Origin of the sequence: Streptomyces sp. NPDC002574 (assembly GCF_042889545.1) — a bacterium.
Lineage (GTDB): Bacteria > Actinomycetota > Actinomycetes > Streptomycetales > Streptomycetaceae > Actinacidiphila.
The window spans coordinates 435,674-479,090 of the sequence record NZ_JBIARB010000005.1; the positions used below are offsets into that span (position 1 = coordinate 435,674).

Consider the following 43,417-nt stretch of genomic DNA (forward strand, 5'->3'; position numbering starts at 1 on the left):
GGGGGGGCCGGGCGCCGGCGGGCCGGTCGGGCCCCCCGGCGGGGGGCGCCCCGCGGGGGGGGGCCCCCGGGGGGCCCGGGCCGCGCGCGCGGCCGGGCCCCTCGGTGTGTGCGGGGGACGGGGGCGGGTCAGCGCAGGCCGCGGCCCAGCGCGGTGATCAGCTCGCCGTTGGCGGTGTCCCCGCTCAGCTCCCAGAAGAAGGCGCCGCCGAGTCCCTGGTCCTTCGCCCAGGCCGCCTTGTCCCGCAGGGTGCGCGGCGTGTCGTAGCTCCACCACTCGTCGCCGCAGCGGGCGTACGCGGTGCCCGCGACGAGGCCGGTGGCCGGGCAGCGGGTCTTGAGCACCTTGTAGTCCTCGCTGCCCGCCTCCCACGTGCCGGGGGCGGGGCCGGTCGCGCTGCCGCCGGGCGCCGACTGCGTCACGCCGGTCCAGCCGCGGCCGTAGAAGCCGACCCCGAGCAGCAGCTTGTGGGCGGGGACGCCGAGCCTGCGCAGCTTCTGCACGGTCGCCGTGGCGTTGAAGGTGCGCTCCGGGATGCCGCGGTACGCGGTGAGCGGGGAGTGCGGGGCGGTGGGTCCGGTGGCCGACCAGGTGCCGAAGTAGTCGTAGGTCATCGGGTTGTACCAGTCGACGTACTTCGCGGCGCGCCCGTAGTCGGCCGCCTCCAGCTTGCCGCCCGGGGAGGCGTCCGCGGTGACGGCGGCGGTGATCAGGTTCTTCCGCCCGAAGCGGTCGCGGAGCGCGCGCATCAGGTCCGGGTACGCGGTGCGGGCGCTGGTGTCGCAGGTCAGGCCGCAGGCGCCCGGGTACTCCCAGTCGATGTCGATGCCGTCGAAGACGTCGGCCCAGCGCGGGTCCTCGACGAGCTTGTAGCAGGAGTCGGCGAAGGCCTTGGGGTCGGCGGCGGCCTGGCCGAATCCGCCGGACCAGCTGAAACCGCCGAAGGACCAGAGGATCTTGAGGTTCGGGTACTGCTTCTTGAGCTTGCGCAGCTGGCCGAAGTTGCCGTGCAGCGTGCCGTCCTCGGTGCTGTCGGCGACGCCGTCCACGCTGCCCGCGGCGTCGTACGGCTGCTCGTAGTCGGCCCAGGAGTCGCCGACGGCGCACTTGCCGTCCGTCACGTTGCCGAAGGCGTAGTTGATGTGCGTCAGCCGGGCCGCGGAGCCGGAGGTGGCGACGTCCTTGACGTGGTAATTGCGGGCGTAGACGCCCCAGTCGATGAAGTACCCGACGACCTTGGACCGGTCGTCGGAGTCGTGCCGGCCGTACCCCTGGCCCTGGTCGTGTCCCTGCGCGTGCGCGGATCCGTGGGAGTCCACGGCAGCGGTCACGGGCTGGGCCGCGGCGGGGCCGGTGACCAGGCCCGCCGTGAGCAGCGCGGTGCCTGCGGCGACGAGGCCGACGAGGGTTCTGCGGACGCGTGATCCCTGCTGTCTGGGCATGCGGTTACCTCGGGTCGGAAACGGGTGGAGGCGCGCGAGAGTGCGGGGCCACCCTAGGAGGACTAGACCAATGGGGTCAATGGTCTGCACCATTACGGAATCCGGCCCTCCGTGACCGCCCGTCGGGCCGTACCGGCACCGTCCGACGAGGCATCAGCCGACGTGGCGTCAGTCCCGCAGGTACCCGAGCCCCGGCGCCCGGTCGAGGTAACCCCGCAGCAGGCGCCGCGCGACGGCCACGGAGTCGACGAGCGGGTGCAGGGCGAAGGCCCGCAGCGCCGCCGCGCGATCGCCGGTGGTGGCGGCCAGGACGACGTCCCGCTCCACGGACTTGACGGCGGTCACCAGCCCGACGGCGTGATCGGGCAGCGGGTCGCCGACGATCGGGCGCGCGCCGTTGGCGTCCACGTAGCAGGGCACCTCGACGACGGCGTCGGCGTCCAGGGGCTCCAGGACCCGGCGGTTGCGGACGTTGAGGACCAGCGTCGTGCGCTCGTCCCGTGCGATGGCCCGCATCAGGGCGAGCGCCACCCGCTCGTAGCCGCCCGACTCCAGGTCGGCGGCGTCCCGTTCGCCCGCACCCGCCACCTCGCGGACGTCCGCCCCGTAGCTGGCCTCGCGCTCCAGGCGGGTCGCGTCCCAGGTCGCGAAGGGCGGCGTGCCGGGCACCCGCATCCGGTCGTAGAAGCTCCGCTGCTGGTCGAGCAGGAAGGCGCCGCGGGTCCGCTCCGCGGCCCGGGCGGCGGCGACGGCCTCGCGGTCGAAGTAGTAGTAGTGCAGGTACTCGTTGGGGACCGCGCCGAGGGTGCGCAGCCAGTCGGCGCCGAACAGCCGGCCCTCCTCGAAGGAGGCCAGCGCCCGGTCGTCGGCGAGCAGGCGGGGCAGCAGGTCGACGCCGTCTACGCGGACGGCGCGCAGCCACCCCAGGTGGTTCAGACCGGCGTACTCCAGCCGGGCCCGCGCGGGATCGACGCCGAGCGCGTGCGTGACCCGGCGGCCGAGGCCCACCGGGGAGTCGCAGATGCCGATGACGCGATCGCCCAGGTGGTGGGACATGGCCTCGGTGACCATGCCGGCGGGGTTGGTGAAGTTGATGACCCACGCGTCGGGCGCGAGACGGGCGACCCGGCGGGCGATGTCGACCGCGACGGGGATCGTGCGCAGACCGTAGGCGATGCCGCCGGCCCCCACGGTCTCCTGGCCGAGCACCCCCTCGTCCAGCGCGACCCGCTCGTCCACGACCCGGCCGGCGAGTCCGCCGACGCGGATGGCGGAGAAGACGAAGTCGGCCCCGGTGACGGCCTCGTCCAGGTCGGTGGTGACCGAGAGCACCGGCGCGTCGCCGGGGCGGCCGGCCTCCTCGGACATCTGGCGCAGCACCCGTACGACGGCGTCGAGGCGGTCGGCGTCGAGGTCGTGGAGGGTGACGTGGGTGACCCGGCCCTCGGCGCGGTCCCGCAGCAGGGCGCGGTGGACCAGCGGGACGCGGAACCCGCCGCCGCCGAGGATCGTGAGCCTCATCCGTTCGCCACCTCCACGCCCGCCGCGCGGGACGGGGCACCGGGTCGTCGCGTCCCCTCGCGCGGGAAGCGTGAGCCGACCCTACCGAGCCGCCGCCCTCCCCCGGGGACGACGGCCCCGCACGCGACGTCCCGCTCCCCCGCGGGGCGCCGGCATCAGCGCGCCGGCCCCGGGTAGACGCGAGCCAACCCGGTGTGGCGAACGGGTGGCAGCGCCCGCGCGGGCGGCGCGCGGGCGCTGCCGTGAACGGCCGGGCCGGTAGACCTGGCTGGCGGCGCGGGCGGTCGGACGGACGGGGAGGCAGCGATGGGGCGCAGGGCGGCCGGGGTGACGGTGTGGCTGCTCGTGCTCCTGGCCTGGTACGTGGTGCTGATCAGCCCGGTGACCGTGCTGGAGGTCGTGGTCGGCGCGGCCGGTGCGCTGCTGGCGGCGATCGCGGCCGACGCCGTGCGCGTGGCGTCCGGGGCGGCTCCCGGAGGGGCCCGGTACGCGGTACGGACGGTGCTGGCCTGGCCAGGCGCGCTGCTCGGGGAGACCGGGCAGTTGGCGCGGGCGGTGCTCGGCGCGCGGCGTGCACGAGGCGGGTTCGGACAGGTGCGGCTGCCCGAGGGTGTCGGGGCTGCGTGGGCATCGGCCGTGCTGTCGGCGACACCGGGGGCGTACGTCGTGGCCTTCGGCGGGGAGGACGAACGGTTGCTGACGGTGCACCGCCTCGGCGACCGCCCGTCGGGCCTGGAGCGGGCACTCGGCGTCGAGGAGGCGGGGGCGTGAACGCGTGGCTCATCGCGGCCGGGGTGCTGCTGGCGGCGGGCCTGGGACCGTGCGCCTGGCTGGCGCTGCGCGGCGCCGCGCACACCCGGCTGGCCGGGGTGAGCCTGGCGACCACGCTGGTCGCGGTCGAGTTCCTGCTGCTGGCGCAGGGTTTCGGACGCAGTTCCTACGTCGATCTGGCGCTGGTGCTCGCGGTGCTCGGCCCGGTCGGGACGCTGGTCTTCACCCGCTTCCTCGCGGGGGAACCGCACGAGGGCGGCGGGCCGGCGACATGACGGTCCGTCATGGCTTCGCGCTGGCGCTTCTGGTCGCCGGCAGCGCGGTGCTGCTGCTCTCCGCGACGGCGCTGGTCCTGCTCCCCGGCCCCTACGCCCGTCTGCACGCGCTGTCGCCCGCGGCCTCGCTGGGCGCCCCGCTGATCGCGCTCGCGGTCGCGGTGGAGACCGGACCGGGCCGGGCGGCGCTGAAACTGCTGCTGATCGGCGCCCTGCTGGCGGCCTCGGGGCCCGTGACCACGATGGCGATCGGCCGGCTGACCACCCGGCTCGAAGGGCCGGAGGACCTGGACCGGCCCATCCGGCCGGAGGACGAGCGAAGGGACCCGCGCTCATGACGGGCACGACCGCGGCCGACGTCCTCATCGCCGTCGCGCTGCTGCTGGTGGCGGTCACGGCGACCGCCGCGGTGCTGACCCGCGACCCCGTGCGGCAGTCCGTCGTCCTGGCCATGCTCGGCCTGGAGTTCGCGCTGCTGTTCACACTGCTGCAGGCGCCGGACGTGGCCCTGTCCCAGCTCGGCGTGGGGTCCGCGCTGACCCCGCTGCTGATCCTGCTGACCGTGCGCCGGGTACGCCGGGGGCCGGCCGGGAAGGAACGGGACCCGGCCGAGGAGCGGCGCCGGTGAGCCGCACCACCCGCGTCCGCCTGTTCCTGGTGGCCGCGGCCGTCGTCCTCGCCGGCTTCGCCCTCGCCTGCACGCGACTGCCCGCGTTCGGCGGCGCCTCCCACCCGTACGGGACGCGCGCCGTCACCGCGGCACTCGAACAGCACACCGCCAACGTCATCTCGTCGGTCAACTTCGACCAGCGCGCCTTCGACACGCTCGGCGAGGAGTCGGTGCTGTTCGCGGCGGTGCTGGGCGCGACCGTGCTGCTCCGCCTTGCCCGGGACGAGCGCAAGGTACCCCCCGCGGCGCAGCGGGTCCTGCCGCCGACGCGGCTGTTCGGGGCACTGCTGCTGCCGCTGACGGTGCTGACCGGCTGGTACGTCGTCGCCCACGGCCAGCTCAGTCCGGGCGGCGGCTTCCAGGGCGGGGTGATCCTCGCGGCGGGACTCCATCTCGCCTACGTGGCCGCCGACTACCGGGTGCTGGGCCGGGTCCGCCCGCTGGCCGTCCTCGATGTCACGGACGCGCTGGCGGCCGCCGCCTTCACCGCCCTCGGCCTCGTGGGCCTGGCCGTGGCGGGCGCGTACCTGGAGAACGTACTGCCCCTGGGCACCTTTCGTGACCTGGCCTCCGGGGGGCTGGTGCCGCTGATCAACGCCGCCGTGGGGATCGAGGTCGGCTCGGGCGTCGTGGTGCTGCTGGCCTCGTTCCTCGACCAGGCCGTGGAGGTGACCGAGAAATGAGCGTCCTGCCCTACCTCGTGGCCGGGTGGGTCTTCCTGGCCGGCGTGTACGGCATGGTGACCAGCCGTGACCTCATCCAGGCCGTCGGGTGCCTGAGCGTCGCGCAGTCGGGCACCTATGTGCTGCTGCTCGCCGTCGGCTACCGGCGCGGCGGAACCGCGCCGGTGTTCTCCGACGTCCCCGTCCGCACGCCCGTCGTGGACCCCGTCGTCCAGGCGCTGACGCTGACCGACATCGTGGTGGGCGCCGTCGTGACAGCCCTGCTGCTCAGCCTCGTCATCCAGCTCCGCAAACGGCACGGGACCCTGGACCCCGAGTCGCTGACCGGGCTGAAGGGCTGAGGCGCGCGTGGGAACGGACGTCGCGGGGGCGAACGTCCTGCTGCCGCTGGCCGTCGCCGTCCCGCTGCTGGGCGCGGTGCTGCTCGCTGTCGCCGGACGCCGGCTGCCGCGGCTGGGCTGCGACGTCCTGGCCACGCTCTGCGCCGCGGCCGAGGTCGCGTGCGTCGCGACGCTGTGGGCGCGCATCGGCGACGGCCGCGCGGTGACCTGGCTGGGCGGCTGGCGGCCGGAGGGTCCCGGCGGGCACGGCGTGGGCATCGTGCTGGAGGCGGACCGCGTGGGCGGCGGCATGGCGCTGCTGGTCGCCGTGCTGGTGCTGGCCGTCCTGGCGTACTCCTGGCGGTACTTCGAGGAGCCGGGCGGCGACAACGCGGGCACCTTTCCCGCGCTGCTGCTGCTCTTCGAGGCGGGCATGTGCGGCTTCGCGCTGACCGGCGACCTCTTCAACGCCTTCGTCTTCTTCGAGCTGATGGGCGTCGTCGCGTACTCCCTCACCGGCTACCGGATCGAGGACGGGCGGCCGCTGCAGGGCGCGCTGGCCTTCGGGCTGGTCAACTCGCTCGGCGCCTACGCGTCGTTGATGGGCATCGCGCTGCTCTACGCGCGCACCGGCGAACTGGGCTTCGCGGCCATCGCGCGTCAACTGGCGCGGGAGGGCGGGCCGGACGCGCTCGTGGTGTGCGGCTTCGTCCTGGTGATGACCGGGCTGCTGGTGAAGGCCGCCGTGGTCCCCTTCCACCTGTGGCTGCCGGACGCGCACGCGGTCGCCCCGACCCCGGTGTGCATGCTGCTGTCCGGAGTGATGGTGGAACTGGGCGTGTACGGCGTGGCCCGCGTCTACTGGGCGGTGTTCGCCGGCCCCGGCGGCATCCCGCACCACGCGCTGCGGGACACGCTCACCGCGGCGGGAGTGCTGACCGCGCTGGTGGGCGCCGTGATGTGCTGGCAGCAGCGGCACCTGAAGCGGCTGCTGGCGTTCTCCACGATCTCGCACGTCGGCCTCTTCCTGGTGGGACTGGCGACCCTCACACCGCTCGGCACGGCCGGGACCGCCGTGTACGTCGCCGGACACGCGGGCGCCAAGGCGGCGCTGTTCGGACTGACCGGGGTGCTCCTCGACCGCTACGGCTCCGTCGACGAGCACGGGCTGCACGGCCGGGCCCGCGGGCTCGCCCTGCCCGGGGCGCTGTACGCCGTCGGCGGGCTGGTGCTGGCGGGACTGCCGCCGTTCGGGGCCGGGCTCGGCAAGGCACTGGCCGAGGAGGCCGCGGGCCACTGGCAGGGCTGGCTGCCGGCGGTCTTCGTACTCGCGTCCGCGCTGACCGGCGGGGCCGTCCTGCGGGCCGCGCTGCGCGTCTTCCGCGGCGCGGGGCCGCGGCCGGCGGACCGGCCGTGGGAGCCGGAGACGAGCGGCGAGGGCGAGGAGCCCGAGATCCACGACCCGCGGCGGCGGCTCCCGGCCCCCATGGTCGCGGTGCCCGCACTGCTGCTGCTCTGCAGCCTCGCGGTCGGCGCGGTCCCCTCCGCCGGCGCGGCCCTCGCCTCCGCGGGCGCGGCCTTCACCGACCACGCGGGTTATCTCGCCGCCGCGTTCGGCCCCGCGTCAGCCTCCGTTCCCGCCGTGCCGACGCCGCCCGCGCACTGGAACACGGCCGGGGCACTGCTCGGGCTGCTCTCCACGGGGCTCGCCGTCGCGGCCGCCGCGGCCGCCGTGTGGGGCCCGGGCCTCACCGGCGCGCTGCCGGGGCGGGCCCGCTCCGTCGCGACAGCCGTCACCCGCCGGGCCGTCGTACCCCTGCGCCGCCTGCACTCCGGACTGCCCGGCGACTACGTCGCCTGGCTCACGGTCGGAGTCGCCGCCCTGCTCGTCGCATTCGGCGCGCAGTCCGGCCTCGGCTGACACGCGGGGGCCCGCGCCGGTGGCCGTTTGCGTCGCCGTTGTCGTGATGGACACGGCCGGCTTCGCACCGGTACGCGTCGGGACCGAACGACCGCACCCGACGGCCCCCGCGGGCGCGCTGACGCCGCCGCCGTCCGAGGCACCAGGCGACGCACTCCGGCGGATGCCGGTGGCTCCGGCACCACCACCCGGACCACTGACGCGGTCACGGCGGCCACGGCGGCCACCGGAGTCGCCTCGGCTCCGTCGATCCCCGGCGCCCCCGGCCCGAAGCCGTACCGGGGAGGCGGAACGGGCCGCCCCGCCTCCCCCACACACACTGCGGCGCCGGACGGGTCAGTGGCCCGGCCAGGACCAGCCCGTGACCTCGGGGAGGTCGGTGCCGTGCTCGCGGATCCAGGAGTGGTGCCGCAGGCGTACGTCCTCCATCAACTGCCGTACGGGCGCGGCGCGCACCGCGAGGCCGGGGACGCGGTCGATGACGTCCATGACGAGGCGGTAGCGGTCGAGGTCGTTGCGCAGCACCATGTCGAAGGCGGTCGTGGTGGTGCCGATCTCCTTGTAGCCGCGCACATGCAGGTTGGCATGGCCGGCCCTGCGGTACGCCAGGCGGTGGATCAGCCACGGATAGCCGTGGTAGGCGAGGACGACCGGCTTGTCGCGGGTGAACAGGGCGTCGTACTCGGGGTCGGCCATGCCGTGCGGGTGCTCGTCCTTGGGCAGCAGACGCGCGAGGTCGACGATGTTGACGACGCGCACGGCGAGTTCCGGCAGGTGCCTGCGCAGCAGCGACGCGGCGGCCATCACCTCCAGGGTGGGCACGTCGCCGGCGCAGGCCAGGACGACGTCCGGTTCGCGCGTGCCGTCCTCCGTGCCTGCCCATGCCCACACGCCGGCGCCGCGGGCGGTATGGGCGCGGGCGGCCTCCAGGTCCAGCCAGTCGTGGCAGGGCTGTTTGCCTGCGACGACGACGTTCACGTGGTCGCGGCTGCGCAGGATGTGATCGGCCACCGCGAGCAGGGTGTTGGCGTCCGGCGGCAGGTAGACCCGTACGACCTCGGGCGCCTTGTTCAGCACGTGGTCGATGAAGCCCGGGTCCTGGTGCGAGAAGCCGTTGTGGTCCTGCCGCCAGACGTGCGAGGTGAGCAGGTAGTTGAGGGAGGCGACGGGACGGCGCCAAGGCAGCGCGCGGGTCGTGCGCAGCCACTTGACGTGCTGGTTGACCATGGAGTCGACGATGTGGACGAACGCCTCGTAGCAGGAGAACAGCCCGTGCCGCCCGGTGAGGAGGTAGCCCTCCAGCCAGCCCTGGCAGGTGTGCTCGGACAGGATCTCCATGACCCGGCCGTGCCGGTCCAGGTGTTCGTCCACCGGCAGCGTCCGCGCCTGCCATGCCTTGCCGGAGGCCTCGTACACCGCGTCCAGGCGGTTGGAGGCGGTCTCGTCGGGTCCGACGAGACGGAAGTCGCGGCGCCCGGCGGTTGCCGCCATCACCTGCTCCAGCAGCCCACCGAGCACGCGGGTCGGCTCGTGGAAGGAGGCGCCGGGTTTGTCGACCTCGACGGCGAAGCGCTCCAGCGGCGGAACCGGCAGGTCGCGCAGGAGCAGCCCACCGTTGGCGTACGGGGTGGCGCCCAGCCTGCGGTCGCCCGCGGGCACGCGGGCCAGCACCTCCTCACGCGGCCGGCCCTCCCCGTCGAAGAGCTCCTCCGGCCGGTACGAGCGCAGCCACGCCTCCAGTTGGGCCAGGTGGGCCGGGTTGTCGCGGACACCGGGCAGCGGGACCTGGTGGGCGCGCCAGGTGTTCTCCACGGGCACGCCGTCGACCTCGGCCGGACCGGTCCAGCCCTTGGGGGTGCGCAGCACGATCATCGGCCAGCGCGGGCGTTCGGCCGTGCCGCCGTCACGGGCGGCACGCTGGATGCGGGCGATGCGGTCCAGGGCGGTGTCCATGGCGTGGGCCATCGCCGTGTGCACGGCCCGCGGGTCGTCGCCGGTGACGTGCAGCGGGTCGTGGCCGTAGCCGCGCAGCAGTTCGTCGAGCTCGGCCTCCGGCAGCCGGGCCAGGACGGCCGGGTTGGCGATCTTGTACCCGTTCAGGTGGAGGATCGGCAGCACGGCGCCGTCGTGGACGGGGTCGAGGAACTTGTTGGAGTGCCAGGACGCGGCCAGCGGGCCCGTCTCCGCCTCGCCGTCGCCGATGACGCAGGCGACCAGCAGGTCCGGGTGGTCGAAGGCCGCGCCGTACGCGTGCGACAGGGAGTAGCCGAGCTCGCCGCCCTCGTGGATCGAGCCGGGCGTCTCCGGAGCCACGTGACTGGGCACGCCGCCCGGGAAGGAGAATTGCCGGAACAGCCGGGCCATGCCGGCGGCGTCCCGGGTGACGTCCGGGTACGTCTCGGTGTAACTGCCCTCCAGCCAGGAGTTGGCCAGCACCGCCGGGCCCCCGTGACCGGGGCCCCAGACGCACAGCGCGTGCAGGCCGCGGGCGCCGATGACGCGGTTGAGGTGGGTGTGCACCAGGTTCAGGCCTGGTGAGGTGCCCCAGTGGCCGAGCAGCCGGGGCTTGATGTGCTCGGGGCGCAGCGGTTCGGTCAGGAGTGGATTGGCCATCAGGTAGATCTGGCCGACGGCCAGGTAGTTCGCGGCGCGCCAGTGGGCGTCCAGCGCCCGCAGCTCCTCGTCGCGCATGGCGGTCCTCCGAGGGATCGGGGGTGTGGGGAGTGGGGAGTGCACGGGGATGTCCTCCTCCACCCTCGGGCCGGGCCGGTCCCGCGCGCCGGTACGACACGGCCCCGGCGGAGAGTCGTCCGGAAGCCGCCCGTGCGTTCGGGCGCGGCGGGTGATCCGGTGGCGACCGGCTGCCGGAACGACATCGAAGACCGCCGATTGAGCAGTTCCGAGCGAACAGGACCGCTTTCGGCGCATCCCCGGCAGCCGCCCTCCGACAGGCCCTAACGTCCCCGCAACGGCCCTCTACGGACCGCGCGAGGGACAGGGGAGAGCACGATGCACACGACCGGGGACCAGCGGGCGGCCGTTCGCCCCGCCGAGGGCGACAGCGCCGCCGAGGAGATGTTCCGGGCCCTGCTGGAGTCGGCTCCCGACGCCATGGTCATCGTGGACGACACCGGCACCATACGGCTGGTCAACGCCCAGACGGAGTCGCTGTTCGGGCACACCCGCGAGGAACTGCTGGGCCGCCCGGTGGAGGTGCTGGTCCCCCGCCGCTTCCGCGGCCACCACCCGTCGTACCGGCACGGCTACGCGGGCAACCAGCAGGTGCGGCCGATGGGCGCCGGGCTCGATCTGTACGGGCTGCGCAAGGACGGCCGCGAGTTCCCCGTCGAGATCAGCCTGAGCCCGTTGCAGACCGCCGACGGACTGCTCATCTCGGCGGCCGTGCGGGACGTCAGCGAGCGCAAGGCGGCCGAGGAGCGGATCAACGAACTGGCCGTGCTGGTCGAGTCCTCGCAGGACGCGATCCTGGCCAAGACCCTCGACGGCCGGATCACCTACTGGAACGCGGCGGCGCAGCGGCTGTACGGCTACGCGGCGGACGAGGCGATCGGGCAGCACGTGTCGATGCTCGCCCCGGCGGAACTCAAGGAGGAGATCGCCGCCCTGCTCGGCCGCCTGGCGCGGGGCGAGCGCGTCGAGCACTTCGAGACGCTGCGGGTCACCAGCTCCGGTCGTCTGCTGGACGTCGACGTCACCCTCTGGCCGATCCGGGGACGGGACGGCGCGATCGTCGGCGCCTGCTCCATCGTCCGCGACATCGCCGACCTGCGGCGCGCCGAGGAGGAGCTGACGGAGCTGTACCGCCAGCAGCGGCACATCGCGCTCACCCTGCAGCGCAGCCTCATGGGCTCCCCTGCCGAGCCGCCCGGCATGCGCACGGCCAGCCGCTACTTCCCCGCGACCCAGGGCGCGGGCGTGGGCGGCGACTGGTTCGACCTGATCCCGCTGGGCGGCGGCCAGGTCGGCGTCCTCATCGGCGACGTGATGGGGCGCGGGCTGGAAGCCGCCGCCGTGATGGGGCAGTTGCGCTCGGCGGCGCGGGCCCTGGCCAAGACCGGCATTCCGCCGCGCCAGCTGATCCAGGCGCTGGACGCCTTCGTGCACGATCTGCCCGACCAGCTCGTCACCTGCTGCTACCTGGTCGTCGACCCGGACGCGGGCGAGGTGACGGTGTGCTCCGCGGGGCATCTGCCGGTGCTGCTGGTCGGCCCCGGGCCGGAGGCGCCGGTGCGGCCGCTGCCCGCGCCCATCAGCGTGCCGCTCGGCGTCGGCGACGTGCCGCACCAGCAGGTCTGCGTACCGGTGGCGGCCGGCTCCACGCTGGTGCTGTACACCGACGGGCTGGTGGAGACCCCGCGCTCCGACATCGACGAGCAACTCGCCTGTCTGAGCGCCGAATTGAGCAACGCGTTCGCACGCTCCGGCGGACTGGAGGAGGCCGCCGACCTGGTGCTGACCTCGCTCCGCCCGGACGCCGACGGGCACGCCGACGACGTCACGCTGCTGCTGGCCCGGCTGCCCGAGGCGCCGCTCGCGGCCACCGCTACGGAGGTCGACGCGGTGCCGTCCGCCGTCGCCGAGGGACGGCGGTTCGTCCACGACACCCTGCACGCCTGGGACTGCGGCCACGTGTCGGACGCGGCGTGCCTGCTGGCCTCGGAAGTCCTCACCAACGCCGTACGCCACGCCCAGGGACCGCTCGGCCTGCGCCTGCACCGCACCGCGCTGGACGTCACGGTCGAGGTCTCCGACCACAGCACGCACATCCCGCAGCGCCGGCCCGCCGACCTCGGCGACGAGACCGGCCGCGGCCTCCTTCTGGTCGAAGCCCTCGCCGCCGGCTGGGGCACCCGCCCCTCCAGCGACGGCAAGACCGTCTGGTTCACCCTCCGCCTCCGCCCCGCCGGCACGCCCGACGCACCCCCGGCCCCGCACTGACCGCCCCCAGGGGCGCGGGAAACCGCTCGCACGGCGACCACAACCGCCGCCCCAAAGGGGCGCGGGGAACTGCACCACCCACCACAGCCGACCCGCACCCGTCGGACGGCGGCCACCACGACACCGAAGAGGCGCGGGGAACTGCACGACCAGCCACAACGCACCCGCACCGGCAACAGCACCCGCACCCGCACCCGCACCCGCACAAGCGGATACGTCAGTGCCCCGCCAGGGCCTTCACCGTCGCGACGGCCGTGCCGATGGCCGCGTCCACGACGCCCGCGATCAGCGCGGTCGGCAGACCGCCCCCCATGCGCAGGCCGCCGAGGCAACCCCAGCCGAAGAGTGCCGCGATGTCGACGACGGCCGAGGTCAGGAGCGCGGTCGTCAGCGGCATGGCCCCGATCGCGGCGACGCCGACGAGGATGAGCGGCCCCACCGCGGCGAGCAGCAGCGGGCTGCTGACGTGCAGGAGCCGGCGCAGTTCGCGCCCCGTGGCGAGGCGTCCGGCCACGGTGTGGTGCGCCTGCTGGTCGGCGACCACGGCCGCCAGCCACACGCCGAGCGCGGCCGTGGCGACCGAGGCCGCCGCGCCCGCCGCGTCGACCTCGTCGCTCGCGGAGAGGCCCACGACAACGGAGATCATGGTGATGGTGGCGTAGATCCGCTCCTTGAGCCGCTCCGTCGCGGCCTCCACGTCCTCCGGCACCCCACCGGTCTACCCGCTCCGCGGCCCCGCCCGGCGCCGACGCCGACGATCTTCAGCCCTTCGGCCCCGCCGCCTCCACCACTGACAGCGCGTCAGGACCGAGGTCGGCGGCGCGCCGGTGCCCGGACAGCGCGAGGGTGAGGTCGAACTCGGCCAGGAGGCAGCGGATGACGTGCTCGACGCCGCTCTGGCCGCCGAGGCCGAGCCCGTACGCGTAGGGGCGGCCGAGCAGGACGGCACGGGCGCCGAGGGCGAGGGCCTTGAAGACGTCGTCGCCGGTGCGGACACCGCTGTCGAAGAGGACGTCGAGGCGGTCGCCGACCGCCCGGACGACACCGGGCAGCGCCTCGGCCGCGCCGATCGCGCCGTTGACCTGGCGGCCGCCGTGGTTGGAGACGACGACGCCGTCCATGCCGGCGTCGGCGGCCATGCGCGCGTCGTCGGGGTGCTGGATGCCCTTGAGCACGATGGGGCCCGCCCAGTGCTCGCGCAGGAACGCCAGGTCCGGCCAGCTCTTGCCGGGGTCCGCGAACATGCCGACGAAGTGCAGCACCGCCGCGTTCAGGTCCTCCTCCACCGGTTTGGCGAGCCCCGCCCGGAAGGCGGGGTCGGTGAAGTAGTTGGCGGTGCCGATGCCCTGGAGGAAGGGCAGGTACGCCTGGTCCAGGTCGCGCGGCCGCCAGGCGAGCAGCGGCGTGTCGAGGGTGACGAACAGCGCGGTGTAGCCGGCGGCCTGGGCGCGCCGCAGGAAACTGGCCGTCACCTCGCGGTCCTTGGCCCAGTACAGCTGGAACCAGCGTTCCGCGTCGCCCATGGCGGCGGCGACCTCCTCCATGGGCGTGCTCGACGCCGACGAGGCCACGAAGGGCACGCCCTGGGCCGCCGCGGCCCGTGCTGCGGCCGGTTCGGCGTCCGGGTGGACGATGGAGAGCACGCCGACGGGGGCGAGCGCGAGCGGCGCCGGGATCCGGCGCCCCAGCACCTCGGTCGTCAGATCCCGCCCGGTGACGTCGCGCAGCATGCGCGGGACGATCCGCGTCCGGTCCAGCGCCTCACGGTTGGCGCGCGCGGTGCGTCCGCTGCCGGCGCTGCCCGCGACGTAGCCGAAGGCCTCGGGACCGAGCCGCTCCTCGGCCAGTTCCTCCAGCCGCGTCAGGTCCGTGGGCAGCGACGGCCGCAGCCCCGCCATCCCGTTGAGGTAGATCTCGTACTGGTAGTCCGCCCGGTCGGCCATGCGTGGTCCCGTCTCTCGTCCGCGTGAGGGACTGTGTCAGGGCCGGGCCGCCGCGTCCACCGTCGGGTCGGGTCGGGTCAGGTGGGGTCAGGCGTCGGGCAACTCACGTGCCATCCGGGCGCGTACGACGCAATTGCGGCGGGTGATCACCGTCGCGGCGGCGACCGCGCTGCCGAGGAAGGCGACGGCCAGCGTCCACGGGCGGTCGAGGATGTGTCCGGTGGCGTGGTCGAGGGAGTAGCGCCCGGGGCCGGCGACGCCGATGCAGGCGGCGGTGAAGCCGAGGAAGCACGGGTATTCGAAACCGCCGGAGGCGGAGAAGAACCCGGCGGGCACGTGGACGGAGACCGCCCCCGCCATCGCGCCCGCCGCCGCGGCCCCGGCCGCCGGGGTGGCGAGGCCCAGGGCCAGCAGGGCGCCGCCGCCCGCCTCGCCGAGCCCCGAGGCCAGGGCGCTGGGGGCGCCCGGCTCGAAGCCCATGGACTCCATGGATCCCGCGGCGGCCTCCAGCCCCTGTCCGCCGAACCAGCCGAAGAGCTTCTGCGCGCCGTGGGCCACGAGCACCCCGCCGAGCCCCAGGCGCAGCGCGAGCAGTGCGAGGTCCTTGCGGTGGTTCAACGGCATGACCGGCTCCTGTTCGCCGCGGTGACGCGCCCCGGTGGGCCGGAGCATGGCTCCTCCCCAGTCTCGGCGGGCACCGGGCGGGCCGCCGTCCGCGCTGGGCCGTCCGGGCGTCGCACGGCGTCAGGACGTGATGGCGACCGCCCTGCGCACACAGTCCTCGGAGCCCGCCGCGCGGAGCATGAAGTCGGCGACGTCGGCGCGGCTGACCCGGGAGGCGAGTCCGAGCCGCAGGTCGGTGCCGGTCCGGTAGACGCCGGAGTAGCGGCCGCCGGTGAGGACCGCGGGTTGCACGATCGTCCAGAGGTCGGCCTCGGCGCGGACCAGGGCGTCCTGCTCGTCCTTGTCCCGCATGATGGCGGGGATCGCCAGGGACATCACCGCGCGGTAGGCGCCGCGGTGCCCCTGTCCCGTGCCGTACGCGCCGACCACGACCAGCCGCCGGACACCGTGCCCGCGCATCGCGGGAAGGATCCGCCGCATGGCCTCGGCGCAGATGGTGTCACCGCGCGGCGACCGCGTCCCGAGGGCGCTGAGCACCGCCTCGGCGCCTTCCACGACCCGGTCCACGGCCCGGGCGTCGCGCACGTCGCCGGGAAGGATCCGCAGGCCCTCGCGCCCGGACAGGCCTACGGGGTTGCGTACGAGGACGGTGACCTCGTGGCCGGCGGCGAGAGCCAGGGGGACGAGCCGGCGTCCGACGTGGCCGGTGCCTCCGAAGACGGCGAGGCGCATGTCAGCGACGCTCCCCGGTCACGCGCGCGGGCGTACGGGCGGAGGGGAAGGCGCTCGGCCCGTCGTGGGCCCGGGCTCCGGCGGCGTCGGACATGGTGGCCCCTTTCGGTGTCCGGTCACTCGTCATCCTCCGACACCGCGCGGGGCGCGGCTACTTCAGCAGGCGCGACATCCGGCGGTCGGCGAGCGGCTTGCCGCCGGTCTGGCAGGTGGGGCAGTACTGGAGGGAGGAGTCGCTGAAGGAGACCTCGCGGATGGTGTCCCCGCAGACGGGGCAGGGCTCACCGGCGCGGCCGTGCACACGCAGGCCGGTCTTCTTCTCGCCCTTCAGCTCGCCCGCGGCCAGTCCGCGGGACCGTTCGACGGCGTCCTCCAGAGTGGTCCGCAGGGCTTGGTACAAACGGCTCACGTCCTCCTCGGAGAGGTTGGCGGCGAGTGCGTACGGCGACATCTTCGCCGCGTGCAGCACCTCGTCGGAGTACGCGTTGCCCACACCGGCAATGACGCCCTGGTCGCGCAGGACGCCCTTGATGCGGCGGCGCTCGCCGGTGAGCAGGGCGGCGAAGGCCTCGCGGTCGAAGGCGGGGTCGAGGGGGTCGGGCCCGAGCCGGGCGATGCCGGGGACGTCCTGCGGGTCGCGGACGCAGTGCACCGCCAGCCGCTTCTGGGTCCCCGCCTCGGTGAGGTCGAAGCCGGCGCCCTCGGGCTCGGCGAGGAGCAGCCGCAGGGCGAGCGGGCCCTTTCCGGGGCGCGGCGGGAGCGTGGGCAGGTCGTCCTTCCAGCGCAGCCAGCCGCCACGGGCGAGGTGGACGGCGAGGTACGGCCCGTCGCCGTCGTCGGTGGTGAACACCAGGAACTTGCCGCGCCGTCCGACCGCGGTGACGGTGCGTCCCACGAGGGCGTCCAGCGGCGGGTCGTAGGTCTTGAGGACGCTGACCGCGACCGGCATGACCCGGCCGACGATGTGCCCGGTCATCCGGCCGGTGAGGAATCCGGCCAGGGCCTCCACTTCAGGCAGTTCCGGCATGCGACCAGTGTGCCGCGCCCGGTTACGACGTGCGACCGGCATCCGCCCGGTTCTGTCCGGTTTACAGCCCAATACCATGGCGTGAACACACAGTTGGATGATCGGAACAACTGGACAGCGAGGGGTCTTGTATGAATGATCGGGACCCATGGCCGAATCTCTCCCCCTGCCCCCCGAGGTGCCGCTCCCGGACACCACGGCGCTGGACCCCACCGAGGTGATCCCGCGCCCGCAGCCGGTCGAGGCGGGTGAGGCCGAAGCGGTCAGGATCATCAGCGGGGAGGTCGTCGGTGGCCGCCACCGCGGCGCCCGCCGGCCCGGCCGGGGTTCGCTGGGCACCGCCGTGCTGTCGGCGACCGGCGCCGTCGCCGGCCTGTCGCTGCTGATGCCGCACGGTTCCGCCACCACCGTCGCCGACGGGGTCCAGGAGCCGGCGGTCGCGCTGCCGGACACCGAGGTCAAGGACGCCGCCGTGCCCCCGGCCGCCGGTGCGACCGCCTCCGCCCGCGCGACGGACCCGGACACGGACGCGAACACCGGCAGCGCGGTGACGACGGCCGCGGTCACGAGCACCGGTACGAGCGGTACCGCCACTGTGCAGGACGCCGTGCAGCACACCGCCGCCGACTCGGACGACACCAAGGACATCCCCCGGCACGCGCGCCCCGACGGAAGCTGGGACAGCCAGGACTGGCAGGAGGCGGTCATCCGCACCGCCTCCGCGCACCACCACTTCGGGAACGGCGAGCACCGGGGCCGGCACCGCACCGGCGGTCACCAGCAGCAGGGCGACCGGCACTCGACGGGCTTCGGCGCGGGCCAGGGGCAGGACCAGGGGAACGGCAGGGGCTTCGGGGCCGGTGAGCGCCGGGGCGGTCAGGACGGCGACAAGCGCTGAGATCGCCGGGACCGCCGCGACCACCCGGCGCGTCCACGACCGTTCGTGTGCGCTGACGGCCGGTCAGCTGCCGTCACGACAGTGTCTGTTCGGCCCAGATCGTCTTCCCGGTACAGGTCTGACGCGTACCCCAGCGGTCGGTCAGCCGCGCCACCAGCAGCAGTCCGCGGCCGCCCTCGTCGTAGGTACGGGCCCGGCGCAGGTGCGGGGCGGTGCTGCTGGTGTCGGACACCTCGCAGATCAGCGCCGCGTCCCGGATCAGCCGGAGCTGGATCGGACCCGCCGCGTAGCGGATCGCGTTGGTGACCAGCTCGCTGACGACCAGTTCGGTGGTGAAGGCGGCCGCGTCCAGGCCCCACCGCGCCATCTGGTCGGCGACCGTCCTGCGCGCGGACGCGACACCGCTCGGGTCCGCCGACAGGTACCAGGTGGCGACCTGCGAGGCGTCCAGCGCCCGGGTCCGCGCCGTCAGCAACGCGACGTCGTCCCGGGGCCGTTCGGGCAGCAGTGCGTACAGCACGTTGTCGCAGGTCTCCTCGAGCGTACGGGCCGGACGGGTCAGCGCCCGCCGCAGCAGGACGAGCCCGGTGTCGATGTCCCCCCGCACGGAGCCGATGAGGCCGTCGGTGTACAGGGCGAGCACGCTGCCTTCCGGCAGGTCCAGTTCGGCGGTCTCGAACGGGAGCCCGCCGAGCCCCAGCGGCAGCCCCACGGGCTGTTCGGGGAACTCCGCCCGTCCGCCGGGCAGGACGACGGCGAGCGGCGGATGTCCGGCACGGGCGACGGTGCAGCGGTGCGCGACCGGGTCGTAGACCGCGTACAGACAGGTGGCGCCGACCTCGGCGGCGGAGCCGCCCACGACTCCGGTGCCGAACTCGGGGTCGCAGCGGACCACGAGGTCGTCGAGCTGGGTGAGGAGTTCGTCGGGCGCCAGGTCCACGTCGGCCAGGGTGCGCACCGCGGTGCGCAGCCGTCCCATCGCGGCCGAGGCACCGATGCCGTGCCCGACGACGTCGCCGACGACGAGCGCCACCCGTGCCCCGGACAGCGGGATGACGTCGAACCAGTCCCCGCACACGCCCGCGCGCGAATTCGCCGGCAGATAGCGGGTGGCGACGTCGAGCGCGGAGGTGCGCAGAGAGCGCCGCGGCAGCATGGTGCGCTGCAGCGTCAGGGCGGTGGCGCGTTCGCGCGAGTAGCGGCGGGCGTTGTCGACGCAGACGGCCGCGCGGGCGGCGATCTCCTCGGCCAGCAGCAGGTCGTCCGCGTCGAAGGGGTCCTCGGTGCGGTGGCGCAGGAAGAGGGCCAGGCCCAGGGTGGTGCCGCGGGCCGAGAGCGGCACGATCATGATCGAGTGAATGCCGTACTCCATCGCCGCCCTGCCGCGGACCGGGTCGTACGCCCTCCAGCGCCGCAGGTCGTCGTCCTCCATGCTGTGCAGCGTGCCCTTGCCGGTGAGCATCGCGCGGACGGCGGGCGAGTGGTCCGGGACGACGTCGGGGTCCCCGACCGCGACGGCGGACTCGGGGCAGCCGGGCAGCACCGACTGCTGTGCCACCCGGCGGAAGACGACGTCGCCGCGGCGCGGGACCGGCCCGGGCTCCTCTCCGCGGATGACGGAGTCGAGCAGGTCGACGCTGACCATGTCGGCGAAGCGGCGCACCGCGATGTCCGCGAGCTCCTGAGCGGTGCGTGTCACATCGAGGGTGGTGCCGATGCGCGTGCTGGCCTCGTTGACGATGTCGAGGCGGCGGCGCGACAGGTACTGGTCGGTGGTGTCGCAGACCACGGTCGACACGCCGCGCACGGCGCCGGCCCCGTCCCGCACCGGGTGCACGGAGATCGAGTAGGCGTGCTCGCGGGTCTCTCCGTACGGAATGCCGAGGCGCTCCAGGCACACGGTCTCGCCGGTGCGCATCACCTGCTCCTGGAGGTGGTCCAGCTCCTCGAAGGCGTCCCCGTCCATGAACTCGCCGAGCCGCAGCCCGCGCACGTCCGGCAGTGGCTTGCCGACCATGTGCTCCATGGCCGCGTTGGCGCCGCTGATCCGGACGTCCTCGTCGTAGACGGCGACCGCGATGGGCAGTTGGGCCAGCGACCACACCTCCAGGTCCGCCGGGTCGGGCGGCTCGGCGGTCAGCGTCCACTGGAGCGTGCCGTCCGCCGCGGTGAGCGGCTGCAGGGCCAGCCGGACCACGAGCGTGTGCCCGTCGCGGTGGCGCAGGACGGCGGGTCCGTTCCAGGCGGCACGGGCGGAGACCCGGCGCAGCGCGCGACCCGGCAGCGGGGCGGCGAGCAGGGCGGCCGCGGGACGGCCGAGGACCTCCGCGGCCTCGTAGCCGAGCAGCGTCCGGGCGTCCTCGCCCCAGGCGGTCAGTCGGCCCCCGTCGCCGCCCGCGAGGGCGGTGGCGACCGGCACCGTCGACGGCCCGCGGCACTCCTGACCTGCCCCGGGGCCCCGCCTGCCGGCTTCTTCGCCCATGGGCACGTCCTCGTCCTCGACTCGGCCGCCTCTCCCCTGGATGATCCCTCCCCCTGGCGCTCTCAAACGGCGTACCGGCGGATCGCGGCGGCCCGCGGACACCACGACACGGCAGGTGAACGCCGTGTCGCCCCCTGTCCAAGGCACGGCGCACGGCTGAGACTGGGGTCAGACGACCATGAGGAGCGCAGGTGACGGTGAAGGTCGACAGCCCGCCGGTCCGGACGTCCCGGCGTGCCTCGCCCTGGGGCAGGGGCGCGGCGGCCGCCGCGACGGGGGCGCTGCCCGCGCTGGCCTTCCCGGCGCCGTCGCTGTGGTGGCTGGCGTACGGCGCGCTGGTGCCGTGGATGCTGCTCGCCCGGTCGGCCCCGACGGGACGGCGGGCGGCGCTGGACGGCTGGCTCGGCGGGGCCGGGTTCATGGTGGCGGTGCACCACTGGCTCGTGCCGAGCCTGCATGTGTTCATCGTGCTGCTGGCGCTGCTGCTCGGGGCGCTGTGGGCGCCCTGGGGGTGGCTGGTGCGGCGGCTGCTCGGCGGGAACCCCGGCGGGCGCTCCGTGGTGGCGGCGACGGTGCTCGTGCCGTGCGCCTGGCTGCTGGTCGAGCTGGTGCGCTCCTGGGAGTCCCTGGGCGGGCCCTGGGGGCTGCTCGGGGCGAGCCAGTGGCAGGTGGCGCCGGCGCTGCGGCTGGCGTCGGTCGGCGGCGTGTGGCTGGTCAGCTTTGTGCTGGTGGCGGTGAACACGGCGCTGACCGCACTCGTCGCCGTGCCACGGTGGCGAGGACGGGCGGGGGCGGCGCTCGTCGTGTGCGCCGTGGCGACCGCGGCGGTGTGGCTGTGGGCGCCCGTGCCGTCGCGCACCGGGACGGCGGTGCGGGTGGCGGTCGTGCAGCCGGGGGTGGTCGTGGGCGCGCAGCAGCGCTTCGACCAGGGCGAGCGGCTGACCCGTACGCTCGCCGGCCAGGACGTGGACCTGGTGGTGTGGGGGGAGAGCAGCGTCGGCTTCGACCTGTCGGCGCGGCCCGACCTCGCCGGCCGGCTGGCCGCGCTCTCCTCGCTCGTCGGCGCGGACGTGCTGGTCAACGTGGACGCGCGCCGCGCGGACGGCCGCGGTATCTCCAAGACCTCGCTGCTGATCGGCCCGGACGGCCCGCTCGGCGAGGGCTACGACAAAATGCGGCTGGTGCCCTTCGGCGAGTACGTGCCGGCCCGCGGGCTGCTGGGCTGGGCGACCTCGGTGGGCAGGGCGGCGGGCGAGGACCGCATCCGGGGCGACCACCAGGTGGTCATGGACGCGGGCGCCGTACGGCTGGGCCCACTGGTGTGCTTCGAGTCGGCGTTCCCCGACATGAGCCGCCATCTCGCCGACGACGGCGCCCAGTTGCTGGTGGCGCAGTCCTCGACCTCGTCGTTCCAGCACAGCTGGGCCCCCGCGCAGCACGCCTCGCTCGCGGCGCTGCGGGCGGCCGAGACCGGACGGCCGGTGGTGCACGCCACACTGACCGGGATCAGCGCGGGCTACGACGCCGAGGGACGGCCGGCCGGACCGCGGCTGGGCACGTCGCGCAGCGCCACCCAGGTCTACGAGGTGCCGCTGGCGGCCGGGCGCACCGTGTACGACCGGCTGGGCGACTGGGTGCCCCGGCTGGCGGTGCTGCTGCTGGCCGGGGCGGCCGTGCACACGTTCAGGAGGTCTGCTCGGTCACCGCGGTGACGATGCGTTCGCACAGTTCGTGGGTGCGCAGCGCGTCGCGGGCGTCGAGCGGCTTGCCGTGCCGCACGGCGTCGAGGAAGGACAGGGTGATCTGCTCGATGCCGCGCTGGCGGGCGACCGGCACCCAGTCGCCGCGCCGGCGCAGCGTGGGCTGGCCCTTGTGGTCGACGATCTCGGCGAGGTTGACCACCTGGCGCTTGGCGTCCTGGCCCATGACCTCCAGCGTCTCCTCGGTCGAACCGTTCATGCGGTTCATGACACCGATCGCCGTGAAGCCGTCGCCGGACAACTGCAGCAGCACGTGGTGCAGCAGACCGTCACGGACCCGGGCGCGCACGTCGGTGTGCTCGATCGTGCCGGGGACGAGGAAGCGCAACGTGTCCACGACGTGGATGAAGTCGTCGAAGACCACGCCGCGCGGGTCCTCCGCCAGGCCGATGCGGTTCTTCTGCAGCACGATCAGGTCACGCGGGTGCTCCAGGCACTGCGCGTAACCGGGCGCGTAGCGGCGGTTGAAGCCGGCCATGAGACCGACGCCGCGCTCCTCGGCCAGCCGGACGAGGTGCTCGGCGCCGGCCAGGTCGGGGGCGAACGGCTTGTCGACGTACGCGGGCACCCCGGCCTCGATCAGCCGCTCGGTGATGGCGACGTGGCTGGCGGTGGGGGCATGCACGAAGGCGGCGTCCAGGCCCTGGTCGAGCAGCGCGTCGAGCGTGGTGTGGCGGTGCGGCAGGCGGTAGCGGTCGCCGACCTCGTCGAGCGTGGCGGGGGTGCGGGTGTGGAGGTGCAGTTCCAGCCCCGGCTGCGCGGCGAGCACCGGCAGGTACGCCTTGCGCGCTATGTCACCGAGTCCGATCACCCCGATCTTCAGGGGTTCCATGTGCCTCTCCCGCCTGCGGTGCCCGGTCGTCTCCGCTGGCAGCATACGGGGCCTGCGGGGGCCGCCAGTCGGCGATGCCGTCCAGGCTGTGCAGGGCCAGGCGCGGACCGAAGCGGTTGACGGTGGCGAACAGCGTGTCCCGCAGGGCGACGGCCGGCCGGGACGACCAGGTGGTGAGCCGTCCGACCGAGCGGGAGCGGCGCATCACGTCGGTGGTGCGGGGCAGGCGCTGCGCGCTGTACGCGGCGAGCGCCGCCGCCGTGTCGTCGCCGGGCCCGGCGAGGTGGGCGAGGACGACCGCGTCCTCGATCGCCTGGCAGCCGCCCTGGCCGAGGTTGGGCGTCATGGCGTGGGCCGCGTCGCCGAGCAGCGCGATCCGGCCGCGGTGGAAGGCGGGCAGCGGTACGGCCAGGTGGTGGACGTCGTTGCGCAGGACGGTGCCGGGCGCGGCGGCGGCGATCACCTCGGGGACGGGGTGGTGCCAGTCGCCGAACAGGCGGCGCAGTTCGGTGCGTTCGTCGCCGTCGGCGGAGCGGCCGCCGGGCGGGGTGACGGCGGTGGCGTAGCAGTAGACGCGGTCACCGGTGAGCGGCACGGTGCCCCACAGCAGGCCGCGGCCCCAGCTCTCGTGCGGGACGTACGCGGCGGGCGCCGGCACGACCAGGCGCCAGTTGGTGAACCCGGAGTAGGCGGGCCCCGGGTGGTCCGGGAAGAGGGCGGAGCGGACGACGGAACGGATGCCGTCGGCGGCTACCACCAGATCGGCGTCGAACGACTCGTGCTCGGTGGCCACCTGTCCGTCCGGGTCGGCGGAGACGACCGGGTTCCCGGTGCGCACGGCGCCGTCCGGGAGGCGGCCGGCCAGCAGGGCGACCAGTTCCGCCCGGTGCGCGATGACCACGGGCCCGCCGAAGCGCTCGGCGGCGGCCTCGCCGCTCGTACGCGAGACCCAGCGGCCGTCCGGGCGGCGCAGCCCGCCCTCGCCCTGGAACGCGGCCATGGCGCGGACCTCGTCGCCGACGCCCAGAACCTCCAGGGCGCGCAGGGCGTTGGGCGCGATGGCGATGCCCGCGCCGACGTGTTCGAGGGCCCGGGCCCGCTCCAGGACGGTGACGTGCCATCCGCGCAGGTGGAGCGCCACGGCCGCGGCGAGGCCGCCGATCCCGGCTCCGACGACAACGGCGTGCGGCTGTTGCGATGTACGGCTCATCGTGGCCCCCCTGGGATACTACAGATGTAGTGAATTCACGGTACTACATCGGTAGTGACAAGTGGGAGGGATGTCGGCGGCGGGATCCGGCCTCTGCGGCGCGGGGTCGTCGCCCGTGCGGACGACGCCACACTCGCCGCCTACCGGGGACGGCCGCGGCCCAAGGAGCCGGCCCTCAACGCCGCGAACCGCGCGGACAGAGCCCGTACGCGCGCCCATCGCGCTTACCCCGGGGCCTCGTTCGGCCGTCCTGAACGGTTTCCACATGCGGCCGGTTTCCGTGAACCAGGCCGTACCCGGCCGAGGATCGGCCGATCGCAGGCGGAGCCGGCGGCGGGATCGGGCCTCGGCGGTGCCGAGCGCCTCCGGCACGGCGGACCCACAGCCCACCGCCGCCGCTCGGCCCCTGTCCCGCCGGCGAGGACGCGGCCCCACGCCCCGCGCCGGAGGCGAACGCCGACATCCCCCACGGGACGGTGCACGATTCACCCCCACGCCGACGGCGGCCCCCCGCGCAGCCGCCCCGCGACGGGCCCGCGTCCTCAGCGGCGTCCGCCCGCTGCCCGGGCATCCCGTACCCGTGGAACACGGCGGGACCCACGCGGGGCACGGGACGACGACGGGCGGGCCGGGGAGGACCGGCACGGCCGGTAGGTTGCCGTCATGAGCAGCGCGCCGACCTCCCGCCCCGAACTGATCGCCGACACCGCACTCGCGCTGCTCGCCGAACGCGGCATGCGCGGCCTGACGCACCGCGCGGTGGACGAGGCGGCCGGACTGCCCCTGGGCTCGACGTCCAACCACGCGCGCACCCGTGCCGCCCTCCTGGAGGCGGCGGTCCTGCGGCTGGCCGTCCGCGACGCGCAGGTGGCCTCCGCGGCCGGGGCCCCGGTCCCCGGACCCGGCGCCGAGGGACTCGCGGCGCTGCTCGCGCCGGCCATGCACCACTCCGTCACCGAGGCCCGCGACCTCACCCTCGCCCGGCTCGAACTCGCCCTGGAGGCCACCCGCCGCCCCGAACTGCGCGCGGTCTACGACACCGCGGGGCGCGCCTTCCGCGACCAGTTGGAGGTGATGCTGCGCGCCGTCGGCTCCGCGGAACCCGAGCGTCACGCGCGGGCGCTCCTCGCCTGGTGCGACGGCGTGCTGTTCCACTCCGTCGCGGGCGCGGCGTCCGCGTCGCCGCCGTCCGAGGCGGAGCTGCGGGCCAATGCCCTCGACGTGCTGCGGGGGATGCTCGGGGCCGGGTCCGGCGGTTAATGCTTCGACGTCGGCGGAGGCCCCCGCCATCATGGCCGCCATGACGACGACGCCCGAGCGCACCGATCCGCCCCTCATCGCCGACGAACGCACCATGCTCGACACCTGGCTCGACTTCCACCGCGACACCCTGGCGCTCAAGTGCGCCGACCTGGACGACGAGCAGCTGCGCACCGCCAGTGTGCCGCCGTCCGGGCTCACCCTGCTCGGTCTGGTCCGTCACATGGCCGAGGTGGAGCGCGGCTGGTTCCGCAACGACCTCGCGGGCGAGGAGGCGGCGCCGCTGTACTACAGCGATGAGGATCCCGACGGGGAGTTCCACGATCTCGACAAGGCCGACACCGCCGAGGCGTTCGCCACCTGGCGCGCCGAGATCGCGCACGCCCGCGAGCTGGTCCGCGGCCGCTCCCTGGACGACATCGGCCTGGGCCGGCGCAAGAACCCCGTCTCGCTGCGGTGGATCTATGTCCACATGATCGAGGAGTACGCCCGCCACAACGGGCACGCGGACCTCGTCCGCGAGTGCGTCGACGGCGTGACCGGCGACTGATCACCCCTGCGGGGAATGGGCAAGGGCGCACCGCTGCGCGAGAGTTGTGCGGGTGCGTCGACGTGCAGTGGCAATGGTGGCCGTGGCGGCGATGGCCGCCGTCCCGGGATGTGTGACGGTGTCCGGGCGGCAGCCGGGGACGCAGCCGCCGACACCCGTCCCGCCAAGGCCCTCGGCGGCCGTCCGTGTCGTGCCCGTGGTCCAGGGACCCGTGCTGGAGGCCCTGACCACCGTGCCCCCGGAGCCCTCCCCGGCCGCTTCCCCGCCCCCGAGGACCCACCAACCCGCCGCCCCTGCCGTTCCCGCCGCACCGCCCACGCACCGCACCGCGTCCCCCGCCGCCCCGCGGGCCGGGGGCGCGAACGTGTGCGCCTGGGGCGAGCAGTACGGCGGCTGGGCGACGGGCGGCGACGCGGCACGCATCTGCCGGGACACCTACGGCCGCTGATCCGGCGGCCCGGCCGTACGGATCAGTGCGCGCCGAGGTCCGGGATGCGCCAGTCGACGGGGTCGTGGCCCTGGGCCTTGAGCGCCTCGTCGATCTGGGTGAAGGGCCGGCTGCCGAGGAAGAGCTTGGCCGACAGGGGCGAGGGGTGGGCGCCCTGCACGACGGCGTGCCGCTCCGTGTCGATCAAGGGGAGCTTCTTCTTGGCGTAGTTGCCCCACAGCACGAAGACCGCCGGGTCGGGGCGGGACGCCACCGCCTTGATGACGGCGTCGGTGAACTTCTCCCAGCCCTTGCCCTTGTGCGAGTTGGCCTCGCCCTCGCGCACGGTCAGCACCGCGTTGAGCAGGAGGACGCCCTGCTCGGCCCACGGCATGAGGTAGCCGTTGTCCGGGACGGGGTGGCCGTACTCGTCCTGCAGTTCCTTGAAGATGTTCCGCAGGGAGGGCGGAGTCCTCACCCCCGGCCGCACCGAGAAGCACAGCCCGTGCCCCTGCCCCTCGCCGTGGTACGGGTCCTGGCCCAGGACGAGGACCTTGACCTTGTCGTACGGCGTGGCCTCCAGCGCGGCGAAGACCTGCTCCTGCGGCGGGTAGATCCGGTGGCTCCCGCGCTCCTCCTCGACGAACTCGGTGAGTTGACCGAAGTAGGGCTTCGCCAACTCCTCGCCGAGGACGGCCTGCCAGGACTCGGGCAGCGTGATGGGCACGTCAGGAACCTCCGGTACGCGATCCGTTACTGGGACCGAACGTACCGTTCCCCACCGACAATCGCCGCGTGCGGGGGATCACGCGGCGTCCAGGCGGGCCCGCAGCTCCGCGTCGAGGTCGAGGCCGCCCGCGTTTTCGTCGACCGTGGTGCCGAAGGGCGGGACACCAGGCAGAGGGTGCTGACCCTCGGCCCGGTGCCGCCCGCCAAGGTGCGGTGGCGCACGATGCGCACTCCCGGGACACGTCGAAGTCCCGGAACACGTGAAGTCCCCGGCACCGGCCGCCGTTCCGGGGCCGGCACCAGGGACTGCGCACGTTGGAGCGCGGACGAACGCGAGCGCTCAGCACTGAGTACACGGCACTCAGCGCCCGGAGGCACCGTTCAGTGGCCGACGCTGGCGTTGAGGAAGATACCGCCGTCCACGACGAGGGTCTGGCCGGTGATCCAGGCCGCCGCGTCGGAGAGCAGGAAGGCCGCGGCGCCGCCGATGTCCTCGGGCACGCCGAGCCGCTTGAGCGGGTACGCGGACGCCGCCTCCTCCTCGCGGCCCTCGTACAGCGCGGCGGCGAACCTGGTCTTGACGACCGCCGGCGCGATGGCGTTGGCGCGGATGCCGGGGGCCATCTCGGAGGCGAGCTGCAGCGTGAGGTTGACCATGGCGGCCTTGCTCATGCCGTAGGCGCCGATGAAGGGGGAGGCGCTGATGCCCGCGACGGAGGCGATGTTGACGATCGCGCCGCCGTTGTCCTTCATCCACGCCTTGTAGGTCTGCTGGGCGAAGCCGAGCGCGGAGATCACGTTGGTCTCGAAGACCTTGCGGGCGACGCCGAGGTCGAGCTCGGACAACGGGCCGAAGACCGGGTTGGTGCCGGCGTTGTTGGCGAGGTAGTCGACGCGGCCGAAGGCCTCCATCGTACGCTCGACGACCTCGGCCTGGTGCGCCTCGTCGTGGGCCTTGCCGGCGACGCCGAGGGCGCGGTCGGCGCCGAGCCGCTCGACGGCCTCCTTCAGCGCTTCCTCGTTGCGGCCGGTGATGACGACGCGGTCGCCGCGCGCGACCAGGGCCTCGGCGATGCCGTAGCCGATGCCGCGGCTGGCGCCGGTGACGACCGCGACACGGCCGCTGTCGGGCTGGGTGCTCATGGGTGCGGGTCTCCTGTCGCGGGTCAGTTGAGCGGGCCGCCGGCCACGTACAGGACCTGGCCGGACACAAAGCCCGCGGCGTCGCCGGTGAAGAAGGCGATGGCGTTGGCCACGTCGTCCGGGTTGCCGACGCGCTGGACCGGGATCTGGCTGGCGGCGGCGGCCTGGAACTCCTCGAAGCCCATGCCGATGCGGGCGGCCGTGGCGGCGGTCATGTCGGTGGCGATGAAGCCGGGGGCGACGGCGTTGGCGGTGACGCCGAACTTGCCGAGCTCGTGCGCGAGGGTCTTGGTGAGGCCCTGCAGACCGGCCTTGGCGGCCGAGTAGTTGGCCTGGCCGCGGTTGCCCAGCGCGGAGGACGAGGACAGGTTGACCACGCGGCCGAACTTCGCGTCCACCATGTGCTTCTGCACGGCGCGGGTCATCAGGAAGGCGCCGCGCAGGTGCACGTTCATGACCGTGTCCCAGTCGGACGCGCTCATCTTGAAGAGCAGGTTGTCGCGCAGCACGCCGGCGTTGTTGACCAGGATCGTCGGCGCCCCGAGCTCCTCGGCGACGCGCGCGACCGCGGCCTCGACCTGCGCCTCGTCGGAGACGTCGGCCCCGACGGCGATGGCCCGGCCGCCCGCCTTGATGATCTGCTCGACGGTGTCCTTGCACGCGACCTCGTCGAGGTCCAGCACGGCCACGGCGCGGCCCTCGGCGGCCAGGCGCACGGCGGTGGCGGCGCCGATGCCGCGTGCCGCCCCGGTGACGATCGCTACGCGCTGCTCGGTGGTCGACATCTGTTCTCCTCAGCCCTGTGGGGTCCGGTCGCGCAGGTGAGCGACCGCTTAGTACGTCCCGCTGCCGAAACCGTAGGAGCGCAGTGACCCTGTGTCAACGCCCACCGCGCCGATGTGGCTCAGCGCACCAGAAGATCGAGCAGGCGGTCCACCTCGGCCCGCGGGTCGAGGGTCAGTCCGGTGTGGATCGGGCCGGGCTGCACGATGGTGCTGCGCGGCGCCGTGAGCCACCGGAAGCGGCGACCCGGGTCGTCCTCGGCCGCCTGACCGGCCCGGTCGCCGCCCGCGCAGATGCCCTCGTAGCCGCGCAGCGCGGCCCGCACGCCCGCCACGTCGACGTCCGGGTCCAGGCAGCGCAGCCGGGTCTCGTCGAGATGGACCCGGGCGCCGACGAAGGACTTGGCGCGGCAGTACACCAGCACGCCGGCGTTGATCAGTTCCCCGCGCTCGATCCGCGGCATCACCCGCACCAGCGCGTACTCGAAGACGTCGCGCCCGTTCTGCGTGCTCACTTCGCGGCCTTCCCCTCGACCCAGGTGCGCAGCCACTCCGGCGGCGGCTGCTTCTCCTTCTCCTTCGGCGCGAGGGTGATCCGCTCCGCCACCGTCGCGGCGCGGGCCAGCAGCACCCGCTCGTACGCGCGCCGCACGTCGTCGGGACCGTCGAAGCCGGGCTCGTCCGCCAGCCACTCGTCGGGGATCTGCGCGGTGACCTCGCGCAGCAGCGCCTCGTCCACCAGCGGCGCGAGATCGCGTGCGGCGGCCTCGATGTCGGGGGCGAACCGGGCGAGGGCGTGGTCGGCGGCGTCGAAGGGCTTGTCGGCTGCCTGGTCCGCGCCCTTCCAGTTGTGGTGGAAGATCAGCGAGGCGCCGTGGTCGATCAGCCAGAGGTCCTTGTGCCAGACCAGCATGTTCGGGTTGCGCCACGAGCGGTCGACGTTGCCGATGAGCGCGTCGAACCAGACGACGCGGCCGGCCTCCGCGGACTCCACGTCGAAGACCAGCGGGTCGAAGCCGAGCGCGCCGGGCAGGAAGTCCATGCCGAGGTTGAGGCCGCCGCTCGCCTTCAGCAGGTCCTGGATCTCCTGGTCCGGCTCGCCGAGCCCGATCACCGGGTCGAACTGGAACCGCACCAGCACCGGCACCCGCAGCCCGAGGCGCCGGGCCAGCTCCCCGGCGATCACCTCGGCGACCAGTGCCTTGCGGCCCTGCGCTGCGCCGACGAACTTCACGACGTAGGTGCCGAGGTCGTCGGCCTCGACGACTCCTGGCACCGATCCGCCCTCGCGCAACGGCGTCACGTACCGGATTCCGGTCACTTCCTCCATGTGCGCATCCTAAGAGGCCGCGCGGACCCGGCCGGACGTCACTCCCCCTCCGCGGCGGCGGCACGGTCGTGCCGGACCAGTTCGGCGAAGCGGCGGGCGGCGGGGCTCGCCGCGTGCCCCTTGGGCAGCAGCAGGTCGACGCGGCGTCCCAGGTCGACCCCCGCGAGCGGGACGAGCCGCAGGGCGCCGGCGGGGCGCGCGTGCAGGGGGAAGTCCAGCCCTTCCGGCACGAACGCGACCCCGACGCCCGCCGCCACCAGATCGAGCGCTGTACCAGGCGCGTGACCACTTCGGCGCGACCGCGGTCACCGTCGCCTTCGCGGTCATGGTGGTCGGCGCCGCGTTCGCCTTCGGCCTGCTCGGCCACCTCTCCGACCGTCTCGGCCGGCGCCGTGTCATCGTTCCCGCGCTGCTCGTCGCCCTCGCGTCGGCCGGTGTCCTCGCGGCATGGCCGGACCTGCCCGGCCTGATCGTGGGCCGTGTGCTCACCGGCGTCGCGGTGGGGATGATGGCCTCCACTGCCACCGCGTACCTCAGCGACCTCCATCACCGGGCCCGTCCGCACCGCCCGGGTTCGCCGATGCCCGCGCTGGTCGCCAGTGCCGTCAACCTCGGAGGACTGGCGCTCGGGCCCCTCGTGTCGGGGGCGCTCGCGCAGTGGGCTCCCGCGCCGCTGACCACCTGCTACCTCGTCTTCGCCGGCGTCATGGCGGCGCTGCTCGTGCTGGTGCTCCGCACCCCCGAGACGGTCGACACCGAGCTCACCGCCCGGGACCGGCCCACCCGCTTCGCCCTGCGGCCCGGCCAGGGCGGCGTCTTCCTGGCGGCCGCGAGCCTGGGCTTCTTCGCCTTCGCCCTGATGGGGCTCTTCTCGTCGCTGGGCGCCATCATGGTCCGCGGCCGGCTCGGCATCACCTCGACGTTCGTCGTCGGGCTGGCCCCCTTCACCGTGTTCGCCACCTCGGCGGTGGCCCAGCTCGCCCTGACCGCGCTGTCCCCGCGCCGGCAGCTCGTCATCGGCACCGTGGCCTTCCCCGTCGGGCTCGCCCTCACCGCGCTCGCGCTCGCCCACCCGGCGCTCGGGCTCTTCCTCTTCGCCGCCGCTCTCGCCGGCGGCGGCGCGGGCCTGCTGTTCAAGGGCGCAGTGGCGCAGAGCGCCCGCGCCGCCGATCCCGCCTCGCGTGCGGGGGTGCTGGCCGCCTTCTTCGGCATCGCCTACGCCGGCATGGGCCTGCCGTCCATCGCGTTCAGCATCGTCATCCGGCACGCCGCCCTCGTACCGACCATGATCGGCTTCGGGGCCGTCCTCTCCGTCGGCGCGGTCCTCGGCGTGTCCGTCGCCCTCCGGCACGATGCCGCCACGGGGGGCGGCGTGGTCACGGAAGAATAATTTCGTCGCGCATTGAACCACCTCCGCAACCTGTCCGTATGGCTCTGCAGGGCGTGATCTCACGCCGCCGGGCCGGCGCCACGCCGGCCCGGAACGGACGAGGCAACAGGAAGTGTGAGGCATGGCCGAGACGACTGGCATCGCAGGAGCTCCCACCCGCCGCGCGATGGTCGCCGGAGTGGGTGCGGCGGGCCTGGCGGCCGCCCTGGCCGCCTGCGGCGACTCGAACGACTCCGCCGGCGCGTACAGCCCTGCCGCACCCCCACAGAGCGGCGCCGCCACCGGCGGCGGGCAGGGCGGCGGGGACGGGGCGGCCCAGGCCCTCGCGAAGACGTCCGACATCCCGGTCGGCGGCGGCACGGTCTTCGCGGACAAGAAGGTGGTCGTGTGCCAGCCGACGGCGGGCCAGTTCAAGGCCTTCTCGGCGATCTGCACCCACCAGGGCTGCGCCGTCAAGGACGTGGCGAACGGCACGATCAACTGCCCGTGCCACGGCAGCAAGTTCAACGTCGCGGACGGCAGCGTCGCCGCCGGCCCGGCGACCCAGCCCCTCCCCGCCGCCAACGTCACCGTGCAGGGCGACTCGATCACCCTGGCCTGAACCGCACGATGGATTCCCACAGAGGGTGTGCCGGACATCGTCCGGCACACCCTCTGTGACGTCCGCGGTAACCGCGGTCAGGCGTCCGTCGCCGCAACCTCCGCGGCCGCGTGGCGCAGGGCCTCGACGGCGGCGCGGATGGCGGGGCGGCGGTCGGCGTCGGCGCGCCAGACGGCGTAGATGTGGCGGCGCATGGTGTGCCGGACGGGCAGGGCGCGTACGCCGGCCGGCAGGAGGCCGCGGCCGAGGCGGGGGACGACGGCGACGCCGAGGCCGGCCGCGACGAGGGCGAGCACCGTGGGGTGCTCCTCCGCGTGGTGGGCGATGCGCGGCTCGACGCCCTTGCCGCGCAGGGTGAACAGCAGCCACTCGTGGCAGAAGCCGCCGTCGGGCCAGGTGATCCAGTCGTCGTCGGCGAACTCGGCGAGGTCCGCCTCCGCGTGCCCGGCGAGCGGGTGCCCGACCGGGACGACGACGTCGGCGATGTCGTCGAGCAGCGGTTCCTTCGCCAGCCCCCCGGGCAGCGACAGCGGCTTGTTGTACCAGTCGAGGACGACCGCGAGGTCGATGTCGCCGCGCACCAGGCGGCCCAGCGCGGGCTCCGGTTCCATCTCCTGGACCATGGCCCGCAGCGTGGGGAAGTCGCTCCGCAGCGACATCAGCGCCTGCGGGAAGAGGCCGCGGACGGCCGTCGGGAAGGCGCCCATGCGCAGCTCGCCGACCGGCGCCCCGCGGTGCGCCTCCAGGTCGGAGTGGGCGAGCTCGACCAGGGACAGGATGCGGTCGGCGTGCCCGGACAGCAGCCGGCCGGCGTCGGTGAGCCGCACTCCGCGGCCGTTCTTGACCAGGAGGGCCTGCCCGGTCTCCCGCTCCAGCTTGGTCATCTGCTGCGAGACCGCCGAGGTCGTGACGTGCAGGACGTCGGCCGCCGCGCTCACCGAGCCGTAGGCGGAGATCGCGTGCAGGATGCGCAGCCGCTCCAGGTTCAACATGTAAGCGATGCTACGGGATGCCTCGGAGTGAATCTCCCTTGCGCTAAGAGGTTGCTTCCGCCATGGTGTGGCCATGAGCGCAACCGCCCGCCCGGCCGACGCCGGCCCCACCGCCGCCGGCACCCCCTCCCCCACCCCGGCCGCCCCGGCCCGCCGCCCCGCGCTCGACTGGCGGGTCAGCTGGGCGGTCCTCGCCCTCATCTGGGGCTTCAGCTTCCTGTTCATCAAGGTCGGCACGGAGGCCTACGCCCCGCTGCAGGTCGCGCTGGGCCGGATGGTCTTCGGCACGGTCGTGCTGGCCGTGGCCTTCGCGGTCAGGCGGCAGCGCCTGCCGCGCGGCGCCCGCGCCTGGGGCCACATGGCCGTCGCCGCGCTGCTCCTCAACACGCTGCCGTTCTCGCTGTTCGCGTACGCCGAGCTGACCATCCCCTCCACGCTGGCCGGCATCTGCAACGCCACCACCCCGCTGTGGAGCATGCTGCTCTCGGTGGTGGCCCTGTCCGACGACAAGCCCACCCGGCAGCGCGTCGCGGGCGTCGGCATCGGCTTCGTCGGCGTACTGACCGTGCTCGGCGCGTGGCAGGGCTTCTCGGGGACGGACCCGTCGGGCACCGCGATGGCGCTCGGCGCGTCGGCGAGCTACGCGGTCGGCTGGATCTACGTCCGCAGGACCCTCAGCGGCAGCGGCAACTCGGCGCTGTCCATGTCCTTCTCGCAGCTGCTGCTCGGCACCGTCCAACTGGCGGTGCTGACGCCGCTGTTCACCTCCACGCCGGACGGCTGGCCGCTGTGGCCCACGCTGTCGGTCGTCGCGCTCGGCGCGCTGGGCACGGGCATAGCGTTCCTGCTGCAGTACCGGATCGTCGCGGAGAAGGGCCCGACGATCGCCACGATGGTCACGTACCTCATCCCGGTCATCGCCACCGCGGCCGGCGTCGCCCTGCTCGACGAGCGGCTGAGCTGGAACGAGCCGGTCGGCGCGGTCGTCGTGCTCGCCGGGGCCGCGCTCACCCAGCGCCGCCCGAAGGACTGACCACCGGTCCGGGGCGCGGTCAGCCGTAGCGGCCGGTCCGGCGCGGGCGCACCGCGTCGGCCACGGCGTCGGCCAGCGCCGGCACCTCCGCGACCGCGACCGGTGACACCGTGATCCGGATTCCGGGCGGGGAGGCCAGGCGGAAGCGGGCGCCGGGTGCGACCGCCCAGCCCGCGTGGAGCAGGCGGGTGACCGCGCCGGTCTCGTCGGGCACCGGCACCCAGACGTTCATGCCGCTGCGGCCGTGCGCGGCCATCCCGTGGTCGGCGAGCGCGCCGACCAGTGCGTCGCGCCGCGCGGCGTAGGCGGCCGAGACGGCGGGGACGTCGACCGCGCCCGTGCGCCAGAGGTGGGCGACGGTGTGCTGGAGCAGATGGCTGACCCAGCCGGGTCCCAGCCGGAGCCGGCCGCGGACCCGGTCCACGGTGACCGGGTCGCCGGTGAGCACGGCGAGCCGCAGGTCGGGCCCGTAGGCCTTGGCGGTGGAGCGGACCAGCATCCAGTGCCGGGTGCTGCCGGCCAGCGGGTGCAGCGGGAGTCCGGTCAGGCCGTGGACGTGGTCGTCGTCGACGACCAGCACCTCGGGGTGCGCCGCCAGGACGGTCCGCAGCTCCCGCGCCCGTCCGGCGGAGATCGTCGCGCCGGTTGGGTTCTGCCCGCGGTCGGTGACGATCAGGGCCCGCGCGCCCTGCCGCAGCGCGCGGTCCACGTCCTCCGGCCGCGGTCCGTCGTCGTCGACGGCGACCGGCACCGCGCGCATCCCGAGGGCCGGGACGATGTCGAAGACGCTGCCCCAGCCCGGGTCCTCCACCGCGACCGTGTCACCGGGCCGCAGGTGCCCCGTGAGCGCGCGCTCGATCGCGTCGAGCGACCCGGAGGTCACCGCGACCGGCCCGTCGGGCACCCCGTCGGCGTCGAAGGCGGCGCGGGCCAGCGCCTCCAGTTCCTCGTCCACGGGCGGGGCTCCGTAGAGGGTCGGCCGTTCTGCGTGGCGGGCGGCGGCCGCGGCCAGCGCCGGGCTCAGCGGGGGCAGCAGGGCGAGGTCCGGGTTGCCGGTGGACAGGTCCCGCGCACCGGCCGGCACGGCCGGGCGGATCTCGTCGCGCGCCGTCGTCACCGGCCGGGGCCGGACCCGGCTGCCGCGCCGGCCGGCGGTCTCGATCACCCCGCGGTCGCGCAGCAGGCGGTAGGCGGCGGCGACCGTGTTGGGGTTGACCCCGAGCCGGGCGGCGAGCTCCCGCAGCGGAGGCAGGGCCGCCCCTGGCGCCAACGCCCCCTGGCCCACGGCCCGTTCGACGTCGGCCGCGATCTCGGCTGCGCCCTGTCCGGTGAACATGTACTCTCCTAGCACAAACGTCATTATGCACTAGTGCAAAGGATTGCGCCATGTCCGCCCCGCCGCCGTCCTCCGCCCCCTCGCCGGAGACCGCCCCTCCCGAGGCCGCCCCTCCCGGTGCCACCTCGTACGCCGCCACCGACCGGACCGTCCCGACCCGCAGCCGCGAGCGGGCCTCGTACGACCGCGGCGTCGTGCACGCGATCCTCGACGCCGGCTACGTCTGCCACCTGGGCTTCGTCCGGGACGGCGCGCCGGTCGTGCTGCCCACGCTGTACGCGCGCGTCGGCGAGCGGCTGTACGTGCACGGCTCCACCGGTTCGCGCCCGCTGCGCGGCGCCCGCGAGGACCCCGGGCTCGCGGTGTGCCTGACCGTGACGCACGTGGACGGGCTCGTCCTGGCCCGGTCCGCCTTCCACCACTCGATCAACTACCGCTCCGTGGTGGTGCACGGCACCGCCCGTCAGGTCACCGACCCCGCGGAGCGCGCCGCCGCCCTGGACACCGTGGTGGACCACGTCCTGCCGGGCCGGGCCGCCGACTGCCGCCCAGCGAACGCCAAGGAGCTGGCCGCCACGGCCGTGATCGCGCTCGACCTGGACGAGGTCTCCGCGAAGATCCGCACGGGCGGCCCCTCCGACGACCCCGAGGACCTGTCCCTCCCCCACTGGACCGGCGTCCTGCCGGTCACCCGCGGCTACGGCACGCCCCTCCCCGCCGACGACCTCGACCCCTCGATCGCCCTCCCCGACTACCTCGCCGCTCACTGAACGGAGCCCCTGACATGCTGATACACCCCTGGGACGCCGCCCGCGACGACAGCGAGTGGCAGGACTGGCTCGCCGACCACGACTTCGGACAGCTCGCCGTCAACGGCCTCCCCGGCGAACCGCCCTTCGTGCAGCCGCTGCACTTCGCGTACGACGCGGAGCGGCGCGAGGCCCTCACCCACCTCGCCCGCCCCAACCCGCTGTGGCCCGCGCTGGAGGCACGCCCGGAGGCGATCCTCAGCGTCGTCGACGACTACACCTACATCCCCGCCCCCTGGCACGCCCCCGACGACGCCCCGCCCGAGCACGGCACCCCCACCAGCTACTACGCCGCCGTCCAGCTGGTCTGCCGGGCCCACATCGTCGACGACCCCCAGGAGAAGGCGGATCTCCTGCACCTCCAGCTCGCCCACTTCCAGCCGCTCGGCGACTACGCCCACGTCGCCCCGGGCGAGGCACCCTACGGCCGGCAGCTGCCGGGCATCCGCGGTCTGCGGCTCGAAGTCGTCGATGTACGAGCCAAATTCAAGTTCGGCGGCAACAGGCCGCGCGCCAAGCGGCAGGACGTGAGCAACCGCCTGGCCGCCCGCGGCGGTCCGGGCGACGCCGCCGCGCGCATCCAGCAACTGCGCCGCCTCGCGGCGACCGAGGACTAGCGAGCCACCGCATCCGGCCGCATCCGGGCGGCGGTGCGGGCCACGTCGTACGCCGGGAAGCCGTGCCGAGGGCTGCTTGGAGGGGAACCCGCCGCAGGAATAGGGTTCTCGGCAAGGGTTGCACGCCGGTTCGACTGGGGCGGGGCAGCACAGGACGAGGGCGTCGATCGGTGTGGGGGTAGGGCAATGTCGCCTGCGGAGGTCGTGCGGGTCGTCCTCGTGGACGCCGGGACAGGTCAGGAGTTCGCGCGGACCGAGCTGTCAGCGGGGCAACTGCCCGACTCGTTCGAGCCCGCGACGCGTCTCGACCTCGGCGGAGAGCCGTGGACCGTCGTCCGGGCGGATCCGCCGACCGCCACCGAATTCCTGGCGAGCGGCAGCCTCGTACTGGTGCTGAGACGGATCGAGCAGGTGGACCCGCGAGAGATCAGGTACTCCCTGCCGACGTTCTTCGACCCCCTGCCGCCGGCCGAGGCGCCGACCGGTACGGGCGAGCCCTTCGTGATCCACGAGGACGACTGGCGGCAGACCGAGATGGTGTCCCGCCGGCTCGCGGGACAGGTCGAGGCCGAACTGCGTGCGATCCGGCGGATCCACCGACAGCATTCGCGGGTGGTCGGCGAGGGAGCGTCGTCCGTACACGTCTACGACGAGATCCACATCCGCAGGGCGCCGACCGCACCCCTCGCCACGGAAGTGCCGCAGCGACGGCTGTTCGAGCTGCTGCCGGTCGGCGGCACGTCGTACACGGGCGTCCGCTGCCGCGACGAGCAGGGGCGCGTGGTCGACTCGTTCGCGGTCGACGCCGGTCCGCTGACCGTGTACGGCCAGTCCCAGGCGGGGCGCGTCACGGTGCTGTGCCTCGCGCCCTCCGCCGACGCCCCCGGGCCCAGCGCCGCCGCGGAATGCGCGGCCGGCCTCGCACGAGCCATGCGCGAGTTCGACCTGTTGCTGGTCGACTGGTGCGGTGGCCTGCTGGTGGACGCCTCCGGCGTCGGCGACTTCCTGAATCCGGCATAGCCTCGCCGCGCGCCGGCCCGGATCGCGGGTCCCGCGGGCCCGGCGCGAGCCCTCCGCGGTCAGGGGGCCCGACAAAATCAGGCGACTCGGACGGGCGGCCTCCTTATCATCGGGCTTTCCCCCCTCGTGTCCCTCCCGTTCCTGATCGGTCTCCGCGTGAAATCCCTGGTCCCTGCCGTGCTGCGCGACGAGCGGCAGTTCGCCCGCCTGTTCGTGGGGCAGTCCCTGTCGGTGCTGGGCGACCGTGTGTCGTTCGTCGCCGTGCCCTTCGCCGTGCTCTCGGTGGGCGGTTCCGCTTCCGACATCGGGCTGGTGACCGCCGCGGGTCTGCTGCCCATGCTGCTGTTCACGCTGGTGGGAGGGGTGTGGGCGGACCGCTTCCGGCGGCACCGCATCATGCTGGTCTCCGACGTGGTGCGGTGCGCCGTGCAGGGGCTCATCGCCGTGCTCCTGCTCACCGGGGTCGCCGAGGTGTCCCATCTCGCGCTGCTGATGATCGTGTTCGGCACGGCGGACGCGTTCTTCATGCCGGCCTCGACCGGGCTGCTGCCCCTGCTCGTCGGGGCCGACCGGCTGCGGGAGGCGAACGCCCTGCGCGGCTTCGTCCAGTCGTCGGGGCTCGTGCTCGGCCCTGCCGTGGCCGGTGGCCTGATCGCCCTGGCCGGACCGGGGGGCGCCCTGACCGTGGACGCCCTGACCTTCGCGGTCAGCGCCGCGTTCCTGGCCCGGCTGCGACCTCGTGCGGCGACCCCCGATGCGGCGCGACCCGCGGCCGGCGGGACCTTCCTCGGGGAACTGCGGGCCGGCTGGGCGCATGTGCGCGGCAACACGTGGGTGTGGTCGGGGATGGCGGCCATGGGGGTGTACCACGTCGTCGTGCTGCCCTCGGTGTTCGTGCTGGGGCCCGTCCTGGCCGCACGCGAGTGGGGCGGTGTGGCGAGCTGGTCGGTCGTGGTCGCGGCCTTCGGTGCCGGTGCCGTCGTCGGGGACGTGTGCGCCTACCGGCTCCAGGTCGCGCGCCCCATGGCGGTGGCCGCGGCGGCACTCGCCGTGGCGTCCTGCCAGGCCGTCGTCATCGGATCCGGCGGATCGCTCACCGTGATCGCGGTGCTCGAAGCGGTGACCGGCGTGGCCGTCTCCGTCTTCTTCACCCTGTGGGAGACCACGCTGCAGACGCACGTGCCCGAGGCGGTGCTGTCCCGCGTGAGTTCGTACGACTTCCTGCTGTCGTCGGGACTCATGCCGCTCGGACTGGCCCTGGCGGGGCCGGTGTCGGCGTCCCTCGGCGTGCGGCCCACCCTGTTCGCGATGACCGTCGTCGCGGTCCCCGCCTCCCTCTCGCTGCTCTGCGTCCCGGCCGTACGGCGCCTGCCGGCGCGCGCCCCGGCCGCGCTCACCGCCCCCGTCGAGGCGTAGACACCGCCGGGCGCCGGGGAGCGGGCGGCCCTGGCACGGCTTCTCCCACGTCAAACCGGCGGATGGGATCACTCCACCCGCGCGTTCGCGTGCGCGCTTCCTCCATGATCCTCGATCAAGGGGTTTGCACCCTTTACGCATGAAAGCGACCCCTTCACGCACTTCTCGTACGCCCTGGGGTGCTGTTGGCTGGTGTGGCCGCAGGTGCCGCCCGGCGTCAGTGGTGACACCGGTGTTCCGCCTGCCCCTCGCACTCCGCTGACCTTCTGGAGGCCTCGTGCCCGCACCCGACAGCGCCGCCGGTCCCGGCACCGACGGATCCGTTCTCGACCCGCCCGCTGACCGGGTGCCCACCAGCCTCGGCACCCGGGCCGCACGTCAACTGGCGGACACCACCAAGTCCGAGCCCCAGATGCAGGCCATCTCCTCGCGGTGGCTGCTGCGGATGCTCCCGTGGGTGGACGTCAAGGGCGGCGCGTACCGGGTCAACCGGCGGCTGCACCTGCGCACCGGGCGCGGCCGCGTCGCCTTCGAGCACAACGGCGCGGACGACATCAGGGTGATTCCCCGGACCCTGACCGAACTGCCCGCGCTGCGCGGTTACGCCGACACCGAGGTCCTCCAGGAGCTCGCGGGCCGGTTCCGGCCCCGGGAGGTCGGAGCCGGGCAGGTCGTCGTGGAGGCGGGGCAGCCGGTCACCGAGGTGTACCTGGTCGTCCGCGGGCGCTTCACCCGCCTCGCCGCCGGCCGGTACGGGCAGGAGGAGGCGCTCGGCGTCGTCACGGACGGCTCCCCGCTGGGCGACGAGGCGATCACCGGGACCGATCCGCTGTGGCCGAACTCGGTGCGGGCCGAGACCTCGGGGGTGGTGCTGGTCCTGCCCGCGCCCGCGGTCCGGGAGCTGGCCGACCGCGTACCGTCGCTGGCCGCTCATCTGACGGCGCACGCGGAGCGTCAACGGCTGCCGGTGAACCGCCGGGGCGAGGCGGACGTGCCCGTGCGGGCCGGCCACACCGGTGAGCCGGCGCTGCCCGGCGGCTTCGTCGACTACGAACTGAGGCCGCGCGAGTACGAACTGTCCCTCACCCAGAGCGTGCTGCGGGTGCACACCCGGGTCGCCGATCTCTACAACGACCCCATGGACCAGACCCGGCAGCAGATCCGGCTCACGGTGGAGGAGATCCGCGAGCGGCAGGAGTGGGAGCTGGTCAACAACCGGGAGTTCGGTCTGCTCGCCAACGTCGACCACGGCCAGCGCATCAGCACCTTCACCGGGCCGCCGACCCCCGACGACATGGACGAACTGCTGTCGATGCGGCGCAAGACGCGGCTGTTCCTCGCCCATCCGAAGGCGATCACCGCGTTCTTCCGGCAGTGCAACAGACGCGGTCTCACGCCGGGCACCGCGAGCGTGAACGGCCACGACGTCCCGGCCTGGCGCGGCGTCCCGATCTTCCCCTGCGGCAAGATCCCCGTCGCCGACGACCAGACCAGCAGCATCATCGCGCTGCGCACCGGGGAGGCCGACCAGGGGGTGGTCGGCCTGTACCAGACCGGCATCCCCGAGGAGTACCAGCCGGGCCTGAACGTGCGGTTCATGGGTATCGACGAGGCCGCGGTCTCCAAGTACCTGCTCACGGCCTACTACTCGATGGCCATTCTCGTCCCCGACGCCGCCGGGATCCTGGAGAACGTCCAGCTCGGCCGGACCGCGGACTGACCCGACCGACCCGACCCCGGTGGAGCACACATCCATGAGCACGTCCGCGAACACCACCGCCGGTTTCACCATGCCGGGCCCGCCCCACCCCGCCCCGGCCGCGCCCGCCCGGCGCCAGGGTGCCATTCCCGGGCTGAGATACCGTCCGGCAGCGCCCGCCGACCCGGAGAAGGCCGCGGAGATCGACCGGAGGGTCGAGACCTGGGCCCGCGCGCTGGAGCTCTTCCCTCCCGAATGGAGCGGGAACTTCGCACAGTTCCAGTGCGGCCGTGCGGTGACCCTGCAGCATCCCGAGGCGGCCGACCTGGAACGCCTCACCGTCGCCGGCAAGCTGCTGCTCGCCGAGAACATCGTCGACAGCTGCTACTGCGAGGAGGACGAGGGCAAGGGCGCCTCGCGGCGCCACCTGGGCGGCCGGCTGGTCGTGGCGCAGTCCGCCCTCGACCCTCTGCACAGCACGCCGGAGCACGAGGCGCAGTGGCGGAGCGCGGTCGGGGCCGAGAACCCGCTGCGCGCCTACCACCACGCCCTGCGGGACTACGCGGCCCTGGCCAGCCCCAGCCAGACCACCAGGTTCGTGCACGACGTCGCCCGGCTGCACCTGGGCTACCTCGCCGAGGCCTCCTGGGCGCAGACACGGCACATGCCCCAGGTCTGGGAGTACCTGGTGATGCGGCAGTTCAACAACTTCCGCCCCTGCCTGTCGATCGTCGACGCCGTCGACGGCTACGAACTCCCCGAGGCGGTGTACGCCCGTCCCGAGATCCAGCGGATCACCGCGCTGGCCTGCAACGCCACGACGATCGTCAACGACCTGTACTCCTTCACCAAGGAGCTGGCCAGCGATCCCGACCATCTCAACCTGCCCCAAGTGGTCGCCGCGAACGACAAGTGCGGTCTCAAGGACGCCTATCTCAGGAGCGTGGAGATCCACAACCAGATCATGGAGGCGTTCGAGACGGAGTCCGCGGTGGTGTCCGCCGCCTCGCCGCTGATCGAGCGCTACGCCCGGGGTCTGGCCGACTGGGTTTCCGGCAACCACGAGTGGCACGCCACCAACACCCACCGCTACCACCTGCCGCACTACTGGTGAGTCCCGGTCCCTGCCCGGTCCCCGCACGGTCCCCGACCGGCGGACGACCGGCAGACCGGGAGCTGACCGACCATCGGATGTCCCAGAGCAAGGAGTCACCGTTGACCACTGTGCACGCCGGCACCACGTCCGTTCCGGTTCCGACGCAGTCCACCTACCAGCGCCGCGTCGCGGACTACTGGAACGCCGAGGAGAACCCGGTCAATCTCGAGCTCGGCAAGGTCGACGACCTGTACCACCACCACTACGGCGTGGGCGACGCGGACAGGTCGGTGCTGGACGAGACGGACCCGGACCTGCGCCGCACGCTCATCACCCGCGAACTGCACCGGCTGGAACAGGCACAGGCGGAACTTCTCGCCTCCCACCTCGGACCGCTCTCACCGGACGACCGGGCCTTCGACGCCGGGTGCGGGCGGGGCGGCGGCAGCGTGGTCACGCACCAGCGGTACGGGTGCCACACCGACGGCGTGACCATCTCGGCCAAGCAGGCGGACTTCGCCAACGACCAGGCCCGGCGGCGCGGCATCGACGCCAAGGTGCGGTACCACCACCGCAACATGCTCGACACCGGCCTCACCACCGGCGGGTACGCGGCCTCCTGGAACAACGAGTCCACCATGTACGTCGAACTGGACCTGCTGTTCGCCGAACACGCCCGGCTGCTGCGCCGCGGCGGGCGCTACGTGGTGATCACCGGCTGCTACAACGACACCTACGGGCGGGCGTCGCGCGAGGTGTCCCTCATCAACGCCCACTACATCTGCGACATCCACCCGCGCTCGGAGTACTTCCGGGCCATGGCCCGCCACCGACTGGTCCCGGTCCACGTCGAGGACCTGACCCCCGCCACCCTCCCCTACTGGGAACTGCGCAGTGAGGCCGACCACTTGGTCACGGGCATCGAGGACGCGTTCGTGACGGCCTACAAGAACGGCAGCTTCCAGTACCTGATGATCGTGGCCGACCGCGTCTGACCCGAGGGCCGGACGACCGTGCGTCGGTTTCCCCGCCCCGCGGGGGACCCCCCCCCCCGGGGGGGGGCGCGCCGGGTGTGGTGGGGGGGCGCGGGGGGTGCCCAGGCCCCCCCGCGGGCCGG

The 43,417-nt window shown here is 74.1% G+C and carries 42 protein-coding genes; 23 read left to right on the top strand and 19 right to left on the bottom strand.

The features are described 5' to 3' along the window. Nucleotides 1-128: 128 nt before the first annotated feature. A complete protein-coding gene (locus ACFYXS_RS14590; protein WP_389247736.1) occupies nucleotides 129-1,442 on the bottom strand; it encodes a glycoside hydrolase family 18 protein in 1,314 nt (437 codons plus the stop codon). 168 nt (nucleotides 1,443-1,610) lie between these two features. Beyond that, complete coding sequence (locus tag ACFYXS_RS14595) at nucleotides 1,611-2,963, bottom strand: 6-phospho-beta-glucosidase (protein WP_389247738.1); 1,353 nt, start codon at nucleotides 2,961-2,963, stop codon at nucleotides 1,611-1,613. 306 nt (nucleotides 2,964-3,269) lie between these two features. Between ACFYXS_RS14595 and ACFYXS_RS14600 the strand changes: the two genes are divergently transcribed. Genes ACFYXS_RS14600 through ACFYXS_RS14630 form a run of 7 tightly spaced genes read left to right on the top strand, consistent with a single transcriptional unit; the run spans nucleotide 3,270 to nucleotide 7,603 of the window. After that, the gene (locus ACFYXS_RS14600; protein WP_389247740.1) at nucleotides 3,270-3,734 is read left to right on the top strand and encodes a hypothetical protein; all 465 of its coding nucleotides are present in this window, start codon (nucleotides 3,270-3,272) and stop codon (nucleotides 3,732-3,734) included. Beyond that, a complete protein-coding gene (locus tag ACFYXS_RS14605) occupies nucleotides 3,731-4,009 on the top strand; it encodes a monovalent cation/H+ antiporter complex subunit F (RefSeq protein WP_389247742.1) in 279 nt (92 codons plus the stop codon). Before ACFYXS_RS14600 ends, ACFYXS_RS14605 begins: the two co-directional genes overlap by 4 nt. Then, complete coding sequence (locus tag ACFYXS_RS14610; RefSeq protein ID WP_389247744.1) at nucleotides 4,006-4,347, top strand: cation:proton antiporter; 342 nt, start codon at nucleotides 4,006-4,008, stop codon at nucleotides 4,345-4,347. Before ACFYXS_RS14605 ends, ACFYXS_RS14610 begins: the two co-directional genes overlap by 4 nt. Beyond that, nucleotides 4,344-4,637, top strand: coding sequence for a Na(+)/H(+) antiporter subunit B (locus ACFYXS_RS14615; protein WP_389247746.1), 294 nt, complete (start codon nucleotides 4,344-4,346; stop codon nucleotides 4,635-4,637). The genes ACFYXS_RS14610 and ACFYXS_RS14615 overlap by 4 nt, the downstream gene beginning before the upstream one ends. Next, a complete protein-coding gene (locus ACFYXS_RS14620) occupies nucleotides 4,634-5,362 on the top strand; it encodes an MnhB domain-containing protein (RefSeq protein WP_389247748.1) in 729 nt (242 codons plus the stop codon). The genes ACFYXS_RS14615 and ACFYXS_RS14620 overlap by 4 nt, the downstream gene beginning before the upstream one ends. Further along, a complete protein-coding gene (locus ACFYXS_RS14625) occupies nucleotides 5,359-5,703 on the top strand; it encodes a sodium:proton antiporter (protein WP_389247750.1) in 345 nt (114 codons plus the stop codon). Before ACFYXS_RS14620 ends, ACFYXS_RS14625 begins: the two co-directional genes overlap by 4 nt. 7 nt (nucleotides 5,704-5,710) lie before the next feature. Beyond that, entirely contained in the window at nucleotides 5,711-7,603 is a 1,893-nt protein-coding gene (locus tag ACFYXS_RS14630) for a complex I subunit 5 family protein (RefSeq protein WP_389247752.1), read from the top strand. A 336-nt stretch (nucleotides 7,604-7,939) separates the two neighbouring features. On the opposite strand, the gene ACFYXS_RS14635 is transcribed toward ACFYXS_RS14630, so the two are convergent. After that, a complete protein-coding gene (locus ACFYXS_RS14635; RefSeq protein WP_389247754.1) occupies nucleotides 7,940-10,294 on the bottom strand; it encodes a phosphoketolase in 2,355 nt (784 codons plus the stop codon). Nucleotides 10,295-10,612: 318 nt separating this feature from the next. On the opposite strand from ACFYXS_RS14635, the gene ACFYXS_RS14640 reads away from it, so the two are divergent. Continuing rightward, nucleotides 10,613-12,562, top strand: a complete 1,950-nt coding sequence (locus tag ACFYXS_RS14640) for a PAS domain S-box protein (protein ID WP_389247756.1) — start codon at nucleotides 10,613-10,615, stop codon at nucleotides 12,560-12,562. A 217-nt stretch (nucleotides 12,563-12,779) separates the two neighbouring features. Here the strand turns inward: ACFYXS_RS14640 and ACFYXS_RS14645 are convergent, their stop codons facing one another. The 5 genes from ACFYXS_RS14645 to ACFYXS_RS14665 form a co-directional block, all read right to left on the bottom strand. Then, nucleotides 12,780-13,271, bottom strand: a complete 492-nt coding sequence (locus ACFYXS_RS14645) for a hypothetical protein (RefSeq protein WP_389247758.1) — start codon at nucleotides 13,269-13,271, stop codon at nucleotides 12,780-12,782. Between the two features lie 52 nt (nucleotides 13,272-13,323). Next, nucleotides 13,324-14,505 carry a lactate 2-monooxygenase gene (locus ACFYXS_RS14650; RefSeq protein ID WP_389247760.1) on the bottom strand — a complete coding sequence of 394 codons (1,182 nt, stop codon included), beginning with the start codon at nucleotides 14,503-14,505 and terminating at the stop codon, nucleotides 13,324-13,326. Nucleotides 14,506-14,592: 87 nt separating this feature from the next. Next, nucleotides 14,593-15,129, bottom strand: a complete 537-nt coding sequence (locus ACFYXS_RS14655) for a DoxX family membrane protein (protein WP_389247762.1) — start codon at nucleotides 15,127-15,129, stop codon at nucleotides 14,593-14,595. Between the two features lie 120 nt (nucleotides 15,130-15,249). Beyond that, entirely contained in the window at nucleotides 15,250-15,861 is a 612-nt protein-coding gene (locus tag ACFYXS_RS14660; RefSeq protein WP_389247764.1) for an NAD(P)-dependent oxidoreductase, read from the bottom strand. Nucleotides 15,862-16,012: 151 nt separating this feature from the next. Further along, nucleotides 16,013-16,888 (bottom strand): Fpg/Nei family DNA glycosylase, encoded by an 876-nt coding sequence (locus tag ACFYXS_RS14665; RefSeq protein ID WP_389247766.1) that lies wholly within the window; start codon nucleotides 16,886-16,888, stop codon nucleotides 16,013-16,015. Nucleotides 16,889-17,036: 148 nt separating this feature from the next. Here ACFYXS_RS14665 and ACFYXS_RS14670 point away from each other — a divergent pair, with 148 nt between their 5' ends. After that, the gene (locus ACFYXS_RS14670; RefSeq protein ID WP_389247768.1) at nucleotides 17,037-17,786 is read left to right on the top strand and encodes a hypothetical protein; all 750 of its coding nucleotides are present in this window, start codon (nucleotides 17,037-17,039) and stop codon (nucleotides 17,784-17,786) included. A gap of 73 nt (nucleotides 17,787-17,859) precedes the next feature. Here the strand turns inward: ACFYXS_RS14670 and ACFYXS_RS14675 are convergent, their stop codons facing one another. Beyond that, nucleotides 17,860-20,268 (bottom strand): SpoIIE family protein phosphatase, encoded by a 2,409-nt coding sequence (locus tag ACFYXS_RS14675; protein WP_389247770.1) that lies wholly within the window; start codon nucleotides 20,266-20,268, stop codon nucleotides 17,860-17,862. Between the two features lie 191 nt (nucleotides 20,269-20,459). On the opposite strand from ACFYXS_RS14675, the gene lnt reads away from it, so the two are divergent. After that, nucleotides 20,460-21,980, top strand: a complete 1,521-nt coding sequence (lnt, locus tag ACFYXS_RS14680) for an apolipoprotein N-acyltransferase (protein WP_389247773.1) — start codon at nucleotides 20,460-20,462, stop codon at nucleotides 21,978-21,980. Here lnt and ACFYXS_RS14685 read toward each other — a convergent pair. Continuing rightward, nucleotides 21,952-22,851 carry a Gfo/Idh/MocA family protein gene (locus tag ACFYXS_RS14685; RefSeq protein ID WP_389247978.1) on the bottom strand — a complete coding sequence of 300 codons (900 nt, stop codon included), beginning with the start codon at nucleotides 22,849-22,851 and terminating at the stop codon, nucleotides 21,952-21,954. The two genes, lnt and ACFYXS_RS14685, sit on opposite strands and share 29 nt — an antisense overlap. Beyond that, nucleotides 22,823-24,070, bottom strand: coding sequence for an FAD-dependent monooxygenase (locus ACFYXS_RS14690; RefSeq protein ID WP_389247775.1), 1,248 nt, complete (start codon nucleotides 24,068-24,070; stop codon nucleotides 22,823-22,825). The genes ACFYXS_RS14685 and ACFYXS_RS14690 overlap by 29 nt, the downstream gene beginning before the upstream one ends. Nucleotides 24,071-24,733: 663 nt before the next feature. Here ACFYXS_RS14690 and ACFYXS_RS14695 point away from each other — a divergent pair. The 3 genes from ACFYXS_RS14695 (at nucleotide 24,734) to ACFYXS_RS14705 (ending at nucleotide 26,328) form a co-directional block, all read left to right on the top strand. After that, complete coding sequence (locus tag ACFYXS_RS14695; RefSeq protein ID WP_389247777.1) at nucleotides 24,734-25,330, top strand: TetR/AcrR family transcriptional regulator; 597 nt, start codon at nucleotides 24,734-24,736, stop codon at nucleotides 25,328-25,330. A 40-nt stretch (nucleotides 25,331-25,370) separates the two neighbouring features. Beyond that, complete coding sequence (locus ACFYXS_RS14700; protein ID WP_389247779.1) at nucleotides 25,371-25,880, top strand: DinB family protein; 510 nt, start codon at nucleotides 25,371-25,373, stop codon at nucleotides 25,878-25,880. 190 nt (nucleotides 25,881-26,070) lie between these two features. Continuing rightward, nucleotides 26,071-26,328 (top strand): hypothetical protein, encoded by a 258-nt coding sequence (locus tag ACFYXS_RS14705; RefSeq protein ID WP_389247781.1) that lies wholly within the window; start codon nucleotides 26,071-26,073, stop codon nucleotides 26,326-26,328. A gap of 22 nt (nucleotides 26,329-26,350) precedes the next feature. Here ACFYXS_RS14705 and ACFYXS_RS14710 read toward each other — a convergent pair whose 3' ends face one another. The 6 genes from ACFYXS_RS14710 to ACFYXS_RS14735 all read right to left on the bottom strand — a co-directional run bounded on the left by ACFYXS_RS14710 (nucleotide 26,351) and on the right by ACFYXS_RS14735 (nucleotide 30,548). After that, complete coding sequence (locus ACFYXS_RS14710) at nucleotides 26,351-27,034, bottom strand: uracil-DNA glycosylase (RefSeq protein ID WP_389247784.1); 684 nt, start codon at nucleotides 27,032-27,034, stop codon at nucleotides 26,351-26,353. Nucleotides 27,035-27,417: 383 nt separating this feature from the next. Next, on the bottom strand, nucleotides 27,418-28,179 hold the full coding sequence (locus tag ACFYXS_RS14715) for an SDR family oxidoreductase (protein ID WP_389247786.1): 762 nt from the start codon (nucleotides 28,177-28,179) through the stop codon (nucleotides 27,418-27,420). 23 nt (nucleotides 28,180-28,202) lie between these two features. Further along, nucleotides 28,203-28,964, bottom strand: coding sequence for a 3-oxoacyl-ACP reductase FabG (gene fabG, locus ACFYXS_RS14720; protein ID WP_389247788.1), 762 nt, complete (start codon nucleotides 28,962-28,964; stop codon nucleotides 28,203-28,205). 119 nt (nucleotides 28,965-29,083) lie between these two features. Beyond that, complete coding sequence (locus tag ACFYXS_RS14725; RefSeq protein WP_389247980.1) at nucleotides 29,084-29,425, bottom strand: DUF3037 domain-containing protein; 342 nt, start codon at nucleotides 29,423-29,425, stop codon at nucleotides 29,084-29,086. A 47-nt stretch (nucleotides 29,426-29,472) separates the two neighbouring features. Further along, nucleotides 29,473-30,291, bottom strand: coding sequence for a HipA family kinase (locus tag ACFYXS_RS14730; protein ID WP_389247790.1), 819 nt, complete (start codon nucleotides 30,289-30,291; stop codon nucleotides 29,473-29,475). 38 nt (nucleotides 30,292-30,329) lie between these two features. Beyond that, nucleotides 30,330-30,548 carry a LysR substrate-binding domain-containing protein gene (locus tag ACFYXS_RS14735; protein ID WP_389247792.1) on the bottom strand — a complete coding sequence of 73 codons (219 nt, stop codon included), beginning with the start codon at nucleotides 30,546-30,548 and terminating at the stop codon, nucleotides 30,330-30,332. Between the two features lie 11 nt (nucleotides 30,549-30,559). On the opposite strand from ACFYXS_RS14735, the gene ACFYXS_RS14740 reads away from it, so the two are divergent. Together ACFYXS_RS14740 and ACFYXS_RS14745 are read left to right on the top strand one after the other, a co-directional pair. Continuing rightward, nucleotides 30,560-31,681, top strand: a complete 1,122-nt coding sequence (locus ACFYXS_RS14740) for an MFS transporter (RefSeq protein WP_389247982.1) — start codon at nucleotides 30,560-30,562, stop codon at nucleotides 31,679-31,681. A 121-nt stretch (nucleotides 31,682-31,802) separates the two neighbouring features. Further along, entirely contained in the window at nucleotides 31,803-32,282 is a 480-nt protein-coding gene (locus tag ACFYXS_RS14745; protein WP_389247794.1) for a Rieske (2Fe-2S) protein, read from the top strand. Nucleotides 32,283-32,359: 77 nt separating this feature from the next. Here the strand turns inward: ACFYXS_RS14745 and ACFYXS_RS14750 are convergent, their stop codons facing one another. Then, on the bottom strand, nucleotides 32,360-33,274 hold the full coding sequence (locus ACFYXS_RS14750) for a LysR family transcriptional regulator (protein ID WP_389247796.1): 915 nt from the start codon (nucleotides 33,272-33,274) through the stop codon (nucleotides 32,360-32,362). Nucleotides 33,275-33,347: 73 nt separating this feature from the next. Between ACFYXS_RS14750 and ACFYXS_RS14755 the strand changes: the two genes are divergently transcribed. Continuing rightward, nucleotides 33,348-34,307, top strand: a complete 960-nt coding sequence (locus ACFYXS_RS14755) for a DMT family transporter (protein WP_389247798.1) — start codon at nucleotides 33,348-33,350, stop codon at nucleotides 34,305-34,307. Between the two features lie 19 nt (nucleotides 34,308-34,326). Here ACFYXS_RS14755 and ACFYXS_RS14760 read toward each other — a convergent pair whose 3' ends face one another. Beyond that, entirely contained in the window at nucleotides 34,327-35,667 is a 1,341-nt protein-coding gene (locus ACFYXS_RS14760) for an aminotransferase class I/II-fold pyridoxal phosphate-dependent enzyme (protein ID WP_389247800.1), read from the bottom strand. Between the two features lie 26 nt (nucleotides 35,668-35,693). Between ACFYXS_RS14760 and ACFYXS_RS14765 the strand changes: the two genes are divergently transcribed. From ACFYXS_RS14765 to ACFYXS_RS14795, 7 genes are all read left to right on the top strand, one after another. Further along, nucleotides 35,694-36,413, top strand: a complete 720-nt coding sequence (locus tag ACFYXS_RS14765; RefSeq protein WP_389247802.1) for a pyridoxamine 5'-phosphate oxidase family protein — start codon at nucleotides 35,694-35,696, stop codon at nucleotides 36,411-36,413. 14 nt (nucleotides 36,414-36,427) lie between these two features. Further along, nucleotides 36,428-37,069 (top strand): FMN-binding negative transcriptional regulator, encoded by a 642-nt coding sequence (locus ACFYXS_RS14770; protein WP_389247804.1) that lies wholly within the window; start codon nucleotides 36,428-36,430, stop codon nucleotides 37,067-37,069. A gap of 186 nt (nucleotides 37,070-37,255) precedes the next feature. After that, a complete protein-coding gene (locus ACFYXS_RS14775; RefSeq protein ID WP_389247806.1) occupies nucleotides 37,256-38,089 on the top strand; it encodes a hypothetical protein in 834 nt (277 codons plus the stop codon). 156 nt (nucleotides 38,090-38,245) lie between these two features. After that, nucleotides 38,246-39,505: an MFS transporter gene (locus ACFYXS_RS14780; protein WP_389247808.1), complete on the top strand. Its 1,260-nt coding sequence runs from the start codon at nucleotides 38,246-38,248 to the stop codon at nucleotides 39,503-39,505. A 277-nt stretch (nucleotides 39,506-39,782) separates the two neighbouring features. Continuing rightward, a complete protein-coding gene (locus ACFYXS_RS14785; protein WP_389247810.1) occupies nucleotides 39,783-41,225 on the top strand; it encodes a family 2B encapsulin nanocompartment shell protein in 1,443 nt (480 codons plus the stop codon). 34 nt (nucleotides 41,226-41,259) lie between these two features. Then, nucleotides 41,260-42,318, top strand: a complete 1,059-nt coding sequence (locus tag ACFYXS_RS14790; RefSeq protein ID WP_389247812.1) for a family 2 encapsulin nanocompartment cargo protein terpene cyclase — start codon at nucleotides 41,260-41,262, stop codon at nucleotides 42,316-42,318. 101 nt (nucleotides 42,319-42,419) lie between these two features. Beyond that, nucleotides 42,420-43,295, top strand: a complete 876-nt coding sequence (locus ACFYXS_RS14795; RefSeq protein ID WP_389247814.1) for a geranyl diphosphate 2-C-methyltransferase — start codon at nucleotides 42,420-42,422, stop codon at nucleotides 43,293-43,295. The last annotated feature ends 122 nt before the right edge of the window (nucleotides 43,296-43,417 follow it).

Coding starts and splice junctions, on each gene's coding strand:
- ACFYXS_RS14745 (WP_389247794.1), top strand. CDS start 31,803: ATGGCCGAGACGACTGGCATCGCAGGAGCTCCCACCCGCCGCGCGATG.
- fabG (WP_389247788.1), bottom strand. CDS start 28,964: ATGTCGACCACCGAGCAGCGCGTAGCGATCGTCACCGGGGCGGCACGC.
- ACFYXS_RS14670 (WP_389247768.1), top strand. CDS start 17,037: ATGGCCGAATCTCTCCCCCTGCCCCCCGAGGTGCCGCTCCCGGACACC.
- ACFYXS_RS14675 (WP_389247770.1), bottom strand. CDS start 20,268: ATGGGCGAAGAAGCCGGCAGGCGGGGCCCCGGGGCAGGTCAGGAGTGC.
- ACFYXS_RS14660 (WP_389247764.1), bottom strand. CDS start 15,861: ATGCGCCTCGCCGTCTTCGGAGGCACCGGCCACGTCGGACGCCGGCTC.
- ACFYXS_RS14635 (WP_389247754.1), bottom strand. CDS start 10,294: ATGCGCGACGAGGAGCTGCGGGCGCTGGACGCCCACTGGCGCGCCGCG.
- ACFYXS_RS14760 (WP_389247800.1), bottom strand. CDS start 35,667: ATGACGTTTGTGCTAGGAGAGTACATGTTCACCGGACAGGGCGCAGCC.
- ACFYXS_RS14770 (WP_389247804.1), top strand. CDS start 36,428: ATGCTGATACACCCCTGGGACGCCGCCCGCGACGACAGCGAGTGGCAG.
- ACFYXS_RS14700 (WP_389247779.1), top strand. CDS start 25,371: ATGACGACGACGCCCGAGCGCACCGATCCGCCCCTCATCGCCGACGAA.
- ACFYXS_RS14665 (WP_389247766.1), bottom strand. CDS start 16,888: ATGCCGGAACTGCCTGAAGTGGAGGCCCTGGCCGGATTCCTCACCGGC.
- ACFYXS_RS14590 (WP_389247736.1), bottom strand. CDS start 1,442: ATGCCCAGACAGCAGGGATCACGCGTCCGCAGAACCCTCGTCGGCCTC.
- ACFYXS_RS14765 (WP_389247802.1), top strand. CDS start 35,694: ATGTCCGCCCCGCCGCCGTCCTCCGCCCCCTCGCCGGAGACCGCCCCT.
- ACFYXS_RS14715 (WP_389247786.1), bottom strand. CDS start 28,179: ATGAGCACCCAGCCCGACAGCGGCCGTGTCGCGGTCGTCACCGGCGCC.
- ACFYXS_RS14615 (WP_389247746.1), top strand. CDS start 4,344: ATGACGGGCACGACCGCGGCCGACGTCCTCATCGCCGTCGCGCTGCTG.
- ACFYXS_RS14625 (WP_389247750.1), top strand. CDS start 5,359: ATGAGCGTCCTGCCCTACCTCGTGGCCGGGTGGGTCTTCCTGGCCGGC.
- ACFYXS_RS14775 (WP_389247806.1), top strand. CDS start 37,256: ATGTCGCCTGCGGAGGTCGTGCGGGTCGTCCTCGTGGACGCCGGGACA.
- ACFYXS_RS14610 (WP_389247744.1), top strand. CDS start 4,006: ATGACGGTCCGTCATGGCTTCGCGCTGGCGCTTCTGGTCGCCGGCAGC.
- ACFYXS_RS14595 (WP_389247738.1), bottom strand. CDS start 2,963: ATGAGGCTCACGATCCTCGGCGGCGGCGGGTTCCGCGTCCCGCTGGTC.
- ACFYXS_RS14755 (WP_389247798.1), top strand. CDS start 33,348: ATGAGCGCAACCGCCCGCCCGGCCGACGCCGGCCCCACCGCCGCCGGC.
- ACFYXS_RS14690 (WP_389247775.1), bottom strand. CDS start 24,070: ATGAGCCGTACATCGCAACAGCCGCACGCCGTTGTCGTCGGAGCCGGG.
- ACFYXS_RS14600 (WP_389247740.1), top strand. CDS start 3,270: ATGGGGCGCAGGGCGGCCGGGGTGACGGTGTGGCTGCTCGTGCTCCTG.
- ACFYXS_RS14750 (WP_389247796.1), bottom strand. CDS start 33,274: ATGTTGAACCTGGAGCGGCTGCGCATCCTGCACGCGATCTCCGCCTAC.
- ACFYXS_RS14790 (WP_389247812.1), top strand. CDS start 41,260: ATGAGCACGTCCGCGAACACCACCGCCGGTTTCACCATGCCGGGCCCG.
- ACFYXS_RS14640 (WP_389247756.1), top strand. CDS start 10,613: ATGCACACGACCGGGGACCAGCGGGCGGCCGTTCGCCCCGCCGAGGGC.
- ACFYXS_RS14730 (WP_389247790.1), bottom strand. CDS start 30,291: ATGGAGGAAGTGACCGGAATCCGGTACGTGACGCCGTTGCGCGAGGGC.
- ACFYXS_RS14695 (WP_389247777.1), top strand. CDS start 24,734: ATGAGCAGCGCGCCGACCTCCCGCCCCGAACTGATCGCCGACACCGCA.
- ACFYXS_RS14725 (WP_389247980.1), bottom strand. CDS start 29,425: ATGCCGCGGATCGAGCGCGGGGAACTGATCAACGCCGGCGTGCTGGTG.
- ACFYXS_RS14650 (WP_389247760.1), bottom strand. CDS start 14,505: ATGGCCGACCGGGCGGACTACCAGTACGAGATCTACCTCAACGGGATG.
- ACFYXS_RS14655 (WP_389247762.1), bottom strand. CDS start 15,129: ATGCCGTTGAACCACCGCAAGGACCTCGCACTGCTCGCGCTGCGCCTG.